Here is a 56,553-nt window from a genome sequence, read left to right on the forward strand (position 1 = left end):
ATCGGCGGGCAGGTCCCTGGCAAAGCTCTTGGTGAAGTCACCGAGTGAATCGTGGATCGCCGAGCCGCGATCGGCGGCCGACAGCGGCATATCGACGGGATCGAGCGCCTCGAGCTTGAGGATATGCTTGGCATAAATGGTGTAGGGATCGCGCAGCCAGTCTTCGATCGCGGTGACGGATAGTTTCAGCGGCCGTGTGGCGCGCGGCGGCGTTGGCGCGGGCTGCGCCACCGGCTCGACCTTCTCGGGCGCATCGAGCGCCAGCGCAAAATCGACGTATTGCTGGCCTGCTTGTTTGGCTGCTTCCCAGCGCGTTTCGCCCGCCACCGCTTCGAGGCGATGCAGGAAACGCGAGGCGACCGCAGGCGCGCCGCCGGCCTTGGCGGAATGACTGAGGATCACGTCCTCGGTGCCAAGCAACTGCGCGAAGTCATGGGCCGACAGGCCGATACGCCGCTCCGGCAGATCGAGGCCCAACTCGTGCCGCATCGGCCGGCTCAGCCAGGGATCGGTGCGCGGCGCCGGCGGCCAGACGCCTTCGATCAATCCACCGGCGATGACGCGGTCGGTCTGTATCAGTCGCGATTCCAGCGGGCCGTAGATGTGCAGCGTCGCGCCTGACTTCTCCGGCCGCCGCACCGCGCGATCGGCGAACGCGGTCTGGAATACTTCGGCGTAATCGGGCAGTGCCACCGCAAGGCTGCTTTGTTGCTGTTTGGCAAGCAAATCGTCGAAGGCAGATGCGAGCGCGAGTCCTTCTTGCCCTTCGAACGCGACGGCAACGCCGTCGGCATCCTCCGACAGCGCGATCAGAACCTCGCGATGGCGCGCGGCGATTTCCGCGAAATCATGGGGCCGCGTCGAGGAGAGGCTTTCCATCGGCGCCAGCGCCGCCTGCAAGGCCGCGACCAGCGCCTGCGCGCGGTCGAGTTCCGGATCGGTCAGCCGTGCCCGCTTCTCCGCTTTGTGCAGCAGCGAGACTTCGCCGTTGCGAAGTTTTGCGAGCTCACCGCGAAAGCGTGCAAAATCTTGCGCCAGGCCACGGGTAGCCGCTTGCGGCCGCGTTCCGCGCAGCAGAGCCAGTTCAAGTGTTTCGATCGCAAGACGATGAGCCCCCGCCGCCGCACCGAGCCGGCATAGCGGATGTTTGAGCAGCGCCAGCAGCGCCGGCGGTTCCAGGCCTTTGGTGGCCGCTTCCGCCGCGAGGCGCGCGAAAACGCCAGCGGAGGTTTCGATCAATGCGTCGCCGCCGGAATCATCGAAGTCGAGATTCCAGCGCGCCAGCGCCGCCATCACCCGACGCGCCAGCGCGCGGTCCGGCGTCACCAGTGCGGCCGACTTCTGCAAATGGGTAGCCTCGCGCATGGCGATGGCGATCGACAGCGCTTCCATTTCCGGATTGGGCGCCTCGATCACGGCGAGGTTCTTCATGCCGCTCGCGATATGCTCGGCGATCTCGGACTTGCCCAAGCGGTCGTGCCATTGCGCCGTCGCATTGGACGGCCGCATCGTTTCGGACAGCAGCACCTCGCGTCCGAACGGCGCGGGCGCTCCCAAAATCTCGACATCGCGGCGGTCGATGCCGAAACGCTCCAGCAGCGCATGCATCGCATATTGCGGATGGCTCGAGGCGGGGTGTTCGACGAACCGTCCCTCATCGTCCCGCTTGCCGCCGATGCTTTGCCAGGCGTCTTCGTCGAGATCGGTATCGAGCCCGGGCAGAATCACCGCGCCCTGAGGCAGCGCGCCAATCACGTGGAGGAATTTTGCGGTCGTCGGCATCGATCCGGTCGAACCGGCCGCGATGACCGGACCGGCATGATGGCTGGCAAGACGCTTGGCTTCGGCGTCGATCAGGCGGTCGCGCCGCGTCGCCGGCTCGATTCTGCCGATTTCCGTCAGGTAGGCCGGCCAGACCTCGCGCGCGATTTGCAGGAACCGAAGCGTGAGTTGCCAGTATTGATCGAGCGCGTCGGGCACGAGCCCATCCAGTGCGTTCCAGTCGACGCCGCGCGTGGCCATGTCGTCGATCAGCCGGGCGAGGTCGCTGGCGAGCGCGAGCGTCGAAGCTGGGCTACCGACCACCAGCGGCGAGGCCTCGGAACTCTTCGCCCATGCGGCGACCAGCTTTGCCAGCGTCAGTCTGCGTTCGAGTTCGCCGAGACTGGGCGGAAGCTCGAGCGTCGCCGCGCCGCCGTAGCTATCGCTTTCCTCGGCGAAAGCCAGTTCGTCTTCGTCGATATCGCCGAGCGCGACGATCCGCGGCAGCAGCACGGCCTCCGTGCCGAGCACTTCGAGAAAGATTTCCCGCACCAGCCGTCCCGAGCGCCGGGTGGGAAGGTAGAGCGTGGCCTGCGTCAGCCTTTCCGGCTGCTTGCGCGCCTCAAAGCCTTCGATCAGCCGGCCGTCGATCAGCGCCGCGACAACGCTGCGCAAGAACGGCACGGAGGAGGGAACGCTGAGGACGCGCATGGGCCGCCTGATTCGAATTAGAAGCAGGCTCTATCATGGCACGAGCTATTTGGGGCCGGGATTCTAATTCCCCGCTAGATCGTCATGCGCGGGGGTGACGCTGCCCGGCAGCGGGTTGGCTCAAGCCACACTCTCGAGGAACGCCTCTTCGGCGGCGCCGATCGCGTCCGGTGTGCCGACATGCATCCAGGTGCCGTCGAGCCGCAGCCCAAACAGCCGCTCCTGTTCGTTGGCGGCGTCGAACATTTTGGTCAGTGAGAATTCGCCGCTCGGCGCGCCGGCGAAGATCGCAGGCGAGATGATCGCAACGCCGGCATAGACAAACGGAACAACCTGATGCTCTTTGCGCTTGCGCAACGCGCCGTCGGGCAGCATCGCGTAGTCGCCGTTGCCTTCATAACCCGTCGATCCGGCGGTCGGCGCCATCAAGAGCAGGATGTCCATCCGCGCCGGATCAAAGGCGTCCGCCAGCCGCGCCAAATTCGGCCGCACGCCGTCGATCCAAAGCGTATCGGCATTGAGATGAAAGAACGGCTCGGCGCCGAGCAGCGGCAGCGCCTTGACGACACCGCCGCCGGTGCCGAGCACCTGGTTGCGTTCGTCCGAGACGATCACGCGCGGCCGCTTGCGCGGTGCGACGTACTCGATGATCTGGTCCGGCAGGTAATGAACGTTGACGATTGCCTCGGTCACGCCGGCATCGCTGAGCTTGTCGAGCACGTGATCGAGCAGCGGCCGGCCGGCCACAGGCACCAGCGGCTTCGGCATCCGGTCCGTCAGCGGACGCATCCGCAGGCCGAGACCGGCGGCAAGGACCATGGCTTTGTCGGGTTTGACGGGCATTCCGGATGGCTCTCGCGTTCAGGTTCCCACCGCGTGGCGGGAAAGGTCAACCCCGTTTGCCCTGGATGCAGGCGGTCGGAACGACCCGAAAATCATATCACGGCGATTCGGGCGGCGCAGTGACTAGCCGACCGCCATAGTCGCCCGATATGACGGCGGTAAGACGGGTTCAGGCGAGCGAATTCAGGCCTCAGCAGGCCGCCGCGCCTTCTTCTTCTTGTCGCCCATCTTGAGAAAATTGACGCCGATCTGGTCGCCGTTCACCCATGCGAGCTCGCACCGGCGATAGGCAAGTCCGGTCGACGACAACAGCAAAAAGAATTCCTTCAGATGCAATCCTTCGACCGAGCCTTCGATGGTCAGTTTGGCGCCGGTCTCGGAAACGTCTTCCATGGTGCAGTCGCGGCGCCACGTGCCGTCGATGCCCATCATGTGCGCGCCAAATCCTCGCTCGAACGTGACGCGTTCACCTCTGCGACGCTCTGTCACCATTGTACTCCGTCCTCACGTAGCCGTGCCGGGAAACAGATCATGTTTGCGAACAGGGCCACCCGGCAGAATAGGCGGGCGATGGCTAACATCCGGTAAACCGCCTTACGGCGCTGATGCGGCCTGGGGCGGCGGGACATGCGCTTCGTACCAGCCCCGGAGGTCGGCAAGCGCCGGATGGGCCAATGACCGAGTGAGGTAGGTCCAGATCCGCGGCTGGTGGCGCAAATATTGCGGTTTGCCGTCGCGCCGGTTGAGCCGGGCGAAGGTGCCGAGCAGCCGGGTGTTCCGCTGCGCCGACATGATCGCGTAGCTCTCGGCGAAGCCGGCCGGATCGAAGGCATTGTCGGTGGCGTGGCGCGCCTTGATGTAGCGGGTGAACAGCGTCAGCTCGAGCTGTTCGGGAACGTCGATCCGCGCGTCCTGCAACAGCGAGACGAGGTCGTAGGCAGCCGGCCCCAGCACCGCATCCTGAAAGTCGATCACGCCGACTTTTGAAATTCCCGAACGCGCATCGAGCCAGATCAGGTTCGGGGAATGGAAGTCCCGCAGCATCCAGGTTTTCGGCAACGCCGACGTCTTTCCCAGGAGATCGCGCCACTGGGTGACGAACGCGTCGCGCACTGCGCTTGACGGCGCAGTATCGCGATCCGGCAGATACCATTCGAGCATCAGTCCGATCTCGACCAGCATCGCATCGATGTCGAACGGCGGGATCGCGTAGTTGAGCTGCGGCGCCAGCGGCAATACGTCGGGGAGTTTTTTCCAATGCATCGCCGCGAGCATGTCGACGGCGATCTCGTAGCGTTCGGCGATCGGCTGCGACGGCTCGCCGGCGACAAAACCTTCGCGGCCGAAATCCTCGGTGATCAGGAAACCGCCCTCGAGGTCGGCATGATGAATCGCAGGCGCCGAAAGGCCGCGCTCGCGCAAACCGTTGGCGATGGCGACAAAGGGTTTGACGTCCTCCGCCAGATGCACTGCGGCGCTATAGGATTTGCCGTCATAGATCGCGGGCCCGTCGGGACGTCGCGGCGAGTTCATCAGAATGACGGCGGCCTGGTCGCGATAGAGCCGCGCATAAGAACGCGTCGAGGCATCGCCGGCCATGCGCTGGCGTTTCGCGTCGATGAAACCTGCGCCATCGAGGAACTGCCGCAGCGTCTGAAGGCGCGCGACCTGCGCCGCCGCCTTGCCATGGCCCGTAATCTCGGCGGCGCGCGCCGTCGATCCCAGCGCCGGGCGGTGGCTGAAGGCGATGTCGATCCGGTCCGGCGGCAGCGCGTCTGACGCGCGCTCGGGCCATTCGATCAGCGCCACGACGCCTTCCGGTAACGGTGACAGGCCGATCTCTTCCAGCTCATTCGCGTCGTTGATGCGGTAGAGGTCGGCGTGGATAAGGGGAAACGTTGCGAGGTCGTAGCTCTGCGCCAGCGTAAACGTCGGGCTCGGGACCTCGATTTCGGGATCATCGGCAAGGTAGCGGATCAGGGCGCGGGCAGCGGCGGTCTTGCCGGCGCCGAGGTCGCCCGACAGCGTGATGACGTCGCCGGCGCCGATCAGAAGCGCAAGATCGGCCATGAGATGTGCGGTTGCAGCCTCGTTCGCCAGCGCCAGCGAGAATGTCGAGGGAGTGGTCATTCCGCGGCGTTACGATGCGCCGCCTGGTCGAGGGGGAAGTCGCAGGTGACGGTCGTTCCCCCGCCCATGATCGAATCGACGCGCACCCGGCCCCCGTGCAGTTCGACAAAGGATTTCACCAGCGGCAGGCCAAGGCCGGCGCCGCGGTGCCGCGATCCGTTGGAGTGGCTTTCGAACCAGTCGAACACCTTGTCCTTGACCTCGGGCGGAATGCCCGGGCCGCGATCGGTCACCGCAAACGTGACGTGATGGTCGGTACGCCTTGCGCTCAACGTAATCTCCGAGTCCTGCGGCGAAAAGCCGACGGCATTGGCAAGCAGATTGTAGAGCACCTGTACCACGCGTCCACCGTCCGCGACGAAGGTTCCGACGTTCGGATCGACGTCGATCTTGAGCTCGATGTGGTCGCGGGCCAGCCGATCCTGGATTCCCTCCGCCGCATTGTCGATGGCCTTGCGGATATCGACCGGGCCGATCTCGAGCGTCATCGCGCCGGCGTCGATGCTGGCAAGGTCGAGAATATTATTGATCAGGGCGAACAGCGAATTGGTCGAAGCGGTGATGTAGTTGAGGTACTCGGCCTGCTTCGGCACCAGGGGGCCCGTCGTCGGATCGTTGAGAAGGTGCGCAAATCCGATGATCGTGGTCAGCGGCGAGCGCAGTTCGTAGGAGACGTGATGGACGAAGTCGACCTTCATCTGGTCGGCGGTCTCCAGCGCCTCATTGCGTTCGCGCAGCGCTCGCTCGACGTTTTCGGTGTCGGTGATGTCCTGGAATGTCAGCATGTTGGCGCCGTCGGGCAGCGGCATGGTCATGCAATCCAGCACGCTGCCGTCCTTGCGTTCCAGCTTGAGCGGCACCGCGATGCGGTTGTCGATACGGGTGATCGCCTCGCGCAGCACGCGCCAGGTTGCCGCGTCGTCGAACAGCGGCTGGCACCAGGTCTCGACGGTGTCGATATGCGGTTGCTGGCCCAGCGCTTCCGGCGACAGCTTCCACATGCTGGCAAAAGCGGGGTTGAACAGTTGGGCGCGGCCATTGCTGCCGAACACGGCGACGGCCTCCGTGAGGTTGTCGAGTGTTTCGCGCTGAACGCGGATCAGGCCGTCATAGCGCCGCGCCAGATCCAGGCTCTCGGTGACGTCGTCGAACAGATAGGTGACGCCACCTTCCGGATTGGGCGTGGTGACGACGCTGAGCGCCCGGCCGTCCGGCAGGTACCAGGTGTCCTTCTCCGGCTCGACGGCGCGATAGGCCTCATGCAGTTTGACCTTCCAGGCCCGGAAGTCCGGTTGCTCCGGCAGCTTGCGCGCGGCGCGCAGCCGGTCGAGCACGCTTGAATCGTCCGGATTGCTGTCGAGGAAGGTGCGGTCGAGGTCCCACAGCCGGCGATAGCTATCGTTGTAGAAGGCAAGCCGTCCGCGGCCGTCGAATACGGCAACGCCCGAGGAGAGCTGGTCGAGGGTGCGGCGATGGGCGTCCGCCATCCGCACCAGCGCCTCGCTCAGCGCATTGGCCTCCGACGCATCGATCGCGATGCCAACGCTGCCGCCGGCAATATTGAGCGCCTGGACGTCATGGAAGCGCCGCTCGCCGCCGACCACGATCGGCAAGCGCGCGGCAAACGACGACGTTTCCTGCAAGGCGCGGTTCATGTCGGCGCGGTCGCTGCTGTCGAGCAGTTGCACGTTGCGCTCGATCGCGTCGTGAACGGTGGCCGCCTCGGCGGCTTTGGCATAGGCGCCATTGGCATATTGCAGGCTGCCATCGGCATTCTTGGCCCAGATCGGCCAGGGCGCCGCTTGCGCAAAGCCGCGCAGCATCTCGGTCTCCTGCAACAGCGCCCGGTGCCGCTGGTGGGTTTCGGCCAGTTCACGCCGAACGCCGGAAAGCTCGCGAATCCGCACGATGGCCTGACCGCCGATGGCGCGGCCGCTGGCTTCGACGGGAGTTCCATTCGACGCAGTCAGGTTGAGCAGGAATCCTTCGCCATTTTCGCGCAAGGTGTCGATCGCGCGGTCCATTTGCTGGGCCGATGCCGGCGGCAACCAGGTTCCGAATGCGAGAATGCGCTGGGACAATTCCTGCGAGGTGATGGACGAAACGTCGCCGCTGATCTCGGGGCGATCTTCACCGGCAGGCCACGCAATCAGGACCTGAGGCTCGGCAAACAGCAGCGCGCGGTAGCGGTCGGCCTCGCTTTGCAGGCGCTGGATATCGCCGCGCAGCCCGGTCTCGGTCCGTGCCGCGCGCAGCCGCGTTCGCATCAACAGAATGGCGGCGACAACCGAGAAGCCGAGCAGCGACAGGGCGGTCGTGAGCGCTGCGAACTCCTGATGGTTCATGCCGATGAAGTGCAGCCATGAAAGATCGGCCGCATAAGCTGGCTGGGACAGGCCCAATCCAGCCGCGACAACGACAGTTCCTTGGGTTGTCCGTCCGCCGCGTGCGAGTGAGGTGCACGACAGCAAGGTCCGGCGCAACGCCGCGATCACGCCCGACATGGTTTACCCCAATCCGCACGACCTCAGGCTCGGCGAATCCCCCCGCCGTGCGCGAATCAGCGACAATATCGCCAAGGAGACTCGAGGGGTACAGAGTCCAGATCGTGAACGTGAATCGTCGCACGAAAAAATGCGGGATTAAGTCACCATCGGAGCGACTTTTTAAAGAAAATGCGGCCGGTCTTTTACAGATTAGCGGCCGGTCGAGCCAAAACCGCCGCTGCCGCGCGCGGTGGTGGATAACGCCGCCACCGGGACAAGCTCTGCCTGAACCACTGAGGCGATCACCATCTGCGCGATGCGTTCGCCGCGCCGGACCGTAAACGGCACGTCGCTGTGATTGATCAGCGGCACGCCGATTTCGCCGCGATAGTCCGCGTCCACCGTGCCAGGTGCGTTCAACACGGTAACACCATGCTTTGCCGCAAGGCCCGAGCGCGGGCGAACCTGGGCCTCGTAACCCGGCGGCAAAGCCATCGAAATGCCGGTGGGGACGAGTGCGTACTTGCCCGGTGCGAGAATGATCGGGGCGCCTTCTGGAACCGCGGCGAACAGATCGAGGCCGGCGGCGAGCTCGCTTTGATAGGCTGGCAAAGCCAGGCCTTCGCCGTTCGGCAGTTGCCGGACTTCGACTTTGACTGGATTCATGAAGATGGGCTCACGGTTTTGGCGACATGCGCGATCAGTTCGACGGCGACTTCTTCCTTGGTCATCACGGGCCAGGAATCAACCTCGATGTTCTCGCCATGGCGCGTCAGCAAATGCACGGTATTGCGGTCGCCGCCCATCACGCCGGTGGCCGGCGAGACATCGTTGGCGACGATCCAGTCGCAGCCCTTGCGGGCGATCTTGGTCTTGGCGTTCTCGATCAGGTGTTCGGTCTCGGCGGCAAACCCGATCACGAGCGGCGGCCGCCCGTCTTTGCGATGCGAGATCGTCGCCAGAATATCCGGATTTTCCACGAGCTGGAGCGGCGGCATGCCGGCGGCTGTCTTTTTCAATTTTTGCTCGCCTTCGCTGGCAACACGCCAGTCGGCCACGGCCGCGGCAAAGATCGCGATATCGACGGGCAACGTAGCCTCGACCTGCCGCAGCATGTCGCGCGCGGATTCGACATGCTTCACCGTCACCCCTAACGGGTCATCGAGCTCGACCGGGCCCGAGATCAGGGTGACATCGGCGCCGGCCGCATGCGCGGCGGCCGCGATGGCAAAGCCCTGTTTGCCGGAAGAGCGGTTGGCGATGTAGCGCACCGGATCGATCGGCTCATGCGTCGGCCCGGCCGTGATCAGCATGCGCTTGCCGGCAAGCGGCCTTGGCTGCGGCGGGCGTAACAGGCGCTCGGCGGCGGAGGCAATTTCCAGAGGCTCTGCCATTCGCCCTACGCCGGCCTCGCCTGCTTCGGCCATTTCGCCGGCATTGGGGCCGATCATGGCGATGCCGTCGCGCTGAAGTGTCGCGACGTTGCGTTTCGTCGCGGCGTTGTTCCACATCAGGGGATTCATCGCGGGCGCAAGCAGGATCGGCACATCGGCAGCGAGGAGAATGGCGCTGGCGAGATCGTCGGCTGTGCCATGCGCGATCTTGGCCATCAGGTCGGCGGTCGCCGGCGCCACCACGATCAGGTCGCTGTCGCGCGCGAGGCGAATATGGCCGGCGTCGAACTCGCTGTCGGGATCGAACAGGTCCGTGTAGACGCGTTCATGCGAAAGGGCGCTGGCGGCAAGCGGCGTGACAAAGTGCTGCGCGGCTTTGGTCAGCACGCAGCGGACGTCGATATGCCGCTCTTTCAGCCGGCGGATCAGGTCGAGCGATTTATAGGCCGCGATCCCGCCGCCGATGACCAGGGTCACGCGGGCGAGGCCGTCGTCCGCGCGGGTGGGCGGCAAGCGGCCGGGCGCTGACGCCTGGGGAGCGGCCATAGGCGCGGCGGATGCCCCGTCATGAGCGGCTTCGCGAAGGATAACCCGTACCTCGTCCTCGACCGAACGGCCGCTGCGCGCGGCCCGCAGCCGCAAGGCGTCGCGGATGGCGTCGTCGAGTTTTCGAATGGTCAGGCTCGCCATGGCCGGCTCCGAAAGGGAGTTTCGATAGCGATGCTAGCATTAAAATGATAGCAATGCAATCAAAGCTGACGAATAGCGAACAGGATTCCGATGAAGGTAGCGGCGATGATCCAGAGCGCAATCGTTCGCCAACGGTTCTTGCGGCCCTCGGTCCGGCCCATGGCCGCGATTGACTCTGCTGACAGGGTCAGTCCCTCCCGCGTCATGGTCTCGAGCTGCTCCAGCACGGTGACCGCGCGGGTCGCGAGTGAAGGTAGGCTCGCGGCGACCCGGCCAAGCTCGCCGGCGCCCGACATGACGCCCTCGATACGGCCAACTGGGCCGAGATTACGCTCGATCCATTCACGCACTACGGGATCGGCGACCTTCCAGATGTCGAGTTTGGGGTCGAAACCGCGAGCGACCCCTTCGACCACCACCATGGTCTTTTGCAGCAGGATCAGTTCGGGGCGGGTGCGCATGTCGAACAGGCCGGTGACCTCGAGCAGCAAGGTCAACAGCCTCGCCATCGAGATTTCCTCGGCGGTGCGATTGTGGATCGGCTCGCCGATGGCCCGGATGGCTTGCGCGAAATTGTCGACCGAATGATGCGACGGCACGTAGCCCGCTTCGAAATGCACCTCGGCGACGCGCCGATAATCACGCGTGATGAAGCCGAGAAGGATCTCGGCGAGGAAGCGCCGTTCCTTTGGACCCAGTCGTCCCATGATGCCGAAGTCGACGGCCACCAGCCGGCCTTCATCGTCGAGGAACAGGTTGCCTGGATGCATGTCGGCGTGAAAAAAGCCGTCGCGCAGCGCGTGACGCAGAAAGCTCTGGATCACCTTGCGGCCGAGATCCGGCAGATCGACTTTCGATTGCTCCAGCCGCGCGTGATCGGACAGTGCAATGCCGTCGATCCACTCCATGGTCAGGACGTTATGGGTGGTGCGGTCCCAGTCGACCGTCGGCACGCGAAAATCGGGATCGTCGCGGGTGTTTTCCGCCATCTCCGACATCGCTGCCGCTTCCAGGCGCAGGTCCATTTCCATCGCGACCGAGCGCGACATCGTGTTGATGACTTCGATCAGCCGCAGCCGCCGCGCTTCGGCCGAATAGATTTCGGCTTGATGGGCGACAAAGAAGAAATCGGTGAGGTCGCGGCGGAAACGCGAGGCGACGTCAGGCCGCAGCACCTTCACAGCCACGGTGCAGCGGACGCTGTTACGTTCGACTTCGCCGCGATGCACCTGCGCGATCGAGGCGGCGGCGACCGCGGGGCCGAGGCGGGCAAATGCCTGCGTAACAGGGCGTTCAAGCGATGTCGCGATCACGCTTTCCGCCTCTTCCTGCGGGAACGGCGGCAAGCGGTCCTGCAAGCTTTCGAGGTCGCGCGCCAGCACCACGCCGACCACGTCAGGCCTCGTGGCGAGGAATTGTCCAAGCTTGAGATATGCAGGTCCGAGGCGCGTCAGCGCGCGCGACAGCCGCGGTCCCGACTTGGAGCCGGACCGCTCCAGGATCCGAGCGAGCCGCAGCGCCAACTGTCCCGGCGGCGGCACCAGCGAAGGATCGACCGATCCGAAGACGCCCTCACGCGCAAACACGAACGCGGCGCGGGCGAGCCGCGCGATGTGAAACAAAGCCGAAATCACAGACGCCAGCCCGAATGCAACGCCACGATGCCGCCCGAAAAACTCTGCCAGCTCACGCGGGAAAAGCCGGCATGGCCAATCATCTCGGCAAACGCGCCGGGCTTCGGAAACTTGCGGATCGATTCCACGAGATACTGATACGACTCGGCGTCGCCGGTGACGGCGCGGCCGAGTTGCGGGATCACCTTGAACGAAAACAGATCGTAGATCCGATCGAGCCCCGGCACGTCGACCGATGAGAATTCAAGACACAGGAATCGGCTGCCCGGCCGCAGTACGCGATAAGCCTCGCGCAGCGCGTGATCGATCCGCGGGACGTTGCGGATGCCGAACGCGATGGTGTAGGCGTCGAACGAGGAGTTCGCGAAAGCAAGCTCCTCGGCATTGCCTTCGACAAACGACACGCGATCGTCGAGATGCCGCGCGGCGGCACGTTCGCGCCCCACGCCAAGCATATCGGAATTGATGTCGCACACGGTCGCCTTGAAGCCGCTTCCGCCCGCCTCTGCGGCGCGGAACGCGATATCGCCGGTGCCGCCAGCGACATCGAGCAGGGCAAACGGAATATCGGAGCGCGGCGGATTGAGCGCATTGATCATCAGGTCTTTCCAGACGCGATGCAGGCCCGCCGACATCAGATCGTTCATCAGGTCGTAGCGCCGCGCCACGCTGTGAAAGACGTCATTTACCAGCGTCTGCTTGTCGCCCAGAGGCACGTCCCTGAAGCCGAAATGCGTGGTTTCGTCCGGTTGGTTCATACAGTCACCATAGCGCCCAAGTTCCGATGGGGCTATCACGTCCGTATCTCAAGGTGAACACGGACCTATGCCTGAATTACCTGAAGTCGAGACCGTCTGCCGCGGCCTGCAACCCGCTATGGAAAATGCCAAAATCGTGAAAGCCGAGGTCCGCCGTAAAGACCTGCGATTTGCCTTCCAGAAGGATTTTGTCCATCGGCTGGAAGGTCAAACCGTGACCGGCCTTGGCCGGCGCGCCAAATATCTGATGGCCGATCTCGGCTCCGGCGACGTCCTCGTGATGCATCTCGGAATGTCCGGATCGTTCCGCGTCGTCTCCGACGGCAACGCAAACATGCCCGGCCAGTTTCATCACCCGCGAGCAGAAGATCGCGCCCACGACCATGTGCTGTTTCACATGTCGTCGGGCGCCCTGATCGTCTTCAACGACCCGCGCCGGTTCGGCTACATGAAAATCGTCGCGCGCGGGGCGATCGAGGAAGATCCGCTGCTGAAGGGCCTCGGCCCCGAGCCGCTGGGCAACGAATTCGACGCCGACATGCTGGCGCGCTCATGCGCCAACAAGAAGACCAGCCTCAAGGCGACGCTGCTCGACCAGCGCGTCGTCGCGGGCCTCGGCAACATCTATGTCTGCGAGGCGTTGTTTCGCGCGCGTCTGTCGCCACGAAGATTGGCAGCGACGCTTTCGACCAAAAAAGGGGAGACGACCGATCACGCGCGGCGTCTGGTGGAGGCGATTCACGCGGTGCTCAACCAGGCGATCAAGGCCGGTGGTTCGTCGCTTCGCGATCACCGCCAGACCACGGGCGAGCTCGGCTATTTCCAGCATTCGTTTCAGGTCTACGACCGCGAAGGCGAAAAGTGCCAGACTAAGGGCTGCGGTGGCATCGTGCGCCGCTTTACCCAGAACGGCCGCTCGACCTTCTGGTGTCCGAAGTGTCAGAAATAGGCCGGCGCCTTAAAGGCCGGCATCCCATGAAGTATGGCCGTCGCCCCAGGGCGCGGGCGGCTGCGCGGCCGAAGGCTCCATCAGAACCGCAGCAGCGGTTTCGGCAAGCGCCTGTTGTTTCAGCGCGCCGCCATGGAGCCGGGCCTCGGTCCATCGCCAGAGTTGAGATATCTCTTCCGCAGACTTGCCGCCAGGCGCGTATTCGCTAACGCCGAGGCCTGATGCGAGCGCATCCTGATGGTCGTTGCGCATCGAGATGAAGGGCCGCGCCAGCATGTCGCTCATCGCGCGAGCGTCGTCACCACTAAGCGCATTCGCCGCCTCGTCGATGCGGCGGCCGCGGACCGGTGTCTGGTTCATCACGAAAGCGAAGGGCTTTTGCCAGGCACGGACCGCTTTGAGCGTCGCGGCGCTGGCCTCGATATCGGTGATCGTCGGGCGCGATGGGATAAGGCAGAGGTCGGCGCACTTGATGGCTGCCGCGGTCACCGCGCTGATGCCGCCTGCGGTGTCGACGATGACCAGCGTGACGCCGCCGCGCGCCAGCGCCTCCAGGCGGGCTTCGATGCGGCCGACATTGTAGATGGTCTCGACCATCGGTTCGGCGATGCCGCGCCGGCTCTGCCAGTTCGACAGCGTGCCTTGCGGATCGGTCTCGATCAGCCGCACATTGTGTCCGGCGTCCTTGGCGGCCAGCGCAAGCCCAATCGCCAGCGTGCTCTTGCCGCTGCCGCCTTTTTGCGTGGCCAAAACAATCGTATGCATTCGTCAGGGGTTCCTTGGGTAACTGTGCCCACGGATACGCCGAGCAGATGTGCATCGATTCTGGATGCGGGGGCTGTCCGATTCGGCGAATCAGCGCGACCGACAGCGATTCCTAGCATGCCACATTTGCGGCCGTCTCGGCATCCGGTCGACTACCGGGGCGTGATCAATCTTACGGGAGTGTGGCGATGTCGTCACGCCGGTTCCATCATTTGCGTACGCAGATGACACGAACGACGGCGGATGCCGCATCATTCGAGCCTTGAGTCGACGTTACGCCATTGGATTTGAGGAAATCGCGGACGGCGCCCGCCGATATCAGCACGGATTGTGCAGGAGCGCTGTTCGCAGCGCTGGCGACCGCAACCGGCTTCAACAGCGCCAACCCCGCAAACTTGCCGCCGTTGTCGCGCGCAGCCGCGCCGGAGAAACCGATCGCAGGCGTTGGAGAAAGCGCGAGATCGTTGCCGCTGCCGGCCGGCGTGACCGCCGCCTTGACCGTGGTGGCGGCGCGGCCGCCGCCCTGATTTTGCGGGTCGGAAATGCCGGTCAATTCGATGCTGGCCTTGTCGGCGGTATCGGAAGCGAGGCTGAGTGGCTTCAGTCCGCGCGCGCCATAGACGCGCAACAACGCCAGATCGTGCTCCTTGTCTTCGGCGACACGGTCGGCATTGCCGAACGGCGGAATCGTGATCGCGAGGCATTCGTCGGTCACCAGGCGATCGGTCACGATCGCGCCGTCCTCGCTCACTACGACGCCCGTGCCGTATTCGACGGTCTTGCGCGGCGGTGGTGCCGTATTGACCGGAAACGGGTTGAACGCGCTCGACATCGCAATCACCACCGGCTCGACGGTATTCTCGGTGGCCTGATCGTAGAGGATGGTGAGGATGCGGACTTCGTCGCCCTTGAAGGTGCCGCGCACATAAAATTTCTTCAGGCCCTGCAGGCCCGACAGCACAAAGAATTCCGGCTTGACCACGGTGTAGTCGATCGCGCGCCCAGCGGGCTCTTTCTTTTCGCGGTCGGCGAGTTTGGCCGTGGTCGGGTTCGCTTCCTTGCGTCGCGTCAGCAGGACCTGGATGGTGCCGGTTGGCGAACTCCACTTGGTGCCATTGGCATCGGAGGTCTGCTGCGGCACGAGCTTGGTCGGAATGCCGAGCTGCGCACCGGTCGGCGCATCGGTCACGATCTTCCAGCCGGCATTCTCGCGCCGCCGCCGCCCGGTCTCGGCCAGCACCAGGCGCTCTTTCGGATTGAGCACGCCGGTCGGCTTGCCGCCGTTCGCCTTCTGATATTCCTTGATCGCCTCGACCATCCGTTCGCTGACGTCGCCGGAGATGGCGCCGTTATACTGTCCAACCCAGGCGAGGTCGGCCTGGATCGACATGCGCTCACTCTGGCCCATCGCATTCGCCGTATCGGCGGGCGTTTGCAGTCCGGGGCGCACCGGCACGGTCGCGACCTGCTTTGGCTTGGTGCTGGCGGATGGCGGCGTCTGGGCCTGCGCGGACGTAGACGTGGCGATCAACACAAGTATTGCCGCCGACATAGGTCTCATGACACTTCTCAGGTCCATTGACGCGAGCCCAATTAAGCACATCTGTTGGGTCGGCACCAATGGCTGAAGGGTTCAGCCAGTCGAGGTCGGAAAAGGTAAGTTTGCGACATGTTGAGTTCTGAAGAACTCGAGCGCTATGCCCGCCACATCGTGCTGCATGAAGTCGGCGGACCCGGCCAGACGGCCTTGAAGGAAGCCGCCGTGCTGGTGATCGGCGCGGGCGGTCTCGGTGCCCCGGCGCTGATGTATCTGGCGGCGGCGGGCATCGGCACATTGGGCGTGGTCGATGACGACGTCGTGTCGCTTTCCAATTTGCAGCGCCAGATCATTCACGACACCTTCGATGTCGGAAAGCCAAAGGTCGATAGCTCGGCCGAGCGTATCGGCCGTCTCAACCCGCATGTGAAATTTGCCGCGCATGCGACGCGGTTGAATGCTGACAATGCGATGGAGCTGATCGGCGGCTACGACCTCGTGCTCGATGGTTCCGACAATTTTGAGACGCGTTATCTCGTTTCCGATGCCTGCTTCCTCGCCGCGCGACCCTTGATCACGGCGGCGCTCGGCATGTTCGACGGCTCGCTGACCACGATCCGCGCGCATGAAAAAAACGCCGACGGTCAATTCAACCCGACCTATCGCTGCCTGTTTCCGGAACCGCCGCCGCCCGGCACGGTGCCGACCTGCGCGGAAGCCGGCGTGATGGGCGCGTTTGCCGGTATTCTCGGCTCGATGATGGCGATGGAAGCGATCCGTGAAATTGTTGGCTTCGGCGAGGGGCTGGTCGGACGGTTGTTGATGGTCGATGCCCGCGCGATGCGTTTCGAGACGTTGCGCTACCAGCGTGATCCGTTGAACCCGCTCAATGGCGATGTACTCACCATCACCGATCTGAGCGGGCACAAGTGACATCACTCCCTCCCCCTGAAAGGGAGGAGGTTTGAAGCCTTCACGCCGTGGCGCGCTTCTCGCTGTCCATATGCGCCAACTGCGCGTCCGGATAGCGGTTGCCGGCCGCAGCACCGGGCGGGAACGCTTTCGATAGCGCCGCGAGATGCGCATTCGTCAGCTTCACCTCGAGCGCGCCAAGCGCTTCCGTCAGGCGCTCGCGCCGCCGCGCGCCAACCAGCGGTACGATGTCCGCGCCTTGAGCCGCTACCCAGGCAATCGCGACTTGCGCCGGCGTGGCGCCGATTTCGTCGGCAATCGCGCGCAAGGAGTCGACGAGTGCCAGGTTCTTGTCGAGGTTCTCGCCCTGAAAGCGCGGGCTGTTGCTGCGGAAATCGCGCACATTGGCGCGATCCTTCGACCAGTGTCCGCTGATCAGGCCGCGCGACAGCACGCCGTAGGCGGTGATGCCGATGCCGAGTTCGCGGCAGGTTTTCAGGATGTCGCTCTCGATGCCGCGAGACACCAGCGAATATTCGATCTGCAAATCCGCAATCGGATGCACCGCATGGGCGCGGCGGATAGTCTCGGAGCCCACTTCCGACAGGCCGATATGCTTGAGGTGACCCTTCTTCACCATCTCGGCCATCGCACCGACGGTCTCTTCGATCGGCACGTCGGGATCGAGTCGCGCCGGCCGGTAGATGTCGATCGCCTCGACGCCGAGACGTTGCAGCGAATAAGCGAGAAAATTCTTCACCGCCGCAGGACGACTGTCATAGCCGTTCCAGTTCCTTTCGACCTCGCGCAGCGCGCCGAACTTGACCGAAATCTGCACCTTGTCGTGTTTGCGCGAGGACAGCGCCTCCCGGATCAGCATTTCGTTGTGGCCCATGCCGTAGAAATCGCCGGTGTCGAGCAGGGTGATGCCGGCGTCCAGCGCCGCATGGATGGTGGCGATGCTCTCGCTGCGATCGGCCGGGCCGTAAAAATCCGACATGCCCATGGTGCCGAGGCCGATGGCGGAGGTGGTGGGGCCGGATTTGCCGAGCTTGCGGTGTTCCATCGAGGTTCTCCCGGGATAGCGTGCGGAAAATTCCGCGCCGTTGAAGATGCCCCGATATGACCCGTTCCCATTGAATCGATAAGGTAGACAGTTATGAATAGATTGTTCAATATATCGAACAATGAGCGACCTCGACCTCCGCGATCTCGATGCTTTCGTGGCGATTGCCCGGACCAGGAACTTTCGCCGGGCGGCCCTGCACCAGGATGTCTCGGTTTCCAGCCTGAGCCAGCGGCTGCGTGGCCTCGAAGAGCGGCTCGGCGTGCGGCTTTTCAATCGCACCACCCGCAGCGTCGCGCTGACCGAAGCCGGCGAACTGCTGCTGTCGCGGATCGGGCCGGCGATGCACGCCGTCAATGGCGCGTTCGACGAGGTGAGGGGGCTGCGCGGCGTGCCGTCGGGGCGCTTGCGCATCAACGCGCCGCCGCCCGCGATCGATCTGGTGCTGGCGCCGATGGTCGCGCCGTTTCTCGCTGCCTTTCCGAAAGTAGATCTCGAGGTTATCGGCCAAAGCTCGTTCGTCGATATCGTTGCCGAGGGTTACGACGCCGGGGTGCGCTATGGCGAACATCTGGCCCAGGACATGATCGCGGTCGCACTCGGTTCGCCGCAGCGTTACGCGGTCGTGGCTTCGCCAGACTATATTGCCAGGCACGGCCGGCCGAAGCATCCGAAGGACGTGCTCGAGCACCCCTGCATTCGCGTCCGCTTCGGCAGAGGCACGATGCTGGACTGGGAGTTCGAGAAGGCCGGCCGGGCGGTGAACGTATCGCCGCCGGCCAAATTGATCGTCAACTATCCAGGCGCCGCATACCGCGCCGCCCGCGACGGGTTCGGCTTCTGGCTCACTTTCGAAGGTTACGTGCGTGAAGACATCAAGGCCGGCTCGCTGGTCAGCGTGCTGGACGACTGGTGCGCGCCGTTTCCCGGGCCGTTCCTGTACTACCCGAGCCGCCGCCAGATCCCGCCAGCGCTTGCGGCCTTCATCGCGTTTGTCGGCGAATGGCGCAAGCGCGAGCGCAAGACCTCCGCTGTCGTCCCGGACAAGCGAAGGTCGCCATAGTTCGTCATTGCGAGCGTAAGCGAAGCAATCCAGTCCTTGCCGTAGAAACGATTCTGGATTGCTTCGTCGCTTTGCTCCTCGCAATGACGGGCGGCGGGAGCCGCGCGATCAGAGCATGCTTGGCAGCACGCGATCCGGCGGCTTGTGATTGTCGAGGAAGGTTCTGATGTTGATGATCACCTTCTCGCCCATCTCGACGCGGCCCTCGATGGTGGCCGAGCCCATATGCGGCAGCAGCGTCACCTTGCCGGCCTTGGCCAGCCGCACCAGCTTCGGGCTGACCGCGGGTTCGTGCTCGAACACGTCGAGGCCTGCGCCGGCGATCTCGCCGCTTTCGATCAGTTTGGTCAGCGTTTCCTCGTCGATCACCTCGCCGCGCGCGGTATTGACGATATAGGCGTCCTTGCGGATCAGTTTTAGGCGCCGCGCCGACAGCAGATGGAAGGTCGCCGGCGTGTGCGGACAATTCACCGAGATGATGTCCATCCGCGCCAGCATCTGGTCGAGGCTTTCCCAGTAGGTCGCGCCGAGCTCTTCGGCAATGTGCGGCGCCACGGGCCTTCGGTTGTGATAGTGGATTTGAAGGCCGAACGCGTGCGCGCGTCGCGCGACCGCCTGCCCGATCCGGCCCATGCCGACGATGCCGAGGCGCTTTCCGCCGAGGCGATGGCCGAGCATCCAGGTCGGCGACCAGCCCGCCCAGTTCTTGCCGTCGGTCAGAACCGAGGCGCCCTCGATCAGCCGGCGCGGCACCGCCAGGATCAGCGCCATGGTCATGTCGGCGGTATCCTCGGTCAGAACCTTCGGCGTATTGGTCACGGTGATGCCGCGCGCATGCGCAGCCGTAACGTCGATATTGTCGACGCCGTTGCCGAAATTGGCAATCAGCTTCAGCTTGCTATCGGCCTGCTTGATCACCTCTTCGTTGATCTGGTCGGTGACCGTCGGCACCAGAATATCGGCGGTCCGGACAGCTTCGATCAGCTGGTCCTGCGTCAGCGGTGTGTCGTCGAGATTGAGCCGGGCATCGAACAGCTCGCGCATCCGGGTCTCGATCGAGTCCGGCAGCTTTCGGGTGACGACGACGAGAGGCTTCTTCTTAACCGACATGTCCTGCCCTCATGAGGTTGTTCAGACCTCATTAACCCGGGTGTTCGACACTGCGATGCCGCGTGGTCCGGGCGTTTCCGCTGACGACCCGACGTCGCCGTCGGGTTTTCGCGGGACTTTTTCGGGGTCTTTCGTTCTGGCTTTCCGTCCTCTCTAGCAGAAGGCCGGGCCAAAACAAGAACCCGGGAGGGAACCGGGCTCAAGCCGAGGGCAATCGGCCGGCAGGGGTTTGGGGTCTTACAGGTGCAGGTGTCGCAGCTCGAAGAATTTTGAGCTGATCTCGGCGGGAGACGCGTTGATGGCGTGGGGGCGTTTGTGTTTGGCGGTGCTTGCAGCCGGGCTGTCGGGTGTACCGTCGATGGCTGTCGCAGCGGCGAGGGACACCGCGATGACGACCAGCGGCCTGCCCGTTCCGCGTTATGTCAGCCTCAAATCAGATCATGTGAACGTTCGCGCAGGTCCCACCAAGGACAACGACGTGGCCTGGGTCTATACGCGCTCCGGCCTACCGGTGGAGATCACCGCCGAATTCGAGAACTGGCGCCGGGTACGCGATTCCGAAGGCGCCGAAGGTTGGGTCTATCACTCGCTGTTGTCCGGCCGCCGCACCGCGGTCATCACCATGAAGAACAAGGACGACCTCGCCGCGCTCTATGAACGGGCCGATGCGTCAAGCGCCATCAACGCCCGCCTCCAGGCCGGTGTCGTCGCGCAGGTCAAACACTGTGCCGCCGGCTGGTGCCACGTTGTGGGCAATGGATTTGACGGCTGGATCGAGCAGCAGCGACTCTGGGGCGTCTACGCCGACGAGAAGGTGGACTGAGTTTCGCGGCTGCTCCCGGGACAGATTTCGTCATGGCCGGGCTTGTCCCGGCCATCCACGTTTTGACGCGAAGGAAGAAAGGCGTGGATGCCCGCGACAAGCGCGGGCATGACGGCTGAATTTGCCGGGTAGGGGAAAGTAGCTCAGCGCTTCTTGCGCAGGCGGACGACCATGTCGATCCGCGCGATCTCGTAGCCCTCGGGCACCTCGGGCATTTTCTGCAGCACCAGATGCGGGTCCTCGATATCGACCAGCTCGTGGTTGTTCTCGAGATAGAAATGATGGTGCGCCGACACGTTGGTATCGAAATAGGTCTTGGTGCCGTCGACGCTGACCTGGCGCAGCAGGCCCGCGTCGGTCAATTGATTGAGAGTGTTGTAGACGGTGGCCAGCGACACCGGGACTTTGGCCAGCGTCGCCTCTTCGTAGAGCATTTCAGCGGTGAGGTGCCGCGCGCCCTTGCCGAACAGGAGCCAACCCAACGCCATGCGCTGGCGGGTCGGCCGCAGGCCGGCCGCTTGCAGCATTTCGTTGACGTCGTGCCATGGGCAGCCGGTCAAAGCTGGTTCACGGCCGGTCACGCCAGGCTCGGAACCCACTATTTCGTCGTTCAAAGCAGCACCGTTGTCGCTCATTTCCACGTCAGACTCTGCAAACAACCTCGATATTCCAAGGGAATATAGGGAGGATCGGCATTAGATGCAAGTTTTTCGCAACTAGAACGCCCCCAAAGCATGAAGAGTTAAGCCTGCGGCGGGCAGGAAGCGGCTAATTGCCCGCTAGTGTCCCGATTCCGAAGTTCGTATGATCTTGCGGACCCACGTTTACGAACTTCGGAATCGAAAGGACACTAGCCAAGTTATTAATCTAGTGTGGCTTTTTGGTTCAGAAGTCCGCATGGAGAACGCGCGGCAATGGTGATGCGAACTTCTGAACCCGCCACACCGGTCCGCTTTGCCACCTCCATCCCCTGTGATAGAGAGCGCGAACCTCGGTTGACCCCGGATAGTTATAGGAAAAGCCCGCTGCCGCAGGGTTCCCGACCTGCGCAGTTAAGGGCCAGATTGGCCTAACGGACGTCGGATTCCGCCATCGCGGACCGTGCGCCCCGGATGCCTCCATCGGGATTTTTGACAAGGCTGGCACCATGCTGGATCGGCGCAGCGGTTATGAATATGAGGATCTGCTGGCATGTGCCCGCGGTGAGCTGTTTGGTCCCGGCAATGCCCAGTTGCCGCTGCCGCCGATGCTGATGTTCGACCGCATCACCGACATCAGCGAGACCGGCGGGGAATTCGGCAAGGGACTGATCCGCGCCGAGCTCGACGTCAAATCCGACCTCTGGTTTTTCGGCTGCCATTTCAAGAATGATCCGGTCATGCCGGGCTGCCTTGGCTTGGATGCGATGTGGCAGATGGTTGGCTTCTACCTCGGCTGGGTCGGCGGCGAGGGCCGCGGCCGAGCGCTGGGTCTTGGCGAACTGAAGCTGGCTGGCCAGGTGCTGCCGAATGTCCGGAAGGTTGTGTACAATATCGACATCAAGCGCGTGATGCGGATGAAGCTCTGGCTTGGCATTGCGGACGGCTGGCTTTCCATGGATGACGAGATTATCTATCGCGCCAAGGACCTGAAGGTCGGCCTGTTCAAGCAGGACGCCGCATTGCAGCAGACGGTGTGAACTTTTCACGGGCTTGAAGCGACTCTGGTTAGTCACGAGCGTTACGAAACGAAAGAAGAGAAAGATAAGGTGAGGCGATCATGAGGCGGGTTGTGATCACGGGGATGGGCATCGTCTCGTCGATCGGAAACAACACCCAGGAAGTGCTGTCGAGCCTGCACGAGGCCCGCTCGGGAATCTCGCGCGCGGAGAAATACGCCGAGATGGGCTTCCGCTCGCAGGTGCAGGGTGCGCCGACGCTCGATCCGGCCGGCGTGATCGATCGGCGCGCGATGCGTTTTCTCGCCGAGGGTGCTGCCTGGAATCACGTTGCGATGGAGCAGGCGATCCAGGACGCAGGCCTCGAACCTTCCGACGTCTCCAATATTCGCACCGGCATCATCATGGGCTCGGGCGGTCCTTCGGCGCGCACGATCGTGGAAGCGGCCGACACCACCCGAACCAAGGGGCCCAAGCGCGTCGGTCCGTTCGCGGTGCCGAAGGCGATGTCCTCGACCGCGTCCGCAACCCTTGCTACCTGGTTCAAGATCAAGGGCGTCAACTATTCGATCTCGTCGGCCTGTGCGACCTCCAATCACTGTATCGGCAACGCCTACGAGACCATCCAGATCGGCAAGCAGGATGTGATCTTCGCCGGCGGCTGCGAAGAGCTCGACTGGAGCCTGTCAGTGCTGTTCGATGCGATGGGCGCGATGTCGTCGAAATACAACGATACCCCTTCGACCGCCTCGCGGCCCTACGACGTCAGCCGCGACGGCTTCGTCATCGCCGGCGGCGCCGGCGTGGTGGTGCTGGAAGAGCTCGAGCATGCCAAGGCGCGCGGTGCGCGTATCTACGGAGAAATCGTCGGCTATGGCGCCACGTCGGACGGCTACGACATGGTCGCACCATCGGGGGAAGGCGCCGAGCGCTGCATGCGGATGGCGATGTCCACGGTCGACACCAAGATCGACTACATCAATCCCCACGCCACTTCGACGCCAGCGGGCGACCCTCCGGAGATCGAGGCAATCCGCAGGGTATTCGGCACCGGCGACAAGTGTCCGCCGATTTCCGCCACCAAGGCGCTCACCGGTCATTCGCTGGGCGCAACCGGCGTGCAGGAAGCGATCTATTCGCTTTTGATGATGAACAACGGTTTCATCTGCGAGAGCGCCCATATCACCGAGCTCGATCCGGTCTTTGCCGATATGCCGATCGTGCGCAAACGGATCGACAACGCCAAACTCGGTACGGTCCTGTCGAATTCCTTCGGTTTCGGCGGCACCAACGCGACGCTGGTGTTCAAGCGGCTGGACGCTTGATATCGTCCTGATCGATCGCAGCAGGCTGGCGATTTTACGATTATCCGAAACGGAGTGGGCATGATTATCGAACCGCGCGTGCGAGGCTTTATCTGCACGACGGCGCATCCGGTCGGTTGCCTCCGAAATGTCCGCGACCAGATCGCTTATGTTCTGAGTAAGGGGGCCATTGCTGAGTGCCCCAAGCGCGTTGCCGTGCTCGGATGTTCGACGGGCTACGGTCTTGCGAGCCGCATCGTCGCGACCTTCGCCGGTGGCGCGGAGACCATCGGCGTGTCGCTGGAGCGCGAGCCGACGGCCAATCGGACGGCCAGCGCCGGCTGGTACAACAATCGCGCATTCGAGATCGAAGCCGGGAAGATCGGACGATCGCCGCTCACGCTGGAGGGCGATGCGTTCTCCGATGAGATGAAGAAGAACTTCATCGAGCGCGTGCGCGAAAAATTCGGACAGCTGGACATGCTGGTTTACAGCATGGCCGCTCCGGTCCGCACCGATCCGCAAACCGGCAAGACCTATCGTTCGGCGATCAAGCCGCTCGGGTCGCCGGTCGACATCAAGACCCTCAACACGGAAACCGGCGAGGTGTTCGAGACCACCATTACGCCGGCGAGTGAGGATGAAGCGGCCGCGACGGTTGCGGTGATGGGCGGCGAGGATTGGAAGCGCTGGGTCGACCAGCTTGCGGACGCCGGCGTCCTGGCCCCGGGTTTCCGAACGCTCAACTACACCTATATCGGCAGCGAACTGACCTGGCCGATCTACTGGAACGGCACTCTGGGTCGCGCCAAGGTCGATCTTGATCGCAAGGCGGAAGAGATCCGGGGTCGGCTCGGCCCGGATGCGGCCCGCGTGGTCGCGCTGAAGGCCGTGGTCACCCAGGCGAGCTCGGCCATTCCGGTGGTGCCGCTCTATGGAACGGTGCTGTTCAAGGTGATGAAACAACTCGGGCTTCACGAAGGGTGCATCGAACAGATCGATCGGCTGTTCCGGACTCGCCTTGGCAAGCATGCCGAAGTCGACGATGCGCTGCGCCTGCGGCTCGACGATTGGGAGCTGTCGCCCAAGGTGCAGGCCGAGGTGTCGCGGCGATGGCCGCTGCTCTCCACGGAAACCCTCGGTGAATTGGCCGACCTTGCCGAATACAAGAGCCAATTTCTACGCTTGTTCGGATTTGGCATCGACGGCGTCGATTACGCGCAGGACATCGATCCGCGCATCGTCCCGGGTTAAATCGCTCTATCCCATGACCAGCGCACCGGCGCGCTGGAACGCCGGCCTGCCTGCGCAGGCGTCGAGGTAGCGGTCGAACGACGGGCGGCTCGGCACCATCTTGAACAGCCTGACCGCGAAATTCAGTCCCGAGCCGATCACGATGTCGGCGGCGGAAAAATTCTCGCCGAGTATCCACGAGCCCTTTTGAAGCGCGGCATCGAGCACGTCGTAGACGCGTTGTGCGTCGCCCCAGCCGGCGGCAACCGGATTCAACTCGAGCTTGGTGGCGACCTGCACCATGGCCGGCTCCATGCAGCCTGGTCCGAAGAACAGCCAGTAGTAATATCTCGCGCGCAAGGGATCGCCGACAGGCGGCGCCAGCTTGGCTTGCGGATAGCGCTCGGCAACGTAGGCGCAGATCGCAGCCGCTTCGGCGAGCGTCGTTTCGCCATCCTGGATCGCCGGCACCTTGCCCATCGGATTGACGGCGAGATATTCCGGCGTCTTCTGCGCGCCCTTGCTGATGTCAGTCAGCACGCCTTCATAAGGCTCGCCCGTCTCTTCCATCAGCCAGAGTGCGGAAAACGACCGCGATCGCGGCGACCAATAGAGTTTCATCATGACGGACGTCTCCCTTTTGCCGAGTTGCGTCTACCTTCCAGCACACTGCGAGTATCCGGCCGGCGAATGGATTTTTCGTGACACTATTCCTTGAAGTAGGCAGGAAGCCAATTGTCCAGTCGCTCGGTCAGGAGATTACGAATGCCGTCGCGCAGTATCACGCTTTTCGCCGCTTCTTGCACGACGTCCCGGCAAGACGGTCGATGTGCTATATCGCTTTCTTCCACCGGTAATATTTCATCATGCGCCCCATCGCGGGCTCCAGGGCTTCGCGCTCGTACACGAAACCCTCGCGCTCATACCAGCGCCACGCCTTTTCATTTTCACGCACGCAGCGCAGCCAGATTTCGTCGGGCAAAACTATCCGCGTAAAGGCAAGGAGCTGCCGGCCGATCGAACACCCCTGATGCTCCGGCGCAACGAACAGCATATCCAGATACATCATCGGAATATTGATCGCCAGCATGGCTGCCAGCCTGCCTCCGTCGTCCGCGACGAACAGGCTCCAGCCGTTTTCGACCTCGCGATAAACGCGGTCGCGAAGTTTGGTCAGCAACGCCTCGCTCGCGGTGTCGAGCCCGGTGGAGACCCAGCTCTCCATCCAGATACGGGCGACTTCGTCGTACTCGTCCGGACGGGCCGGGCGAATGACCGGATATGATGTCGTCATAACCTCTATGCCGTGATGCCACGCAGGGCCGGCTCGGTTGCCGGACGGTGACGCATCTTGCCAGCCGACAGGCACACAGCCTCCGAGATCTGCTCGAGCTGGCGCGCCAAGGGACTGCTCTTGCGCCAGACCATGCCGATGGTGCGTGAAGGTTGCGGGTTCTTGAAACGCGCGAGCGAAACGGGGGCCGAGCGGGTTTCGACTTCCACCGCCATCTCCGGGATCAGCGTCACGCCGATCCCGGCACCGACCATCTGCACCAGCGTCGACAGCGAGCTGGCGTCGAGCACCTCGCGTGGCGCCTGCATGTTGCAGAACGACAGCGCTTGATCGCGGAAGCAATGGCCCTCTTCCAGCAACAGCAGCTTCATCTCGCGCAAGGTTTCCCGGTTCGGCGTCGGCATGCCCTCTTGGTCGCCGGGCCGCACAAGCAGGAAGTTCTCCTTGAACAAGGCGATCTCGGTCAGCGATGGCTCGGAAACCGGCAGCGCCACAATGGCGGTGTCGAGCCGGCCTTCGGCAACTTCCTTGATCAGCTTCGGGGTCAGCGTTTCGCGAACGTGGATGTCGAGTTCGGGATGCATGCGTGCGAGGTTCTCGATGATCTTGGGCAGCAAATAGGGCGCGATCGTCGGGATCATGCCGACGCGCAACCGCCCGGCGAGCCGGTCGCGCGAGGCGCGGGCGAAATCGCCGAGTTCGTCGACCGAGCGCAGGATGTCGCGGACACGCTGAAGCAGTTCTTCGCCAAATGTCGTGAGCGCCACCTGCCGCGCGCCGCGCTCCAGCAGTGCACCGCCGAGCGCTACTTCCATTTCCTTGATTTGCATCGACAAAGCCGGTTGCGAGATCGAACAGGCCTCGGCCGCGCGGCCAAAATGGCCATGACGCACCAGTGCATCGAAGTAGCGGAGCTGCCGCAGAGTAATGTTGATCATGAGGCGCCGATCATGTTGGATCATCAGATTATCCTATCGTTGTCATCATTATTCTCTATTTTACCTGATGAAAAGAGCTGCGTAGATTGGCGGCTCGCCAGCCACCCCTGAAGGGCGGAACTCCCGGAACCACAAGAGGAGACGATCATGGACGACCAAGCAAAGTGCCCGTTTACGGGCGGATCACGCGGGCACAGCAACCGCGACTGGTGGCCGGAAACGCTGGACATCTCGATGCTCCACCGCAACTCCGGCCTGTCCGACCCGATGGGCGAGGCGTTCGATTACGCCAAGGAGTTCAAGACGCTCGACCTCAATGCGGTGGTGAAGGACCTGACCGCGCTGATGACGACGTCGCAGGAATGGTGGCCGGCGGACTTCGGCCACTATGGCGGCCTGATGATCCGCATGGCCTGGCATAGCGCGGGCACCTATCGCATCACCGACGGCCGCGGTGGCGCGGGCGCCGGCCAGCAGCGCTTTGCGCCGCTCAACAGTTGGCCTGATAACGCCAACCTCGACAAGGCGCGTCGCCTGTTGTGGCCGATCAAGCAGAAATACGGCCGGAAGATCTCCTGGGCCGACCTGATGATTCTCGCCGGCAACGTCGCGCTGGAATCGATGGGCTTCAAGACGTTTGGTTTCGCCGGCGGCCGGGCCGACGTCTGGGAGCCGGAAGAGCTGTACTGGGGTCCCGAAGGCTCGTGGTTGGGCGATGAGCGCTATTCCGGCGAACGCCAGCTCGCGGAGCCGCTCGGTGCGGTGCAGATGGGTCTGATCTACGTCAATCCCGAAGGGCCGAACGGCAACCCCGATCCGCTCGCGGCTGCGAAAGACATTCGCGAAACCTTCTTCCGCATGGCGATGAATGACGAAGAGACCGTTGCGCTGATCGCCGGCGGCCACTCCTTCGGCAAGACGCATGGTGCCGGCGATCCGTCGCTGGTCGGAGCCGATCCGGAAGGCGGCGCGATCGAAGATCAGGGCCTCGGCTGGAAGAGCACGCACGGCACCGGTGTCGGCGCCGACGCCATTACCGGCGGTCCCGAAGTCACCTGGACCCAGACGCCGACCAAGTGGAGCAATGCGTTCTTCGAGAACCTGTTCAAGTACGAATGGGAACTGACGAAGAGCCCGGCCGGCGCCAAGCAGTGGAAGGCGAAGGGTGCGGAAGCCACGATTCCCGACGCCTATGACAAGTCGAAGAAGCATGTGCCGACCATGCTGACCACCGACCTGTCGCTGCGCTTCGATCCGGCCTACGAGAAGATCTCGCGGCGCTTCCTTGAGCATCCGGATCAGTTCGCCGACGCCTTTGCGCGCGCGTGGTTCAAGCTGACCCACCGCGACATGGGCCCCGTCGCACGCTATCTCGGTCCGCTGGTGCCGAAGGAGACGCTGATCTGGCAGGATCCGATTCCCGCCGCCAAGTCATCGATCAGCGACGCCGATATCGCCGCGCTAAAGACCAAGATTCTCGGCTCGGGTCTGACGGTGTCGCAGCTGGTCTCGGCCGCATGGGCGTCGGCATCGACGTTCCGCGGCTCCGACAAGCGCGGCGGTGCCAACGGTGCGCGGATTCGCCTTTCGCCCCAGAAAGACTGGGAGGTCAACCAGCCGGCCGAGCTCAAGACGGTTCTCGGCAAGCTCGAAGCAATCCAGAAGGAGTCGGGCAAGGTCTCGCTGGCCGACCTGATCGTTCTCGGCGGCTGTGCGGCGGTCGAAAAGGCCGCCAAGGATGCCGGCGTCGACGTCAAGGTGCCGTTCACGCCCGGCCGCGCCGATGCCTCGCAGGACCAGACGGATGTGGAATCCTTTGCGCCGCTCGAGCCGCGGGTCGACGGCTTCCGCAACTACACCAACGGCAAGAAGCATCAGTTCATGGCGCCGGAAGAAGCGCTGGTGGACCGGGCGCAATTGCTGCGACTGACGGGGCCCGAGATGACGGCGCTGGTCGGCGGCTTGCGCGTGCTCGGCGCCAATGCCGGCAATTCGAAGCACGGCGTTCTGACGCAGAAGCCGGGCACACTCTCCAACGACTTCTTCGTCAACCTGCTCGATATGGCGACCGTCTGGCAGCCGGCGGCCGACGGCACTTATGAGGGCCGCGACCGCAAGACCAAGGCGGCCAAGTGGACCGCCACGCGCGTCGACCTGATCTTCGGCTCGCACTCGCAGCTTCGGGCCTTCGCCGAAGTCTATGCCTGCGCCGACTCCAAGGAAAAGTTCGCCAAGGATTTCGTGGCGGCCTGGACCAAGGTCATGAACGCGGATCGCTTCGACCTCGCCGCGTAAGCTCGGGCGAACACCAAAACAAAAGGGCGGCTGAAAAGCCGCCCTTTTTCATTTGCCGTTGATGGTTTGGCGATTACTCGCCGGCCACAGCCGCCGGAGCGGCCTCGGGCTTGTGCTTTTCGAGGTCTTCGCCGGTCGTCTGGTCGACCGCCTTCATCGACAGCCGCGTCTTGCCGCGGTCGTCGAAGCCGAGCAGCTTGACCCTGACCTTGTCGCCTTCCTTGACGACGTCGGAGGTCTTCTGCACGCGGCTCGAAGCGAGCTGGCTGATGTGAACCAGACCGTCCTTGGCGCCGAAGAAGTTCACGAAAGCGCCGAACTCCATCACCTTGACCACGGTGCCCTCGTAGATCTGGCCGACTTCGGGTTCCGAAGTGATCGACTTGATCCACTTGATCGCGGCCTTCATCGCTTCGCCATCGTTGGAGGCGACCTTCACCGTGCCGTCGTCCTCGATGTTGATCTTGGCGCCGGTCTTCTCCACGATTTCGCGGATCACCTTGCCGCCGGTGCCGATCACTTCGCGGATCTTGTCGGTCGGGATCTTGAAGGTCTCGATGCGCGGGGCGTATTCGCCGAGTTCGGCGCGTGCCGCCGTCAGCGCCTTGGACATCTCACCCAGAATGTGGATGCGGCCTTCCTTGGCCTGGCCGAGCGCAACCCGCATGATCTCTTCGGTGATGCCCTCGATCTTGATGTCCATCTGGAGCGAGGTGATGCCCTGGTCGGTTCCGGCGACCTTGAAGTCCATATCGCCGAGATGATCCTCGTCGCCGAGGATGTCAGAAAGCACCGCATAGCGCTTGTCTTCGAGGATCAAGCCCATCGCGATGCCCGCGGTCGGCCGCTTCAGCGGCACGCCGGCATCCATCAGCGCGAGCGAAGCGCCGCAGACCGAAGCCATCGAAGACGAGCCGTTGGACTCGGTGATCTCCGAAACCACGCGTACCGTGTAGGGGAATTCGTGGTGCGGCGGCAGAACGGGGTGGATGGCGCGCCAGGCGAGCTTGCCGTGGCCGATCTCGCGCCGCTTGGTGCCGCCGAGACGGCCGGTCTCGCCGACCGAGTAGGGCGGGAAGTTGTAGTGCAGCAGGAACGTCTCTTTGTAGGTTCCCGACAGCGCGTCGATGTACTGCTCATCTTCGCCGGTGCCGAGCGTGGTCACGACCATCGCCTGGGTCTCGCCGCGGGTGAACAGCGCCGAACCGTGGGCGCGCGGCAGCACGCCGACTTCGGCGACGATGTTGCGCACCGTCTTGACGTCACGGCCGTCGATGCGCTTGCCGGTGTCGAGAATGTTCCAGCGAACGATCTTGGCTTCGAGCTCCTTGAACACGCCGGCGACGCGAAGCTTGTCGTATTTCGGCTCCTGGCCTTCCGGGAAGAAGTGCGCGATCGCCTTTTCCTTGACGGCGCCGACCGCGGCATAACGCTCCTGCTTGACCGGAATGGCGTAGGCCTTGCGCAGGTCCTGTTCGATCAAGCCGAGCATTTCCTTTTCGATCGCGGCATTGTCGATCGCCGTGACTTCGCGCGGCTCTTTCGCGGCCTTTTCGGCCAGCTCGATGATTGCGTTGATCACCGGCTGGAAGTGGCGATGTCCGAACATCACCGCACCCAGCATCACGTCTTCGTTGAGCTCCTTGGCTTCCGATTCCACCATCAGCACGGCGTCCGCAGTGCCGGCGACGACGAGGTCGAGCTGGGTCTCGGTCATTTCGTCGAGCGTGGGATTGAGGATGAATTCGTCGTTGGCGAAGCCGACGCGCGCGGCGCCGATCGGACCCTTGAAGGGTGCGCCGGACAGCGTCAGCGCGGCGGATGAGGCCACCAGCGCCACGATATCGGGATCGTTCTCCATATCGTGCGACAGCACGGTGACGATCACCTGGGTTTCGTTGCGCCAGCCGTCGACAAACAACGGGCGGATCGGGCGGTCGATCAGGCGGGAGACCAGCGTCTCCTTTTCAGTAGGACGGCCTTCGCGCTTGAAATAGCCGCCGGGAATGCGGCCTGCGGCGTACGTCTTCTCCTGATAATCGACCGTGAGTGGCAGGAAATCGACGCCCTCGCGGGGCGATTTCGCGGCGACGACGGTGGCGAGCACGATCGTTTCGCCATACGTGGCGACAACGGCGCCGTCGGCCTGGCGGGCGACTTTTCCGGTCTCGAGCTTGAGGGGACGTCCACCCCAGTCGATCTCGACTGAATGAGCTTTAAACATAGCAATCTTCTTTCATGTGTTTACGAAAGAAGAGACGCCATTAAACAAAAAACCATGCGCAAGATGGCGGGATGCTGCGCGCGTTGCCGCGTCAGCATCCGGCGATCCTGCCATGGTTTCTGGTTTTAGGATGGCGTCCATCCTTTCGCGTAGGTCACGGGCACCTTGCCCGTTTTGCCCAGCGAGCCGGATTGCTGCTGGACGTTCGTGTTTGAGCGCGATCCTGCGGGAAACCATTTCCCGTCTTTTTGGATCTTGCCCGACGACACAACGGCTTCTGCCGCGTGCCCTTGTCGCATCATCGGTTCCGATAAGCCGAACAAACCGGCACTCGAATCGATCATGCAAAAACGCGCGTCAAACGACGCGCGCGTACTTCACTAAAAGCTCAACGCCGAATATTGTGCTTTTCGAGCAGCGCCTGATAGCGCGCTTCGTCCTTCCGCTTCAGGTAGTCGAGAAGCGAGCGTCGTGTGGCGACCATTTTCAGCAAGCCGCGGCGCGAATGGTTATCCTTCACGTGGCTCTTGAAATGGTCGGTGAGGTTGTTGATGCGTTCCGACAGGATCGCAACCTGCACCTCGGGTGAACCGGTGTCGCCGGTCTTGTTGGCACTCTTCTTGATGACTTCCGCTTTGCGTTCTGCGGTAATCGACATCGTCAGATACTTTCATCGTTGCGAGCCGGGCTGGCAGTCAGCCCGTTCAGGTTAAACACGCGCTTGGGGATGAGTTCGCCATTGCCAATTTCGGCAAGCGCCAAAAGACGGCCTGCCACCGTGACATAGACTGTGCCGCTACAATTGGGCGCATCCCGTCCGCGCAACAAAACGGCTTGGCCCCTGTGGAGCCTTGCCGCATCCGCCCGAGTGACGGCCAGTGCCGGGATGTCGTCCAGCGCGGTCTCAACGGGCAAAAGCGCGTCGGCGAGGCTTCCCTCGCCGGACGCGGCTCTATCGCATAAAGCCTCCAACTGTTCCAGCGGAATCATGTCGTTTTCGTCAAACGGGCCGACCAGCGTCCGCCGTAGCGCGCTAATATGGCCGAAACAGCCCAGAATCCGGCCCATATCGCGGGCCAAAGCCCGCACATAGGTGCCTTTGCCGCACTCCGCCTCGAACACGGATCTGTCGTTATCCAGTTGTTCTGTAAGGGTTAATTCGTGAATCTCGACATGGCGCGGCTTCAACTCGACGATTTCGCCGTCCCGCGCCAGGTCATAGGCCCGTTCCCCCTGGATCTTGATGGCGGAATATTGCGGCGGGATCTGCTCGATCAGGCCGGTGAAACGCGGCAACAGCGCCCGGATCGCCTCGGGCGTGGGCCTGACCTCGCTCGACTTGACCACGCGGCCTTCGGTGTCGTCGGTGTCGCGCTCTTCGCCCCAGGTCACCGTAAAGCGATAGCGCTTGCGGCCATCCATCACGAACGGAACCGTCTTGGTGGCTTCGCCGATCGCGATCGGCAGTCCGCCGGACGCGAGCGGATCGAGCGTGCCGGCGTGTCCTGCGCGCTTGGCTGAAAACAGCCGTTTCACGACGGCGACGGCATGAGTGGACGTCATGCCGATCGGCTTGTCGAGCACGACCCAGCCATGGACGTCGCGCTTGTCGCGGCGCGGCTGCCTGTTCTGCTTCGATGGCTGCTGGCGCGGATCGTTGTTGACGCGCCGCGCGTCGTCGTGGGGCGCGGCAAAAATATTTTTATCAGCCGCAGCCGAATCGGCGATTTGCGGTTCGATTGCCGGATTGGCCGTCGTCACAGTCATCATTCTTCGTCCGAATCGGGTGCGAGATCTCGCTGCACCTCAGGTGTTCGCAGTAATTTCTCGATACGTTCCGCTTCGTCGAATCGGTCGTCGGCGTGGAATCGAATCTCAGGAGCAAATTTCAGGTTAACGCGATGCGCGATCTCGCCACGCAGGAATCTCTTGTTGCGATTGAGTGCAGCGATCACGACCTCGGTGTCGCGGCCGCCAAGCGGCATCACATAGATGGTCGCAAGCTTGAGGTCGGGCGACATCTTCACTTCGGGAATGGTGATGATATGCCCTTCAAGATCGGGATCGTGGACGTCGCCATGCGCCAGAATCTCCGCAATTGCATGTCGCACGGTCTCACCGACGCGCAACTGGCGCTGCGATCCGCCGGGAGCGGAGCTCTTGGTATGGTGGCGGGGCATGATCGTCTCTCGAATTCTTCATGCCCGCGCCTGTCGCGGGCATCCACGTCTTTCCTGCTGCTGAATTCTTTAAGACGTGGATGCCCGGCATAAAGCCGGGCATGACGTCAGACTATTTCAACCTTCCCTATGACGAAGCTGTAAGGATCAGACTTACAGGCTGCGCTGGATGGTCTCGACACGGTAACACTCGATGACATCGCCGACCCGCATGTCACCGTAATTCTCGAACGCCATGCCGCATTCCTGGCCGGCCTGCACTTCCTTCACTTCGTCCTTGAAGCGCTTGAGCGTCGATAGCTTGCCTTCGTGCACGACGACGTTGTCGCGGATCAGGCGGACGTTGGCGCCGCGTTCCACGGTGCCGTCGGTGACGCGGCAGCCTGCGACCTTGCCGACCTTGGAAATGTTGAACACTTCCAGGATCTGCGCATTGCCGAGCATGGTCTCGCGCAGCGTCGGCGCAAGCAGGCCGCTCATCGCCTTCTTCACGTCATCCACGAGGTCGTAGATGATGTTGTAGTAGCGGATCTCGATGCCATTGCGCTTGGCGGCCGCGGCCGCTTCCTTGTTGGCGCGGACCGAGAAGCCGATGATGGCGGCGTTGAAACCTTCCGCCAGCGTCACGTCCGATTCCGAGATGCCGCCGACGCCGGCATGCAGGATGCGGGCGGCGACTTCGTCGGTGCCGAGCTTCTCGAGCGATCCGAGGATCGCTTCCAGCGAACCCTGCACGTCGGCCTTGATGATGAGCGGAAATTCCTTGCGGCCGGACGTCTTGAGCTGCGACATCATCTGCTCGAGCGAGCCGCGCATGCCGGAAATCGAGGCCGCCGCATTTTCACGCTTGCGGTGAGCGCGATAGCTCGTGATCTGTCGGGCACGCGCTTCGTTTTCAACGACGGCGAGGCGGTCGCCGGCTTCCGGCGGACCGTTAAAGCCGAGCACCTCGACCGGCACGGAGGGGCCTGCTTCCTCTACGGTGTCGCCTTGATCCGAAATCAGGGCGCGGACGCGGCCCATCTCGGCGCCGGCGACGATGATGTCGCCGATCCGCAAGGTGCCGCGCTGGACCAGCACGGTTGCCACCGGACCGCGGCCGCGGTCGAGTTTGGCTTCGATCACGGTGCCCTCGGCCGGGCGCGTCGAATTGGTTTTGAGGTCGAGAATATCGGCCTGCAATGCGATCATTTCGAGCAGGCGGTCGAGATTGGTCTTGTTCTTGGCGGAAACTTCGACGTCGACGACTTCGCCGCCGAGCGATTCGACCTGAACTTCGTACTGCAACAGTTCAGTGCGCACGCGTTCCGGCTTGGCGTCGGGCTTGTCGATCTTGTTGATGGCGACAATCATCGGCACCTTCGCCGCCTTGGCGTGATTGATCGCTTCCACCGTCTGCGGCATCACGCCGTCGTCGGCCGCGACCACCAGCACCACGATGTCGGTCACCTTGGCGCCGCGGGCGCGCATCGCGGTGAACGCGGCGTGGCCGGGCGTATCGATGAAGGTGATCTTCTTGCCGCTTTCCGGCGAGGTCACCTGATAGGCGCCGATATGCTGGGTGATGCCGCCGGCTTCACCGGAAACCACGTTGGCGTGGCGCAGCGCATCGAGCAGCGAGGTCTTGCCGTGGTCGACGTGACCCATCACGGTTACCACCGGCGAACGCGGCTCGGTGTCGGTGGAATCGTCGACAGCGTCGAACAAGCCTTCCTCGACGTCGGAAGCCGCAACGCGCTTGACCGTATGGCCCAGTTCCTCGGCGATCAGTTGCGCGGTGTCGGCATCGATCACGTCGGTGATCTTGTGCATCGCGCCCTGCTTCATCAGCAGGCGAATGACGTCGACGGCACGCTCCGACATGCGGTTGGCGAGTTCCTGGATATTGATGGCTTCCGGAATCACCACCTCGCGGATCAGCTTTTCCTTTGGCTCGTTGGATTGATGTCCCTTGAGGCGTTGCGTGCGGCGGCGGAACGAGGCGATCGAACGCTCGCGCACGTCGTCGGCATTAAGGGCCGTAACAAGCGTCAAGCGCCCGCGCTGTTTCTGCGGCGCCGGCTTCGCGGTCGGCTTCGGGGCAACTACGGGACGGCCCGGTCCACCGCGCCGAACCTGGCGCGGACCTTCATCTTCATCAGACGCATCGGCGGCAATACCGGGCGCACGCGCGACCGGGATAGCGGGACGGGCCGGGGTCGTCGCAGGCCGGGCCGCGGTCGCTGTCGGGCGAGCTTCGGCCTCGCCAAAGCGCTTTTTGGCTTCCAGTTCGGCCTTCCGCTTGGCTTCTTCGTCGTGACGGTGACGCTCTTCCTCGGCCTTGCGGCGGGCTTCGGCCGCCTCGCGCTCGGCCTGCTCGATGCCTTCGCGGCTGGCGCGACGCTTGGCTTCTTCTTCCGCGACGCGCCGTTCTTCGACGTCGCGGACCTTTGCGTCCGCAAGGGCGCTGGCGCGGGCGCTTCGTTCATCCTCGGTGAGGGTGCGCAAGACCACGCCGGAATTGCTGCGCGGCGCGGCTGGCGGCGGTGCCTTGCGGGCGGCAGGCGCCGGCGCCGCAGCAGGCTTCGCGATCACCGGCTCGGGCGCATGCGTCTCCGCGGCGGGGCCGTCCCCACCGACGCGGCGCTTGCCGCGTTTTTCCACCACGACCTGCTTGGTTCGGCCGTGGCTGAAGCTCTGGCGCACGGTTCCGGTCTCGACCCGCGGCTTGAGCGACAAGGTCTTGGTCGGCACACTGAGCGTCTTGTCGCCAGGCGTTTTGGTATCAACCATTCAGCAGTCCTAATCCTGTTCTAGTCGTGCGTTTCCGCACGGTCCTTAAATCGGCGAATTCTTGTCCACGGCCGCGGTTCTGTCCTCGTCCGCCATCCGGTATCGGACCAGTATTTGGCTACGTGACAGGAACGTATCGCTCGCCGGGCCCGCGAGCAGGGCAGCATGTATCACATTTGACCGCCCAAGTGCCAAATCCAATTGCTCGGAAGTCAGGACATTAACGATACGAACCTCGGCCGAATGGCCATTATTCCCGCCATTTTGCCTGACGATGGCATCCAATTTGCGGATTCCGTCCGCGGCCCCGTCGGTTGCATGGATCAGCGCCCGGACCGCGCCCGGACCCGGCCGCTCAAGGGCGTCTGCGACCTTGGTAAACCCGGAAACGACCTGGCCGGCTTTGGCGGCCATGGCCAGCGCATCGACGGCAAACCGTTCCAGCAAGACCTCGGTGTCCGCGGCAAGCGTCGCCGTTGCACGGACATCGCATTTGAATCCCTTGCTGAATTGGTGACGCCGGACGGCTTCCGCAACCATCTTGCGCGAAGCTGAAACCCACAAACCGCGTCCGGGCAATTTGCGCTTCAAGTCCGCCACCACCTCGCCGGAGGGGGCGACCACAAAGCGGATCAGTTCGTCGATCGGCCGTACTTCCCGGCTGACCGCGCACATCCGCATGGTCGCGGACTTTTCAGCCCGCGGTCCATGGTCGAGTTCCGGGTCAGCGATGGCGAGCATGGCGTCGACATGGCTCCCAACGTCAAGCCGGTTGATCTTCGGGGCTTGCCGCCGCCGCTTCGGTCTGCTTGTCGAGGTCGGCCTGGGTGATCCAGCCGGCGTGCACGCGCGCCTGCATGATCAAGGCTTCCGCGTCGTCGCGCGAGATATCGCCGCCGGCAAGGATGCCGGCATGCTTGGTGGATTCGCCGCCTTCCTTGCGCTCGGTCCAGCCGACGAGGTCGTCGGTGGCGCAGCCGGCGAGGTCTTCGACGGTCTTGATGTCGTTCTCGCCGAATTTCACCAGCATCTTCGAGGTGACACCCGGAACCTCCTTCACCTCGTCGGACACGCCGAGTTCCTTGCGCTTGTTCTCAAGCTCGGTCTCGAGCCGTTCCAGATATTCCTTGGCGCGGCTCTGAAGTTCGTTGGCGGTCTCTTCGTCAAAACCTTCGATGCCGGCCAGTTCCCGGGAATCGACCATCGCGAGTTCCTCCACTGAGGTGAAGCCTTCCGAAGCCAGCAATTGACCGACGACTTCGTCAACATTGAGCGCTTCCATGAAGACGCGCGTTGAATTTTCGAAATCGGCCTGACGGCGCTCGGATTCTTCCTGTTCGGTAAGAATATCGATGTCCCAGCCGGTCAGTTGCGAGGCAAGGCGCACGTTCTGGCCGCGCCGGCCGATCGCCAGCGACAGCTGGTTGTTGGTGTCGGGCACCACGACCTCGATGCGCTCGCGGTCTTCGTCGATCACGACCTTGGAGACTTCCGCCGGCGCCAGCGCGTTGACCACGAAGGTCGCGATATCGGGCGACCAGGGAATGATGTCGATCTTTTCACCCTGCAACTCGTTGACCACGGCCTGCACGCGCGATCCGCGCATGCCGACGCAGGCGCCGACCGGATCGACCGAGGAATCCCGCGAAATCACGCCGATCTTGGCGCGCGATCCGGGATCGCGGGCGACCGCCTTGATCTCGACAATGCCGTCATAGATTTCCGGCACTTCCTGCGCGAACAGCTTCGCCATGAATTGCGGATGGGTGCGCGAGAGGAAAATCTGCGGTCCGCGCGTTTCACGGCGGACGTCGAAAATATAGGCGCGGACGCGGTCGCCGTTGCGGAACACTTCGCGCGGCAGCATCTCGTCACGGCGCACGATGGCTTCGCCGCGGCCGAGGTCGACGATCACGCTGCCATATTCGACGCGCTTGACGATGCCGTTGACGATATCGCCGATGCGGTCCTTGAATTCCTGGTACTGCCGGTCGCGTTCGGCCTCGCGCACCTTCTGCACGATCACCTGCTTGGCCGATTGCGCGGCGATGCGGCCATATTCCAGCGGCGGCAGCGTGTCGGCGATGGTGTCGCCAACCTGGGCGCCGGGATTGGCCCGCTGCGCATCGACGAGCGAAATCTGGTTGGCGGAGTTTTCGACGGTCTCGACCACCAGCATGTGGCGCGACAGCCGCAGCTCGCCTTTCTTGGCGTCGATCTCGGCGTGAACGTCGGTCTCGCTGCCGTAGCGGGCGCGGGCCGCTTTGGCGATGGCATCTTCCATCGCCGAAATCACGATGCTGCGGTCGATCGACTTTTCGCGCGCAACGGCGTCCGCGATTTGCAGCAATTCAAGCTTGTTGGCACTGACGGCCATGGCTCAGTCTCCTCTTGCAGGATCGATGTCGCCGCGCCGCGCTTTTTCGGCGGCCAGGCGATGTTGTTTGGTGTTTTTCGGGGCCGGCTTCCCGGCCGGCTTTTGGTTGGCATGTGGCGGCGCCGGCGGTTTCAGGCCAAGGCTGCGCTTTAATTCGCGCTCGGCTTTCTTGCCGCGTCGCATCGATTCGGCGACCAGTTCGTCGGTGAGGACAAGCCGGGCCTCGGAAATGTCTTCCATCGTCAGACACACGTCGGCGTCCTCGCCGGCCTTGACGTCGTCGCGACGCAGACGAACCGTGCGGCCCTCGACGCCATCAAGCATTCCGCGAAATCGCTTGCGCCCCTCATGGGCGACCGCCATCTCGATTTTCACCAGATGGCCGGCGAAACGCTCGAAGTCCGAGCGACGCACCAGCGGACGATCGATGCCGGGCGAGGAAATTTCCAGCCGATAGGCGCGGTCGATCGGGTCGGCGATATCAAGCACCGGCGACAGCGCCCGCGAGATCGCTTCGCAGTCCTCGATCTGCATCGACCCGTCCGGCCGTTCGGCCATGATCTGCACGGTGCAGCCGGCTTCTCCCGAAATCTTGATGCGAACCAGCCGATAGCCCATTCCGTGCAGCACCGGCCCTGCGACCGCCGACACGCGCGCCGCCGCGCCCGGCTCGACCACGAGCCGCGGCTCGTCGAGCAGGTCGGTCTCAAAGGAACCAGGCGTTGGATCGGTCATATCCAGGGTCAATTTGGCCTTCAGGGCAGACTTGGCTGTTGTCTTCGGCGCGTATCGTCCGGGGTTCCCCGCCTTATCCGGCCGAGGTCTCCTCAGGTAATAAAAAAGAGCGGGTCCCGGGGGGCCCACTCTCGATACGCGATCGTATGAGAAACTGTAAGTTGAGGCGGATATAGCGGTTTTTGGCTGGTGCCACAAGGCCCGCGCGATCCCGGGGACATTAATTTTGCTGCGTTCCGCGGCGGCCAAACCTAACCCTTCTTTCACCATGCGCCCCTAGATTGCCGGACGACCTGCGCGTTCCAGTAGAGTTTCATGACCATCGCCACGCCGCTCATTCCCGGGCTTGATGAAATCGTCAGGCGGGGCGATCCCAAACGCCTTGCGGAGGTGAGCCGCGGCATCGCGGAACTATTCGTGCAGGGGGCCGCCGGCTTCCAGCCCCGCCACATCGAACTGTTCGATCATCTCCTGACCGGCATCGTCCCGCAGACCGACCTTGCGGCCCGCGCCGAACTTGCCGAACGCATCGCCACCATCGCCAACGCGCCGCCGGCCTTGATTGGGCAACTCGCGCGCGAGGACAACATCTCGATCGCAGGTCCCGTGCTGCGCCGCTCGCCCGTGCTCGACGAGCAGGCGCTGGTCGAGATCGCGCGCGTGAAGGGTCAGGATCACCTGCTCGCCATGACGGAGCGCGCGAGACTTTCGCCCGATCTGACCGACGTGATGGTGCAACGTGGCGAGCGCGATGTGATCCGGCGTGCCGCGGCCAATGCAGGCGCGGCGTTTTCGACGATCGGCTATTCGGCGCTGGTCAAGCGCGCGGCCAAGGACGGCGTGCTGACGATCACGGTCGGCCAGCGCAACGATCTGCCGGACCGCTTGCTGAAAGAACTGCTGACGAGTTCGGTCGACGTCGTGCGCCGCCGCCTGTTCGACATGGCCGAGCCTGGCCGGCAGGCCGCTGTCGCCAAGGCCATGGGCGAGATTTCCGGCAAGGCAGAGCAGCCGGCGAAACAGCGCGATTTCGCGCCGGCGCAGCGCACTATCCTGTTGCTTTACCGCGCCGGCGACCTGGGTGAGACGGCGCTGCTCGATTTCGCCAAGGCCTATCGCTACACCGAGTCTGTCGCCGCGCTGTCGGCCATGTCGGGCGTGCCGATCCCTGCGGTCGATCGCCTGATGTCCGGCGATCGCCATGACCCGATCCTGATCATCGCGAAGGCAATCGGGCTTGAATGGGCGACCGTGCGGGCGCTGGTTCTGCTGCGGCTCGGTCCGGCGCGAATTCCAGCCTCCGCCGACATCGATAGCGTGCGCTCGAACTTCATGCGGCTGTCGCCGTCGACCGCGGAGCGGGTGGTCAGCTTCTGGCGGACGCGCGAAACAGCCTAACGCGCTCTATCCGGTCTTTCTGAAAATCAGATAGGCGGCGGTGCGGCCTTCGCGCATCGCTTTGCGGCCGTATCGCGTCATCGTGTAATCGCGCCACGGTTCGCGCCAGTCGGAGACGCGCTCCGCCGTCCAGACGAAGTCGGACGCGCGCATGAAATGCGAAAGCGTCCAGGCGCAGTAATCGGCGATGTCGCTGACGAAGCGAAACTCGCCGTCGGTTTTCAGCGCGCGCGCCATCGCTGCAATCATGGCATCCTGCACGAAACGACGCTTCCAGTGCCGCCGTTTTGGCCACGGGTCGGGATGGATCAAATCGATCCGCGTCAGCGAGTTTGCCGGCACCCAGGCCAGCAGCTCGGCTGCGTCGCCGGCAAACAGCCGGATATTCTGGATGTTGTTGGCCTCGATCAACGTCAGGATCTTCGCCATGCCGTTGACATAGGGCTCGCAGCCGATGAAGCCGGTATCCGGAAAGGCTTGCGCTTCCGCGATCAGATGCTCGCCGCCGCCAAAGCCGATTTCCAGCCGCACCGCATCGACCGGCGCGCCGAATAATTCAGTCAGTCTGCCTGGCTGCGGGCTCAAGATATCGAGCGAAAGTCCAGGCAGCAAATGCGCGATCAGGTCGGCCTGGTGCGCGCGCAATTTGTGGCCCTTGCGGCGGCCAAAGAAGGCGCGCTGCGCCTGCAGGCTCGCATCGTTCTCGCCGTCTGGTTCGCTCATCGCAGTGTCCGACAAATCCGAAAAGGGTAGGGCTCGAAGCCAGGGCCCGGTTCAATAGCATCATTGCTCATCCCCGCAACGGCGCTTCAAAGCGGTATCGGGGGCGTTTATCGCTTGTCGGGATTTTCGTGGGCGGCGATCTGTTCGACGAGATCGACGATGCTGCGCCGGAGCTTGGCGTCACTGATGCGGGTAAAGGCGCGGGTCAGCGACAGCCCCTCGGAGGTGGCGAGGAAATCGGAAACATAGGAAGGCGAGGTGGCTTCGGAGTTGCCGTCGGCTTTCGCCGTGCCGGTCGGTCCGCCCTCGAACAGAAACGATACCGGCACCTGAAGGATTTCGGAGATCTGCTGTATGCGGCTCGCGCCGACGCGATTGGTGCCCTTCTCGTATTTCTGCACCTGCTGGAACGTCAATCCGAGCGCCTCGCCAAGTTTTTCCTGGCTCATGCCGAGCATGATGCGGCGCATGCGCACCCGGCTGCCGACATATTTGTCAACAGGGTTGGGCGCTTTGGTCGACATCGCCAACGCTCCTCCAGACGAGTGTGGCGGTTCAGAAGTGCCGCTGCACAGGATGGATTATGCCTCAGGTGCTGATGCCGTCAAAGCAAAGTCGGGGTCGAACCTTGATCCAAAATGACGCTCCCCACCTATTTTGCGGTGCGCCGCCGAATCACGAACAGCCATGCGGCTGCAAGGATGATCATGATCGGAATATCGCCGGCGCGCGCGTAAGCCGTCGGCGGGATCGCGGCCGGCAGGCCGGAATCCAGTACGCCCTCAAGCCCGAGCCCAAGGCTCGCCACCGTCCGTCCCACCGGGTCGATCACGGCCGAGATACCCGTATTTGCGGCGCGAACGAGCGGCAGTCCTTGTTCGATCGCGCGCATGCGAGCCTGCTGAAGGTGCTGATAGGGGCCGCTGGAAATTCCGAACCAGCCGTCATTGGTGAGATTGACTATCCAGCCCGGCCGGTCGCCGCGTTCGACAACATGACCGGGAAAGACAACCTCGTAGCATATCAGAGGTAGCATTCTTGGCGCGTTCGGCACCTCCATGCTGCGACGACGTGTACCGGGGATGAATCCGCCCTGAACCCGCGTCAGTTGTTCGAAACCGATTTTTTCCATCAAGTCCTGGAACGGCAGGAATTCGCCGAACGGCACCAGGTGCAGCTTGTCGTAGACCGACAGCACGTTGCTGTCGTGGTCGATGACGTAGATCGAATTGTAGGCGCGTGTGATCCGCGTGCCGGGCGGCACGTCGGGGGCGCGCACTGAACCTGTGATCAGCACCGTTCCCTTCGGCAGGAGATCGGAGATCTGCGCCATCGCGTCGGCTTCGCGGGTCAGGAAGAACGGAAACGCCGATTCCGGCCAGATCAGGATGTTGACGTCGCGCACGCCGGTCGATTGCGGTCCGGACGCGCGATCGGACAGCGTGAGATATTTCTTCATGACGTCGGCTTTGGCGCCGTAATTGAATCTGGCGTCCTGCTGCAAGTTGGGCTGCATGATCCGCAGCCTGGTGTTGGTCAGCATGAGCGTCGGCTGCCGGCTCAGGCGGATCGCGCCAAAGACGGTCATGGAAAGCAGGACGATCAATGCCAGCGCAGGTGCAACCCAGGGCTTGCGTCCGCGGGACGTGCCGTCGATCAGCACGGCCGGGCTTGCGAAGATCGCTACCGTCAGGAAGGTCAGGCCCCACAGCCCGATCAATGATGCGGTCTGTGCAAGCGCCAGCGGTTCGCTCAAGGCATAGCCGAGCGAATTCCACGGAAAGCCGGTGAGCGCGTGGCCGCGCAACCATTCGCTCATGGTCAGGCTCGCGGCCAGTGCGATCACGCGTGCGGCATCCCGCGTCCAGAACAGCCGCGCGAGCGCGAAGCCCAACGCCATGAACAGCGCGAGATAGGCCGGCAGTCCCAGAATCGCGAACGGCATCAGCCATGCGAAGGTCGGCGCGTCGACCAGGAAGGCGTAGCCGATCCAGTAGAGCCCCGGCACGAAATAGCCGAGGCCGAAGCACCAGCCGGTCAGCGCGGCCGCCGGCACGCCGCGCCAGCGCCCGGCGGCCGCGCCGTCGATCTGCCAGACCATGACCGGAAGCGTCAGAAACAGCACGGGCCAGGCGTTGAACGGCGCCATCGCGAGCGAGGAAAGCGCGCCGGCGAGCAGCGCAAGGCCGGCGCGCTTCCAGCCCCAGGTCAGGATGATCGCAAGACCGATCGAGCGAAGTCTGCTGGAAGCCGTCACGATGAGGCGGCTCCGTCGCCCGGCGGGTTTGTCTGTTCGCCCGGCTGCGGGCTATCTGGCGCGGGATCGCGGCGGCGGCTCTCGCGCGGGGTACGCTGTGGCGTGCGTTCGCGCTCCTTTCGCGTGGCGATGCGCAAGCGCTTGACCCGTCGCGGGTCGGCATCGAGCACCTCGATTTCGAAATTGCCGGGCCCCGAAATCACTTCGCCGCGCACCGGCAGCCGGCCGACATGGGTGACGAGAAAGCCGCCCAGCGTCTCGACTTCCTCGCCGGCTTCTCCGGTCACGAACTCCTCCCCGATCACCGAGCGGACATCATCGAGGCTGGCGCGGGCATCGGCAATGAAGGAATTATCGGCTTGCCGGACCACCGCCGGGGGCTCGTCGCTGTCGTGTTCGTCGTCGATCTCGCCGACGATCTGTTCGACAATGTCTTCGATCGAAACCAGCCCGTCGGTCCCGCCATATTCGTCGACGACCAGCGCCAGATGAATGCGCGAGGCCTGCATCTGCGCCAGTAGGTCGATCGCGCGCATCGACGGCGGCACGAACAGCAGCTTGCGGATGATGCTGGCTTCCGAGAGCGGCATCGCCAGATCGACCGCGCGCAGATCGAGGCCCGCCGGCGGCGGCTTTTTGGATCTGGTCTTCGTCCGGGGGGTTGCGGCCCGCGCCGTCATGAACGCCAGCAGGTCGCGGATATGGACCATGCCTTCGGGGTCGTCGAGGGTTTCGTTGTAGACGACAAGCCGCGAATGCGCGGCGCTTTCGAACAGGCTCATCAACTCGCCGAGCGGAATATCGTGTTTGACCGCGACGATGTCGGCGCGATGGATCATGACATCCGCGATCCGCCGCTCGTGCAGCGAGAGGATGTTGCGCAGCATGGTGCGCTCGACAGCGGAAAAGCCGACCTCGTCGGGCGTCGAAGTGTCGAGCACGACTTGCAGATCGTCGCGGACCGATCCCGGCTTCCAGCCAAACAGCGTGCGGATCGCGCGCGTCAGCCAGTTGTCTGCTGTGGGGCGCATGACCTCGCCTTCCTGCACGACGGCTGGCAGGTTCGGCGTGTTGCGCGGATTGTCGTGGATTGGGTCGGAGTCCGGCATTCCTTAATCCCTCCGCTCCGCGTAGGGATCGGGAATGCCGAGCTGCGACAGGATCTCGCGCTCGAGCGATTCCATGGTTTCGGCCTCCTGGTCCTGCTCGTGATCGTGGCCGATCAGGTGCAGGAAGCCATGGACCGCAAGATGGCTGAGATGATGGTCGAACGGCTTCTGCTCGTCGTCAGCTTCGCGGCGCGTCGTTTCATAGGCGATGGCGATGTCGCCCAGCATGCGTGGCGCATCGCCGGCCTTTCGCGCGCCCTGTGGCTGCAGGGCCGGGAACGACAATACATTGGTCGGCTTGTCGATGCCGCGCCAGTTGCAATTGAGCGTGCGGATGCCCTCGTCGTCGGTCAGCATGACCGCAAGCTCGCTCTCGCCGACATCGGCCGCGACAAACTCGGCCGCAGCCGCAATCGCGCGGTCGATCACGGCCTCGGCCCCGGGCTCGGCCTGCCAGCAATCGGCGACGACGAGAATTTCGGTAATCGGAAGGGCAGACGGTGCCATCGGTTCGGAGTTCTGTATGCGGCGGTGAGGCGCTGTTCCAGGCGTCACTTCTTGTCGGCCGCCGGCCGTTGCGGCAAGCCTTCGTAAGCCGCCACGATCCGTGCCACCAGCTCATGGCGGATCACGTCTTCGGCGGTGAATCGGACCTGGGCAATGCCGTTCACGCCGTCGAGCAGCTTGACGGCTTCCGCGAGCCCCGACGTCTGGCCATGCGGCAGGTCGACCTGGGACGGGTCGCCGGTGATGATCATGCGGCTGTTCTCGCCGAGCCGGGTCAGGAACATCTTCATCTGCATGGACGTGGTGTTCTGCGCTTCGTCCAGAATGATGACGGCGTTGGTCAGCGTGCGGCCGCGCATGAAGGCCAGCGGCGCGATTTCGATTTCGCCGGTCTGCAGCGCGCGCTCGACGATGCGCGAATCCATCAGATCGTATAGCGCGTCGTAGATTGGCCGCAGATAAGGATCGACCTTTTCGCGCAGGTCGCCCGGCAGGAAGCCGAGCCGCTCGCCGGCTTCCACCGCCGGACGCGACAGGATGATGCGGTCGACTTCTTTACGCTCGAACAGTTGCGCGGCATGCGCGACCGCAAGCCAGGTCTTGCCGGTGCCCGCCGGGCCGACGCCGAACACGAGTTCGTGGCGTTTCAGCGCGCGAATATAGGAATCCTGTGCGGCGGTGCGTGCGCGAACTGGGCGCTTGCGCAGGTTGATGGTGTCGAACGAGGACTTCGCCGTCTTCGGATCGAATTCGAACAGCGAACCCTGCGAGATCACGGCGCGGATCGCGCCTTCGACTTCGCCCTGGTCGACATCCTGTCCCTTCACCGCCTGCGCATACAGCGTTTCGAGTACGCGTCGCGCCGCATCGCAGCCGTCGCGCGACCCAGCCACCGTGATGTGATTGCCGCGCGAATCGACGACGACGCCGAGCCGCCGCTCGATCAGCGCCAGGTTCTGACCGTAAGGTCCAACCAGCGCGGAGGCGGCGCGGTTGTCGTCGAAGTCGATGACGAACTGGGTCTCGGGCGGAACTTGCATGTCGCGGCTACGGTTGGGAACGAGTGAAGGCGAATCCGATGCGCTTTTTGGCAAGGGTTCAGGCTCCCATTCGCGTTTCAGAGGAATTGATGGAGGGCTGGGTGCCGGAAGGCGCCAGCGTCGGCAGCGGGCCGGCGAGCTCGCCGAGCAGGCTGTAGCGCTCGAGGCTGTCGATGCGAACCGGCAGCACCTGTCCGATGATCGATTCGCCCGCCATCACATGTGCCGGCTGAAGATAAGCGGTGCGGCCAACGATCTGGCCCGGATTGCGTGCCGCGCGCTCGAACAACACATCGACGGTGGTCCCAATCGCGGCCTTGTTGAAGGCCGATTGCTGGCTGTCGATCAATTCCTGAAGCCGCGCCAATCGCTCGTCCATTTCGTCCGCTGACACCATCTCCTGCATGTCCGCCGCCGGCGTGCCGGGCCGAGGCGAATACTTGAACGAATAGGCGCCAGCGTACCCGATTTGTGTGACCAGAGCGAGGGTGGCCTGAAAATCTTCCTCGGTTTCGCCGGGGAAGCCAACGATAAAATCCGATGAAAATGCAATGTCTTGGCTAACCGCGCGGAAACGATCGACCGCGCGGCGGTAATCATCGGCGGTATGTTTGCGATTCATGGCGCTGAGAATCCGGTCCGAGCCGGATTGCACCGGCAGATGCACAAACGGCATCACCGCCGGGATGTCGCGATGGGCTTCGATCAGCGCCTCGTCGATGTCGCGGGGATGGCTGGTCGAATAGCGCAGGCGGACAATGCCGGGAATTTCGGCGAGGTAGCGCAACAGCGTGCCAAGCGACCAGGTCCGGCCGTCCGGTCCTTCGCCGTGATAGCCGTTGACGTTCTGACCGATCAGGGTGATTTCGCGAACCCCGTGGTCGGCGAGGCGCTTCACGTCGTCGACGATTTTGGCAACGGGGCGTGAAACCTCGGCGCCGCGCGTATAGGGCACCACGCAGAACGTGCAGAACTTGTCGCAGCCTTCCTGAATGGTGACGAACGACGAGATGCCGCGCGCGCGGATCTTGTCCGGCTTCGGCGGCGGCAAAAATGCGAACTTGTCTTCCGTCGGAAATTCCGTCTCCAGCGCGCGGCCGTCTTTTTCGGCGCGGGCGAGCAGTTGCGGCAGATGATGATAGCTCTGCGGCCCCACGACGACATCGACCACCGGCGCGCGGTTGATGATCTCACGGCCTTCGGCCTGCGCGACGCAGCCAGCGACGGCGATGTTCATGCGCCGGCCCTCGCGTGCCGCTTCGTCCTTCGCGACGCGGAGCCGGCCGAGTTCGGAATAGACCTTTTCGGAAGCTTTCTCGCGGATATGACAGGTGTTGAGGATGACGAGGTCGGCATCGTCCACGCTTGCGGTCTCGACAAAGCCTTCGCCAGCCAGCGTGTCCACCATGCGTTGCGCATCGTAGACATTCATCTGACAGCCGTATGACTTGATGTGCAGTTTGCGTGGCTTCATGGAACCGAAATGTTGGGTCGGAAAGGCGTGGCGCGCTTCAGGATTTGACGCGCTTTCAGGATTTATCGTCTTCGAGCGGAACGCAGTAGAGTTCCAGCCGGTGATCGACCAGGCGATAGCCGAGCTTGCGGGCGATTTCGGCCTGCAACTTCTCGATCTCCTCCGAGGTGAACTCGATCACCTTGCCGTCGCGCAGGTTGATCAGATGATCGTGGTGGCTGTCGCGCATCTGTTCGTAGCGGGCGCGGCCTTCGCGAAAATCATGCCGTTCGATAATGCCGGCATCCTCGAACAGCTTGACCGTGCGATAGACCGTCGAAATCGAGATCTTGTCGTCGACCGCGACGCAGCGGCGATAGAGCTCCTCGACGTCGGGATGATCCTCCGCTTCCGCCAGTACGCGCGCGATGACGCGCCGCTGCTCGGTCATGCGCATGCCGGTGGCGGCACAACGCGCCTCGATGCCGGTGGCAGCAAGCGCGGGATTGGGCTTCAGTGTGGTCATTTGCCGGATGTTACCAGGACAGTTTTGCCGCTCTCGTCGATCATCATATCACGTTCTGACGTTAGATTCGGACCACTAGATGTCACGACAAGTCGCGCCGCATCAAGAGCGCATCCAGCGCTTCCCCGCCGCTTTGCCGGTAATAGCGTTCACGGCGTCCAACGACGCCAAATCCGGCCCGTCCGTAAAGTCGGCGGGCCGGCTGGTTATTTTCTTCCACTTCCAGAAACACCGTCCGGATGCCCCGGCCGGCGAGGTGACCCAAATGGGTCAACAGCAGGTTGTTCGAGAGCCCGCGGCCGCGATGGGATTCGGCAACTGCGATCGACAGGATCTCGGCTTCGTCCGCAGCCATCCGCGACACCGAAAAACCGATGGTTTTCCGGCCCAGTCTCAGGCGATGAACCATCGTGTTGCGTTCCGTGAGCATGGTTTCGAATTCGCTCTCACCCCAGCCGCGGTGAAAAGAAGCGCCATGGATCTGGGACAGCGCTGCTGCATCGCGCAACGTCGCCGGTTCGACCACCGCCTGCGGGCTGCTCCATAATTCGGAGAGCCACGCCATCATGGCGAAGCCGGCGGCGCGGCGCCTGCAAGTTCCTTGGCCGGCTTGGCGTCGGGCGCCCGCAGATAAAACGGACGCGCGGGCGCCGTATTCGGACTGACCGCGGCCCCTAACCATCCGACCCATGCGATGTCAGGCGCGGCTTGCGGATCGACCTTGACCGGGGGAACCGCGTGTGACGGCCAGCGCTCGGCCAGAAGGGGGGCGGCATTGCCGACGATATGCGGTGCGCCGAAGCGCCAGGCGTTGAGCGCTTCCGTGATCGGTGTCACGCGCGGCCTCACCAGCGCGCTTCCGTTACCGCTGACGACCTGAAGATAAACGTGGTCATGGCGTGCATCGATGGCGGAAACCACGGGAGGTTCGAGATTCTGGCTGACGATGGGCGCCGCATAGGCTGCCAGCGTCGTGACGCCCACCACGGGAATATTGGCGGCGAGCGCGATGCCGCGAGCCGCCGACAGACCAACACGGAGCCCGGTAAAGCTTCCGGGACCGGTGGTGACGACGATGCGGCCGAGGCTGGTGAAAGCGGTGCCTGATGCGGCGATCACGCGCCCGATCAGCGGCATCAGCGCTTCCGCATGGCCGCGCTTCATGGCCTGGGATTCCTGGGCGATCAGTTTACCGGCCTCGGTGTCGAGCACCGCGGCGGCGCAGGCATCAAGCGCCGTATCGATGGCGAGGATCAGCATGGAAGGGCAAATCGCAAAGCGCGGCGGGTCAACCGAGGGTAAGATCTGACGCGCGATTTTTGATCCGCCATCCGTCTCTCACATCGGCCGCACTTCGACCACTTCGGGCACGAAGTGCCGCAGCAAGTTCTGGATGCCGTGCTGCAGGGTCGCGGTGGAGGAGGGGCAGCCGGCGCACGAACCCTTCATGTTGAGGTAGACGATACCGTCCTTGAAGCCGCGGAACGTGATATCGCCGCCGTCGTTGGCGACCGCCGGCCGCACCCGCGTCTCGATCAGGTCCTTGATCATGTCGACGGTCTCAGCATCGGCCTCGTTGAAAAACTCATCCGCTTCGTCGGTTGCCTCATCGCTGCCGGCGCTGCCGTCGGCCAGCAACGGCGCGCCCGACATGTAGTGCTCCATGATGGCGCCGAGGATCGCCGGCTTCAGGTGCTGCCAGTCGCTGTCGTCCTTGGTGACGGTGACGAAATCCGAGCCGTAAAACACGCTGGTGACGCCAGGCACGCCAAACAGTTTTTCGGCGAGTGGCGAACGTGTTGCGGCCTCGCGATTGGCAAATTCCATGGTGCCGCTGTCGAGCACGGTACGGCCAGGAATGAATTTCAGGGTGGCGGGATTGGGCGTGGCTTCGGTCTGGATAAACATGAAAATCTCCGGCATCGCCGGTTAAAGGCCGGCGTGTGAGGTCTCTCTATCAAATGGCGATCTAGAACGCACGGTCAAGGGTGGGAATCCACCCCAAAACTAGCCTAAGTGCCTAAGAAAGCGCGTCGATTTCCGTATCGCTCAGGCCGCCGGGCACGATCACGATGGGGATCGGGAAGGTCCCGACCGCATTGGCCATCGCCGTGATGATCGGTCCCGGGCCCTCGGGGCCGGCATTGGCGGCCAGGACCAGCATGGCGATGTCGACATCCTTTTCGATCACGTCGATCACCTGCTCGGTCGGGTCGCCCTCGCGGATCACCCGTTCGGGCGTGATCGCAGCGATGCCGTTGGCGCGGCCCGAGGCGCGATCGAGCGCGGCGTTGGCGTCTTCCATGGCCTCGGCGCGCATGATGTCGGCAACACCCAGCCATTGCTGATTCTGGTCTTCGATCTCGATGATGCGAAGCATCACCACGCCGCCGCCGGCGCGGATCGCCCAGCGGCTTGCGTAGCGAACCGCGCGATCCCATTCCGCGGTGTCGTCAACGATGACCAGGCATTTCGGCTTGTGACCCGTCTCGTAGCTGCGTCTTTGGGTGGTCATGCATGTCCCGGTGCTGAACCAGACCGGACGCATGCTGCCATGGCGTGGCCATCCGCGACAAGCGGGCCGGACGGCGAGCTAGTGTGCGTCGCGGCATTTCTTTACAAATTTTACAAAGCCGGACTAGCGCTTCCGAATGAAGCCGACGATGTCGCGCGTGAGCTTCATGGTTTCATCGGCGATCGCGCGCGCCCGGTCGGAACCATCGATCAGGATGGCGTCGACATGGCCGGGATCGGCGACCAGCTTCTTCATCTCGGAGGCGATCGGCGCAAGTTTTGCGACGCAGAGCTCGACCAGCGAATTCTTGAAGCTGGAAAACTGTCCGCCGCCGAATTCGCCGAGCACGTCGGCTTTTGTACGGCCTGATAACGCGGCAAAGATGCCAACGAGGTTGTCGGCTTCGGGGCGGCTCTCCAGACCCTTTTCTTCCGACGGCAGCGGTTCCGGATCGGTCTTGGCCTTGCGGATCTTCTGCGCGATGGTGTCGGCATCGTCGGTGAGATTGATGCGCGAATAATCCGACGGGTCGGACTTCGACATTTTCTTGGTGCCGTCGCGCAAGCTCATCACCCGCGTCGCCGGGCCCGTGATCAGCGGCTCCGGCTGCGGGAAGAACAGGCCGTCGTTGAATCCGTGGCCGCGAACGGAATCGCCGAAGTCGTTGTTGAACTTTTGCGCGATGTCGCGCGCGAGTTCGAGATGCTGCTTCTGGTCCTCGCCGACCGGCACATGGGTGGCGCGGTACAACAGAATGTCGGCGGCCATCAGCACCGGATAATCGTAAAGTCCCACCGACGCGTTTTCGCGATCCTTGCCGGCCTTCTCCTTGAACTGGGTCATGCGGTTGAGCCAGCCGACGCGGGCGACGCAATTGAATATCCAGGCGAGTTCGGAGTGGCCGGTCACCTGGCTCTGGTTGAACACAATATGCTTCTTCGGGTCGATACCGGAGGCGATGAAGGCCGCGGTCACTTCGCGCGTGTTGCGCGCGAGCTCGGCCGGGCCGCCCCAGACGTCGATCCCTTGCGTGATCGCGTGCAGATCGACAACGCAATAGAGACAGCTATGGGTCTCTTGCAGTTTCACGAAATTGACGATCGCGCCGAGGTAATTGCCGAGATGCAAATTACCGGTCGGCTGCACGCCAGAAAAAACCCGTTCCACAATCGCCATGATCAGCGTTCCGAAAAAGCCATCTATCGTTCGCGCCGTCGTCTCCGACGACGCCTCGCGCCGTCCATTGCCATGCAAGTCTCAACCGCGCAAGCGCTCAGGTCCCGCTTTGGCGGAGCGCATGGATCGCCTCACGCCAGCGCAGCACGCCGAACAAGGCGAGACACAGGCCGTAAACCGCGATTCCGGCTGATATCAGCGCCGCCACCAGGACGAAATGCATTAACCCGGTTTCGTTTCCGCCCGCGTTCAGCACCGCTGGCGCCGACAGCCATAACAGGCCTCCCATGGCGAGTGCGGCCGCCACGATCCGCGACAGCCGCCGGCGCGCGGCCGGGTCGATCGAGAAGCCGAAGGCGGCGAGGCCTTTGCGGATCAGGTCCAGCGCGCTGCTCCAGGCGCCGAGCGCGATGGCCGCCGCGATGCCGCGGATGCCGAATAATTGGCCGAGCACGATGGCCAGAGCAATGGCGACCGCAAGGCCTTTGAGGGTGGCCCATAACGGCGTCGTCGTATCGCCTCGTGCAAAGAACGCCGGCGACAGCGCCTTGATCAGCACCTGCGCCGGCAGGCCAAGCGCGAGCCACACCAGCGCGGACGAAGTACCTGCCGTATCGGTCGAACTGAAGGCGCCGTGCTGAAACAGGAGCTGCACCACCGGCGTGCTCAGCGCCATCAAGCCAAGTGTCGCGGGCAGCGCCAGCCCGACGGCGAGCTCAAGACCACGCGATTGGGCATGTGTCGTCGCGCTCGAATCCTCGGTGTGCACGGCCCGCGCAAGTTCAGGCACGAGCACAGCGCCGACGGCAACGCCGACAATGCCGAGCGGCAGTTCGATCAGGCGATTGGCAAAATAGAGCCATGACACCGCAGACGGTGAGCCCGATGCGATGATCGCGCCGGCCACAATCAGCAATTGCGGCCCGGCGCCTGCCACCATTCCGGGGATGGCCTTGGCGAGGAAGCCGCGCATCTCGGAATCAATGGTGACGCGCAACGGTGTCGCGAGACGGTCGCCGCGCGATCGCAGGATAAGGATCAGCAATTGCAGCAATCCGGCCAGGCCGATCGTTGCGGCGAGCGCAAGCGCGGCGTCAAGCGCGTCGCCTCCTTTGAGGAACACGAGAACCATCACCGCGATCAGGGCGCCATTGAACAGCAGCGGCGCAAACGCCGTCAGCGCGAAGCGGCCTTGCGCATTCAACAGCGCCATGGTCACGGTGGCGGGACCTGCGAAAGCGAGATAGGGCAGCATCAAGCGGGCGTAATCCACCGCCAGATCCTGGGTGGCTTCGGCAAAGCCGGGCGCCAAGGCCGAGATAATCACGGACATCGACACGCAGGCTGCGACGGTTATCACAATCAGCGCCGTGCTGATGGTGCCGAGCACGCGGCCGGCAAAGGCGCTCGCGGCCGCCGGGCCTTTCGTCTCCTTCACGGCGAGCCAGGCCGGCACCAGCGCATTGTTCAATGCGCCCTCAGTCAGCAACCGCCGCACCACGTTGACGAGCTGAAACGCCACCAGAAACGCATCGGCCACGGGGCCCGCACCGAGCAGCGCAGCGACCATCGCATCGCGCGCAAAGCCAAGCATGCGCGAGGCCAACGTCCCCGTCGAAACCGTGAGAAACGAGCGAATCATGGCCTCTTTCTATAGCAGAGGGCGGATTTGAGTTTGCCTCGGTCGCACCGATCATGATAGGCGGCTACCACCCTTTAGCAGCCTTAGGCACCCCGTCAGGACAGATACATGACCGCAGCGAAATACGATGTGCTCGGAATCGGCAATGCCATTTTCGACGTCCTGGTGCAGACCGACGAGGGCTTTTTGAGCCGTCACGGCATGGCCAAGGGCAGCATGTCGCTGATCGATGAAGAACGCGCGGCTGCGATTTATCGGGACATGGGAGTCGCGACCGAGATGTCGGGTGGATCGGCGGCCAACACCATTGTTGGTATCGCAAGCCTCGGCGCCCGCGCCGCTTACGTCGGCAAGGTCAGGGATGACCAGATCGGCCGCTTGTACGCGCACGATATCCGTGCCGCCGGCGTCACCTTCGAGACCAAGCCGGCGGCGGACGGCCCCGCGACCGGTTGCTCCTATATTCTGGTGACGGGCGACGGCGAGCGAACCATGAACACCTATCTCGGTGCGGCGCAGGATTTGACGCCGGCCGATATCGATGCCGATCAGGTCGCGGCTTCTGCGATCCTCTATCTTGAAGGCTATCTGTGGGACCCGAAGAGCGCCAAGGAAGCCTTCGTGAAAGCGGCGGCGATCGCGCATCAGGCGGGCCGTCAGGTCGCGCTGACCCTGTCGGATTCTTTCTGTGTCGACCGCTACCGCGACGAGTTCCTTGAGCTGATGCGCACCGACACGGTCGATCTGGTCTTCGCCAACGAGGCCGAACTGCACGCGCTGTATCAGACGGCAGATTTCGACACCGCGCTGAAGCAGTTGCGCGGCGATGTGCGCCTCGCGGCGGTGACGCGAAGCGAGAAGGGATGCGTCGTCGCGTCAAAACAAGAGGTCAAGGCGGTACCGGCCTTCCCGATCGAGAAACTGGTCGATACCACCGGCGCCGGCGATCTGTTCGCGGCAGGCTTCCTGTTCGGCCTTTCGCGCGGCTTTGGCCACGAGAATGCCGGGCGGTTGGGCGCGCTCGCTGCCGCCGAAGTCATCCAGCACATTGGCGCGCGGCCGAAGGTGTCGCTAAAGGCGCTGGCGCAGCAAAACGGGTTACCAGTTTAACGCAGCATTTCTTCTCCCCACCTGTCAGTGGGGAGAAGAACAAATAATGGGGTCACGCCGCCTTTTGGCCCGCCGCGTCCAGTCCGTCATAGACGCCGTGTTCGAAGCCGGCAAAAGCTTCCAGACATTTCCCGTCCGCAAACGGAAACACCTGCATCAGGATCACGCCGGTGACGTCGCGCGCCGGATCGATCCAGTAGTAGGTATTGGCAAGGCCGGCCCAAGCGAGGCTGCCCGGGCTGCGGCCCTCGGGCGTCTTGGCGGTGTTGATCAGGAACGAAAGCCCCCATTTCTTGACCATGCCCGGATAGAGATCGACGTCGTTGGTGTAAGGCGGCATCGCCGAAACCAGCTTGGTCACCACGAGGTCGCCGATGTGGTTCTGGCTCATCGTGTCGATGGTTTCAGCCTTGAGCCCCTGATTGCCGTTGCCGCGGCCCTTGTTGAGGATCATCTGGGTGAACTTGATATAGTCGCCGGCGGTGCCATAGAGCCCGCCGCCGCCCATGTGAAATTCCGGATTCTGCTCGAGTTCGAACGGGAATGTTTCGAGCTTGCCACCCGCTCCGCGCGCGTGCGCCGCCACAAGCCGCTTGCGCATGGAGTCCGTGATCTTGAAAGCGGTGTCGTTCATGCCAAGCGGCGTGAAAAGATGATCGCGCAAGTAGGCATCGAGCTTCTTGCCGCTCACGGCCTCCACCGCCTTGCCGACAAAATCGATATTGGTGCCGTATTCCCAGCGCGTGCCGGGGTCTGAGGCGACCGGGGTTTTCAGCGCGTCGTTCTTGCAGGAGGTAATTGATGGGAGGCCTTTCTTCTGCAAATACGTTGCCATATCGCCGTTCCACAAATCGTAGCAGAAGCCGGCGGTGTGGGTCATGAGCTGGCGCAGCGTGATGGCGTTTTTCGCGGACCGCAGCTTCGGCTCGCCATTGGCATCAAACCTTCGAGTACCTGCGGCGCGGCGAGATCGGGCAATACCTTGCCGACCGGCGCATCAAGCGAAAGCTTGCCCTGCTCGACGAGCTGCATCGCAGCCGCCGCCGTGATCGCCTTGGTCATGGAGGCGATCCAGAACACGCTATCCGTCGTCATCGCGTCAGGCTTCGAGAGGTCGCGTTTGCCGAACGCGCCTTGATAAATGACGTCCCCGCCGCTTGCGGCGACCGCGACGACGCCGGGAATTTCCGCGGCATCGCTTTTGTGGCGCAATATCTGATCGATCTGAGCTTTGCTTTGCATGGGGTTCCTCCAGGTTATTTTTTTGGAAGCTTGCGATCTTCCTCCCCGGTGTTTTCCCCCGCAAGCGTGAATCCAGTTGGGGATAGTCAGTGGCCTATCGCCATCGCTGCCACAATTTTTGACGAATCTCGCCGCATCGTGGGCAGGTTCCGATTGATGGCGCCTGCTGCCCTGTGCCAGACTTCGCCATCTGCATTCCGGTGTTGCGTTTTAG

Annotated in this window: 50 protein-coding genes and 1 pseudogene (1 of these 51 only partly in view); 10 read left to right on the top strand and 41 right to left on the bottom strand. The window is 63.3% G+C overall.

The annotated features are described in order from the left end of the window. The 9 genes from addB to ubiE all read right to left on the bottom strand — a co-directional run. Nucleotides 1–2,472 carry the 5' portion of a double-strand break repair protein AddB gene (gene addB / locus BUA38_RS14110; protein WP_072818536.1) on the bottom strand. It extends 672 nt beyond the left edge of the window, so only the first 2,472 of its 3,144 coding nucleotides appear in the window; its start codon is at nucleotides 2,470–2,472; its stop codon lies off the left edge, out of view. 120 nt (nucleotides 2,473–2,592) lie between these two features. After that, a complete protein-coding gene (locus BUA38_RS14115; protein WP_072818538.1) occupies nucleotides 2,593–3,315 on the bottom strand; it encodes a nucleotidyltransferase family protein in 723 nt (240 codons plus the stop codon). Between the two features lie 183 nt (nucleotides 3,316–3,498). Further along, nucleotides 3,499–3,807, bottom strand: a complete 309-nt coding sequence (locus BUA38_RS14120) for a PilZ domain-containing protein (RefSeq protein WP_072818540.1) — start codon at nucleotides 3,805–3,807, stop codon at nucleotides 3,499–3,501. Nucleotides 3,808–3,909: 102 nt separating this feature from the next. Beyond that, a complete protein-coding gene (gene tsaE, locus BUA38_RS14125; protein ID WP_072818542.1) occupies nucleotides 3,910–5,445 on the bottom strand; it encodes a tRNA (adenosine(37)-N6)-threonylcarbamoyltransferase complex ATPase subunit type 1 TsaE in 1,536 nt (511 codons plus the stop codon). Continuing rightward, nucleotides 5,442–7,949 (bottom strand): sensor histidine kinase, encoded by a 2,508-nt coding sequence (locus tag BUA38_RS14130; protein ID WP_072818544.1) that lies wholly within the window; start codon nucleotides 7,947–7,949, stop codon nucleotides 5,442–5,444. The genes tsaE and BUA38_RS14130 overlap by 4 nt, the downstream gene beginning before the upstream one ends. Nucleotides 7,950–8,141: 192 nt before the next feature. Continuing rightward, the gene (dut, locus tag BUA38_RS14135; protein ID WP_072818546.1) at nucleotides 8,142–8,597 is read right to left on the bottom strand and encodes a dUTP diphosphatase; all 456 of its coding nucleotides are present in this window, start codon (nucleotides 8,595–8,597) and stop codon (nucleotides 8,142–8,144) included. After that, nucleotides 8,594–10,015 carry a bifunctional phosphopantothenoylcysteine decarboxylase/phosphopantothenate--cysteine ligase CoaBC gene (gene coaBC / locus BUA38_RS14140; protein WP_072818547.1) on the bottom strand — a complete coding sequence of 474 codons (1,422 nt, stop codon included), beginning with the start codon at nucleotides 10,013–10,015 and terminating at the stop codon, nucleotides 8,594–8,596. Before coaBC ends, dut begins: the two co-directional genes overlap by 4 nt. A gap of 59 nt (nucleotides 10,016–10,074) precedes the next feature. After that, nucleotides 10,075–11,649, bottom strand: a complete 1,575-nt coding sequence (ubiB, locus tag BUA38_RS14145) for a 2-polyprenylphenol 6-hydroxylase (protein ID WP_072818549.1) — start codon at nucleotides 11,647–11,649, stop codon at nucleotides 10,075–10,077. After that, nucleotides 11,646–12,407 (bottom strand): bifunctional demethylmenaquinone methyltransferase/2-methoxy-6-polyprenyl-1,4-benzoquinol methylase UbiE, encoded by a 762-nt coding sequence (gene ubiE, locus BUA38_RS14150; protein WP_072818551.1) that lies wholly within the window; start codon nucleotides 12,405–12,407, stop codon nucleotides 11,646–11,648. Before ubiE ends, ubiB begins: the two co-directional genes overlap by 4 nt. A gap of 67 nt (nucleotides 12,408–12,474) precedes the next feature. On the opposite strand from ubiE, the gene mutM reads away from it, so the two are divergent. After that, nucleotides 12,475–13,356: a bifunctional DNA-formamidopyrimidine glycosylase/DNA-(apurinic or apyrimidinic site) lyase gene (gene mutM / locus BUA38_RS14155; protein WP_072818553.1), complete on the top strand. Its 882-nt coding sequence runs from the start codon at nucleotides 12,475–12,477 to the stop codon at nucleotides 13,354–13,356. A gap of 9 nt (nucleotides 13,357–13,365) precedes the next feature. Here the strand turns inward: mutM and BUA38_RS14160 are convergent, their stop codons facing one another. Beyond that, the gene (locus BUA38_RS14160) at nucleotides 13,366–14,121 is read right to left on the bottom strand and encodes a ParA family protein (RefSeq protein WP_072818555.1); all 756 of its coding nucleotides are present in this window, start codon (nucleotides 14,119–14,121) and stop codon (nucleotides 13,366–13,368) included. A 208-nt stretch (nucleotides 14,122–14,329) separates the two neighbouring features. Then, a complete protein-coding gene (locus BUA38_RS14165; protein ID WP_072818557.1) occupies nucleotides 14,330–15,682 on the bottom strand; it encodes a serine protease in 1,353 nt (450 codons plus the stop codon). 108 nt (nucleotides 15,683–15,790) lie between these two features. Between BUA38_RS14165 and BUA38_RS14170 the strand changes: the two genes are divergently transcribed. Continuing rightward, nucleotides 15,791–16,591 carry a HesA/MoeB/ThiF family protein gene (locus BUA38_RS14170; RefSeq protein ID WP_072818559.1) on the top strand — a complete coding sequence of 267 codons (801 nt, stop codon included), beginning with the start codon at nucleotides 15,791–15,793 and terminating at the stop codon, nucleotides 16,589–16,591. A 40-nt stretch (nucleotides 16,592–16,631) separates the two neighbouring features. Here BUA38_RS14170 and BUA38_RS14175 read toward each other — a convergent pair whose 3' ends face one another. Next, a complete protein-coding gene (locus BUA38_RS14175) occupies nucleotides 16,632–17,636 on the bottom strand; it encodes an aldo/keto reductase (protein ID WP_072818560.1) in 1,005 nt (334 codons plus the stop codon). 121 nt (nucleotides 17,637–17,757) lie between these two features. Between BUA38_RS14175 and BUA38_RS14180 the strand changes: the two genes are divergently transcribed. Continuing rightward, nucleotides 17,758–18,699 carry a LysR family transcriptional regulator gene (locus tag BUA38_RS14180; RefSeq protein WP_072818562.1) on the top strand — a complete coding sequence of 314 codons (942 nt, stop codon included), beginning with the start codon at nucleotides 17,758–17,760 and terminating at the stop codon, nucleotides 18,697–18,699. Between the two features lie 108 nt (nucleotides 18,700–18,807). Here the strand turns inward: BUA38_RS14180 and BUA38_RS14185 are convergent, their stop codons facing one another. Continuing rightward, nucleotides 18,808–19,809 (bottom strand): 2-hydroxyacid dehydrogenase, encoded by a 1,002-nt coding sequence (locus BUA38_RS14185; RefSeq protein WP_072818563.1) that lies wholly within the window; start codon nucleotides 19,807–19,809, stop codon nucleotides 18,808–18,810. A 358-nt stretch (nucleotides 19,810–20,167) separates the two neighbouring features. On the opposite strand from BUA38_RS14185, the gene BUA38_RS14190 reads away from it, so the two are divergent. Beyond that, nucleotides 20,168–20,632: an SH3 domain-containing protein gene (locus BUA38_RS14190; RefSeq protein ID WP_425304977.1), complete on the top strand. Its 465-nt coding sequence runs from the start codon at nucleotides 20,168–20,170 to the stop codon at nucleotides 20,630–20,632. A 143-nt stretch (nucleotides 20,633–20,775) separates the two neighbouring features. On the opposite strand, the gene irrA is transcribed toward BUA38_RS14190, so the two are convergent. Then, nucleotides 20,776–21,267 (bottom strand): iron response transcriptional regulator IrrA, encoded by a 492-nt coding sequence (irrA, locus tag BUA38_RS14195; RefSeq protein ID WP_072818567.1) that lies wholly within the window; start codon nucleotides 21,265–21,267, stop codon nucleotides 20,776–20,778. 512 nt (nucleotides 21,268–21,779) lie between these two features. Here irrA and fabA point away from each other — a divergent pair. From fabA to fabV, 3 genes are all read left to right on the top strand, one after another. Beyond that, nucleotides 21,780–22,310, top strand: coding sequence for a bifunctional 3-hydroxydecanoyl-ACP dehydratase/trans-2-decenoyl-ACP isomerase (fabA, locus tag BUA38_RS14200; RefSeq protein ID WP_072818568.1), 531 nt, complete (start codon nucleotides 21,780–21,782; stop codon nucleotides 22,308–22,310). Nucleotides 22,311–22,390: 80 nt separating this feature from the next. After that, nucleotides 22,391–23,614, top strand: a complete 1,224-nt coding sequence (gene fabB, locus BUA38_RS14205; protein WP_072818570.1) for a beta-ketoacyl-ACP synthase I — start codon at nucleotides 22,391–22,393, stop codon at nucleotides 23,612–23,614. A gap of 60 nt (nucleotides 23,615–23,674) precedes the next feature. Continuing rightward, nucleotides 23,675–24,847, top strand: a complete 1,173-nt coding sequence (gene fabV, locus BUA38_RS14210) for an enoyl-ACP reductase FabV (RefSeq protein WP_072818572.1) — start codon at nucleotides 23,675–23,677, stop codon at nucleotides 24,845–24,847. 6 nt (nucleotides 24,848–24,853) lie between these two features. Here fabV and BUA38_RS14215 read toward each other — a convergent pair whose 3' ends face one another. The 3 genes from BUA38_RS14215 to BUA38_RS14225 all read right to left on the bottom strand — a co-directional run bounded on the left by BUA38_RS14215 (nucleotide 24,854) and on the right by BUA38_RS14225 (nucleotide 27,058). Further along, a complete protein-coding gene (locus BUA38_RS14215) occupies nucleotides 24,854–25,450 on the bottom strand; it encodes a glutathione S-transferase family protein (protein ID WP_072818573.1) in 597 nt (198 codons plus the stop codon). 208 nt (nucleotides 25,451–25,658) lie between these two features. After that, nucleotides 25,659–26,120, bottom strand: a complete 462-nt coding sequence (locus BUA38_RS14220) for a GNAT family N-acetyltransferase (RefSeq protein WP_072818575.1) — start codon at nucleotides 26,118–26,120, stop codon at nucleotides 25,659–25,661. 5 nt (nucleotides 26,121–26,125) lie between these two features. Continuing rightward, nucleotides 26,126–27,058, bottom strand: a complete 933-nt coding sequence (locus BUA38_RS14225) for a hydrogen peroxide-inducible genes activator (protein ID WP_072826116.1) — start codon at nucleotides 27,056–27,058, stop codon at nucleotides 26,126–26,128. Between the two features lie 147 nt (nucleotides 27,059–27,205). On the opposite strand from BUA38_RS14225, the gene katG reads away from it, so the two are divergent. Then, complete coding sequence (katG, locus tag BUA38_RS14230; protein WP_072818577.1) at nucleotides 27,206–29,353, top strand: catalase/peroxidase HPI; 2,148 nt, start codon at nucleotides 27,206–27,208, stop codon at nucleotides 29,351–29,353. Between the two features lie 73 nt (nucleotides 29,354–29,426). Here katG and pnp read toward each other — a convergent pair whose 3' ends face one another. From pnp to rimP, 9 genes are all read right to left on the bottom strand, one after another. Further along, nucleotides 29,427–31,577 (bottom strand): polyribonucleotide nucleotidyltransferase, encoded by a 2,151-nt coding sequence (pnp, locus tag BUA38_RS14235; RefSeq protein WP_072818578.1) that lies wholly within the window; start codon nucleotides 31,575–31,577, stop codon nucleotides 29,427–29,429. Between the two features lie 125 nt (nucleotides 31,578–31,702). Beyond that, complete coding sequence (locus BUA38_RS14240) at nucleotides 31,703–31,921, bottom strand: hypothetical protein (protein WP_072818580.1); 219 nt, start codon at nucleotides 31,919–31,921, stop codon at nucleotides 31,703–31,705. A gap of 44 nt (nucleotides 31,922–31,965) precedes the next feature. Further along, a complete protein-coding gene (rpsO, locus tag BUA38_RS14245; protein ID WP_072818582.1) occupies nucleotides 31,966–32,235 on the bottom strand; it encodes a 30S ribosomal protein S15 in 270 nt (89 codons plus the stop codon). A 2-nt stretch (nucleotides 32,236–32,237) separates the two neighbouring features. Continuing rightward, nucleotides 32,238–33,344: a tRNA pseudouridine(55) synthase TruB gene (gene truB, locus BUA38_RS14250; protein WP_072826117.1), complete on the bottom strand. Its 1,107-nt coding sequence runs from the start codon at nucleotides 33,342–33,344 to the stop codon at nucleotides 32,238–32,240. Continuing rightward, nucleotides 33,344–33,757, bottom strand: coding sequence for a 30S ribosome-binding factor RbfA (rbfA, locus tag BUA38_RS14255; protein ID WP_072818584.1), 414 nt, complete (start codon nucleotides 33,755–33,757; stop codon nucleotides 33,344–33,346). The genes truB and rbfA overlap by 1 nt, the downstream gene beginning before the upstream one ends. 153 nt (nucleotides 33,758–33,910) lie before the next feature. Further along, the gene (gene infB, locus BUA38_RS14260) at nucleotides 33,911–36,529 is read right to left on the bottom strand and encodes a translation initiation factor IF-2 (RefSeq protein WP_072818585.1); all 2,619 of its coding nucleotides are present in this window, start codon (nucleotides 36,527–36,529) and stop codon (nucleotides 33,911–33,913) included. Between the two features lie 45 nt (nucleotides 36,530–36,574). After that, on the bottom strand, nucleotides 36,575–37,270 hold the full coding sequence (locus BUA38_RS14265; RefSeq protein ID WP_072818587.1) for an RNA-binding protein: 696 nt from the start codon (nucleotides 37,268–37,270) through the stop codon (nucleotides 36,575–36,577). Nucleotides 37,271–37,292: 22 nt separating this feature from the next. Beyond that, entirely contained in the window at nucleotides 37,293–38,906 is a 1,614-nt protein-coding gene (nusA, locus tag BUA38_RS14270; protein ID WP_072818588.1) for a transcription termination factor NusA, read from the bottom strand. A gap of 3 nt (nucleotides 38,907–38,909) precedes the next feature. Continuing rightward, nucleotides 38,910–39,641 (bottom strand): ribosome maturation factor RimP, encoded by a 732-nt coding sequence (gene rimP, locus BUA38_RS14275; RefSeq protein WP_072818589.1) that lies wholly within the window; start codon nucleotides 39,639–39,641, stop codon nucleotides 38,910–38,912. Between the two features lie 315 nt (nucleotides 39,642–39,956). Between rimP and BUA38_RS14280 the strand changes: the two genes are divergently transcribed. Beyond that, nucleotides 39,957–41,039, top strand: a complete 1,083-nt coding sequence (locus BUA38_RS14280; protein ID WP_072818591.1) for a DUF2336 domain-containing protein — start codon at nucleotides 39,957–39,959, stop codon at nucleotides 41,037–41,039. Nucleotides 41,040–41,045: 6 nt separating this feature from the next. Here the strand turns inward: BUA38_RS14280 and trmB are convergent, their stop codons facing one another. The 14 genes from trmB to murJ all read right to left on the bottom strand — a co-directional run bounded on the left by trmB (nucleotide 41,046) and on the right by murJ (nucleotide 53,987). Beyond that, complete coding sequence (trmB, locus tag BUA38_RS14285; protein WP_072818593.1) at nucleotides 41,046–41,762, bottom strand: tRNA (guanosine(46)-N7)-methyltransferase TrmB; 717 nt, start codon at nucleotides 41,760–41,762, stop codon at nucleotides 41,046–41,048. Nucleotides 41,763–41,869: 107 nt separating this feature from the next. Further along, nucleotides 41,870–42,286 carry a helix-turn-helix domain-containing protein gene (locus BUA38_RS14290; protein WP_072818595.1) on the bottom strand — a complete coding sequence of 139 codons (417 nt, stop codon included), beginning with the start codon at nucleotides 42,284–42,286 and terminating at the stop codon, nucleotides 41,870–41,872. Nucleotides 42,287–42,414: 128 nt separating this feature from the next. Continuing rightward, nucleotides 42,415–44,019: an apolipoprotein N-acyltransferase gene (gene lnt, locus BUA38_RS14295; RefSeq protein ID WP_072818597.1), complete on the bottom strand. Its 1,605-nt coding sequence runs from the start codon at nucleotides 44,017–44,019 to the stop codon at nucleotides 42,415–42,417. Then, entirely contained in the window at nucleotides 44,016–45,128 is a 1,113-nt protein-coding gene (locus BUA38_RS14300) for a hemolysin family protein (RefSeq protein ID WP_072818598.1), read from the bottom strand. The genes lnt and BUA38_RS14300 overlap by 4 nt, the downstream gene beginning before the upstream one ends. A gap of 3 nt (nucleotides 45,129–45,131) precedes the next feature. Then, nucleotides 45,132–45,635 carry an rRNA maturation RNase YbeY gene (gene ybeY, locus BUA38_RS14305; RefSeq protein ID WP_072818599.1) on the bottom strand — a complete coding sequence of 168 codons (504 nt, stop codon included), beginning with the start codon at nucleotides 45,633–45,635 and terminating at the stop codon, nucleotides 45,132–45,134. A 44-nt stretch (nucleotides 45,636–45,679) separates the two neighbouring features. Continuing rightward, nucleotides 45,680–46,675: a PhoH family protein gene (locus tag BUA38_RS14310; RefSeq protein ID WP_072818600.1), complete on the bottom strand. Its 996-nt coding sequence runs from the start codon at nucleotides 46,673–46,675 to the stop codon at nucleotides 45,680–45,682. A gap of 58 nt (nucleotides 46,676–46,733) precedes the next feature. Then, entirely contained in the window at nucleotides 46,734–48,149 is a 1,416-nt protein-coding gene (gene miaB / locus BUA38_RS14315) for a tRNA (N6-isopentenyl adenosine(37)-C2)-methylthiotransferase MiaB (protein ID WP_072818601.1), read from the bottom strand. A 55-nt stretch (nucleotides 48,150–48,204) separates the two neighbouring features. Next, a complete protein-coding gene (locus tag BUA38_RS14320) occupies nucleotides 48,205–48,654 on the bottom strand; it encodes a Fur family transcriptional regulator (RefSeq protein WP_072818602.1) in 450 nt (149 codons plus the stop codon). An 82-nt stretch (nucleotides 48,655–48,736) separates the two neighbouring features. Then, entirely contained in the window at nucleotides 48,737–49,222 is a 486-nt protein-coding gene (gene rimI / locus BUA38_RS14325; RefSeq protein ID WP_072818603.1) for a ribosomal protein S18-alanine N-acetyltransferase, read from the bottom strand. Beyond that, complete coding sequence (gene tsaB / locus BUA38_RS14330) at nucleotides 49,219–49,914, bottom strand: tRNA (adenosine(37)-N6)-threonylcarbamoyltransferase complex dimerization subunit type 1 TsaB (protein ID WP_072818604.1); 696 nt, start codon at nucleotides 49,912–49,914, stop codon at nucleotides 49,219–49,221. Before tsaB ends, rimI begins: the two co-directional genes overlap by 4 nt. A gap of 78 nt (nucleotides 49,915–49,992) precedes the next feature. Beyond that, entirely contained in the window at nucleotides 49,993–50,562 is a 570-nt protein-coding gene (locus BUA38_RS14335; RefSeq protein WP_072826118.1) for a NifU family protein, read from the bottom strand. A gap of 112 nt (nucleotides 50,563–50,674) precedes the next feature. After that, complete coding sequence (locus tag BUA38_RS14340) at nucleotides 50,675–51,169, bottom strand: universal stress protein (RefSeq protein ID WP_072818605.1); 495 nt, start codon at nucleotides 51,167–51,169, stop codon at nucleotides 50,675–50,677. Nucleotides 51,170–51,292: 123 nt separating this feature from the next. Beyond that, nucleotides 51,293–52,345, bottom strand: coding sequence for a tryptophan--tRNA ligase (trpS, locus tag BUA38_RS14345; protein ID WP_072826119.1), 1,053 nt, complete (start codon nucleotides 52,343–52,345; stop codon nucleotides 51,293–51,295). 97 nt (nucleotides 52,346–52,442) lie between these two features. Continuing rightward, nucleotides 52,443–53,987 carry a murein biosynthesis integral membrane protein MurJ gene (murJ, locus tag BUA38_RS14350; RefSeq protein WP_072818606.1) on the bottom strand — a complete coding sequence of 515 codons (1,545 nt, stop codon included), beginning with the start codon at nucleotides 53,985–53,987 and terminating at the stop codon, nucleotides 52,443–52,445. A gap of 108 nt (nucleotides 53,988–54,095) precedes the next feature. On the opposite strand from murJ, the gene BUA38_RS14355 reads away from it, so the two are divergent. Beyond that, nucleotides 54,096–55,097: an adenosine kinase gene (locus BUA38_RS14355; RefSeq protein WP_072818607.1), complete on the top strand. Its 1,002-nt coding sequence runs from the start codon at nucleotides 54,096–54,098 to the stop codon at nucleotides 55,095–55,097. Nucleotides 55,098–55,149: 52 nt separating this feature from the next. Here BUA38_RS14355 and BUA38_RS14360 read toward each other — a convergent pair. Further along, a pseudogene (locus BUA38_RS14360) lies at nucleotides 55,150–56,339 on the bottom strand (serine hydrolase domain-containing protein). Between the last annotated feature and the right edge of the window lie 214 nt (nucleotides 56,340–56,553).

Origin of the sequence: Bradyrhizobium erythrophlei, assembly GCF_900142985.1 — a bacterium.
GTDB lineage: Bacteria > Pseudomonadota > Alphaproteobacteria > Rhizobiales > Xanthobacteraceae > Bradyrhizobium > Bradyrhizobium erythrophlei_B.

Bases quoted from the DNA above. Each gene is read 5' to 3' on its own strand.
- BUA38_RS14115 (WP_072818538.1), bottom strand. From the start codon at position 3,315: ATGCCCGTCAAACCCGACAAAGCCATGGTCCTTGCCGCCGGTCTCGGC.
- BUA38_RS14120 (WP_072818540.1), bottom strand. From the start codon at position 3,807: ATGGTGACAGAGCGTCGCAGAGGTGAACGCGTCACGTTCGAGCGAGGA.
- tsaE (WP_072818542.1), bottom strand. From the start codon at position 5,445: ATGACCACTCCCTCGACATTCTCGCTGGCGCTGGCGAACGAGGCTGCA.
- BUA38_RS14130 (WP_072818544.1), bottom strand. From the start codon at position 7,949: ATGTCGGGCGTGATCGCGGCGTTGCGCCGGACCTTGCTGTCGTGCACC.
- dut (WP_072818546.1), bottom strand. From the start codon at position 8,597: ATGAATCCAGTCAAAGTCGAAGTCCGGCAACTGCCGAACGGCGAAGGC.
- coaBC (WP_072818547.1), bottom strand. From the start codon at position 10,015: ATGGCGAGCCTGACCATTCGAAAACTCGACGACGCCATCCGCGACGCC.
- ubiE (WP_072818551.1), bottom strand. From the start codon at position 12,407: ATGAACCAACCGGACGAAACCACGCATTTCGGCTTCAGGGACGTGCCT.
- mutM (WP_072818553.1), top strand. From the start codon at position 12,475: ATGCCTGAATTACCTGAAGTCGAGACCGTCTGCCGCGGCCTGCAACCC.
- BUA38_RS14160 (WP_072818555.1), bottom strand. From the start codon at position 14,121: ATGCATACGATTGTTTTGGCCACGCAAAAAGGCGGCAGCGGCAAGAGC.
- BUA38_RS14165 (WP_072818557.1), bottom strand. From the start codon at position 15,682: ATGAGACCTATGTCGGCGGCAATACTTGTGTTGATCGCCACGTCTACG.
- BUA38_RS14170 (WP_072818559.1), top strand. From the start codon at position 15,791: ATGTTGAGTTCTGAAGAACTCGAGCGCTATGCCCGCCACATCGTGCTG.
- BUA38_RS14175 (WP_072818560.1), bottom strand. From the start codon at position 17,636: ATGGAACACCGCAAGCTCGGCAAATCCGGCCCCACCACCTCCGCCATC.
- BUA38_RS14180 (WP_072818562.1), top strand. From the start codon at position 17,758: ATGAGCGACCTCGACCTCCGCGATCTCGATGCTTTCGTGGCGATTGCC.
- BUA38_RS14185 (WP_072818563.1), bottom strand. From the start codon at position 19,809: ATGTCGGTTAAGAAGAAGCCTCTCGTCGTCGTCACCCGAAAGCTGCCG.
- BUA38_RS14190 (WP_425304977.1), top strand. From the start codon at position 20,168: ATGGCTGTCGCAGCGGCGAGGGACACCGCGATGACGACCAGCGGCCTG.
- irrA (WP_072818567.1), bottom strand. From the start codon at position 21,267: ATGAGCGACAACGGTGCTGCTTTGAACGACGAAATAGTGGGTTCCGAG.
- fabA (WP_072818568.1), top strand. From the start codon at position 21,780: ATGCTGGATCGGCGCAGCGGTTATGAATATGAGGATCTGCTGGCATGT.
- fabB (WP_072818570.1), top strand. From the start codon at position 22,391: ATGAGGCGGGTTGTGATCACGGGGATGGGCATCGTCTCGTCGATCGGA.
- fabV (WP_072818572.1), top strand. From the start codon at position 23,675: ATGATTATCGAACCGCGCGTGCGAGGCTTTATCTGCACGACGGCGCAT.
- BUA38_RS14215 (WP_072818573.1), bottom strand. From the start codon at position 25,450: ATGATGAAACTCTATTGGTCGCCGCGATCGCGGTCGTTTTCCGCACTC.
- BUA38_RS14220 (WP_072818575.1), bottom strand. From the start codon at position 26,120: ATGACGACATCATATCCGGTCATTCGCCCGGCCCGTCCGGACGAGTAC.
- BUA38_RS14225 (WP_072826116.1), bottom strand. From the start codon at position 27,058: ATGATCAACATTACTCTGCGGCAGCTCCGCTACTTCGATGCACTGGTG.
- katG (WP_072818577.1), top strand. From the start codon at position 27,206: ATGGACGACCAAGCAAAGTGCCCGTTTACGGGCGGATCACGCGGGCAC.
- pnp (WP_072818578.1), bottom strand. From the start codon at position 31,577: ATGTTTAAAGCTCATTCAGTCGAGATCGACTGGGGTGGACGTCCCCTC.
- BUA38_RS14240 (WP_072818580.1), bottom strand. From the start codon at position 31,921: ATGATCGATTCGAGTGCCGGTTTGTTCGGCTTATCGGAACCGATGATG.
- rpsO (WP_072818582.1), bottom strand. From the start codon at position 32,235: ATGTCGATTACCGCAGAACGCAAAGCGGAAGTCATCAAGAAGAGTGCC.
- truB (WP_072826117.1), bottom strand. From the start codon at position 33,344: ATGACTGTGACGACGGCCAATCCGGCAATCGAACCGCAAATCGCCGAT.
- rbfA (WP_072818584.1), bottom strand. From the start codon at position 33,757: ATGCCCCGCCACCATACCAAGAGCTCCGCTCCCGGCGGATCGCAGCGC.
- infB (WP_072818585.1), bottom strand. From the start codon at position 36,529: ATGGTTGATACCAAAACGCCTGGCGACAAGACGCTCAGTGTGCCGACC.
- BUA38_RS14265 (WP_072818587.1), bottom strand. From the start codon at position 37,270: ATGCTCGCCATCGCTGACCCGGAACTCGACCATGGACCGCGGGCTGAA.
- nusA (WP_072818588.1), bottom strand. From the start codon at position 38,906: ATGGCCGTCAGTGCCAACAAGCTTGAATTGCTGCAAATCGCGGACGCC.
- rimP (WP_072818589.1), bottom strand. From the start codon at position 39,641: ATGACCGATCCAACGCCTGGTTCCTTTGAGACCGACCTGCTCGACGAG.
- BUA38_RS14280 (WP_072818591.1), top strand. From the start codon at position 39,957: ATGACCATCGCCACGCCGCTCATTCCCGGGCTTGATGAAATCGTCAGG.
- trmB (WP_072818593.1), bottom strand. From the start codon at position 41,762: ATGAGCGAACCAGACGGCGAGAACGATGCGAGCCTGCAGGCGCAGCGC.
- BUA38_RS14290 (WP_072818595.1), bottom strand. From the start codon at position 42,286: ATGTCGACCAAAGCGCCCAACCCTGTTGACAAATATGTCGGCAGCCGG.
- BUA38_RS14300 (WP_072818598.1), bottom strand. From the start codon at position 45,128: ATGCCGGACTCCGACCCAATCCACGACAATCCGCGCAACACGCCGAAC.
- ybeY (WP_072818599.1), bottom strand. From the start codon at position 45,635: ATGGCACCGTCTGCCCTTCCGATTACCGAAATTCTCGTCGTCGCCGAT.
- BUA38_RS14310 (WP_072818600.1), bottom strand. From the start codon at position 46,675: ATGCAAGTTCCGCCCGAGACCCAGTTCGTCATCGACTTCGACGACAAC.
- miaB (WP_072818601.1), bottom strand. From the start codon at position 48,149: ATGAAGCCACGCAAACTGCACATCAAGTCATACGGCTGTCAGATGAAT.
- BUA38_RS14320 (WP_072818602.1), bottom strand. From the start codon at position 48,654: ATGACCACACTGAAGCCCAATCCCGCGCTTGCTGCCACCGGCATCGAG.
- rimI (WP_072818603.1), bottom strand. From the start codon at position 49,222: ATGATGGCGTGGCTCTCCGAATTATGGAGCAGCCCGCAGGCGGTGGTC.
- tsaB (WP_072818604.1), bottom strand. From the start codon at position 49,914: ATGCTGATCCTCGCCATCGATACGGCGCTTGATGCCTGCGCCGCCGCG.
- BUA38_RS14335 (WP_072826118.1), bottom strand. From the start codon at position 50,562: ATGTTTATCCAGACCGAAGCCACGCCCAATCCCGCCACCCTGAAATTC.
- BUA38_RS14340 (WP_072818605.1), bottom strand. From the start codon at position 51,169: ATGACCACCCAAAGACGCAGCTACGAGACGGGTCACAAGCCGAAATGC.
- trpS (WP_072826119.1), bottom strand. From the start codon at position 52,345: ATGGCGATTGTGGAACGGGTTTTTTCTGGCGTGCAGCCGACCGGTAAT.
- murJ (WP_072818606.1), bottom strand. From the start codon at position 53,987: ATGATTCGCTCGTTTCTCACGGTTTCGACGGGGACGTTGGCCTCGCGC.
- BUA38_RS14355 (WP_072818607.1), top strand. From the start codon at position 54,096: ATGACCGCAGCGAAATACGATGTGCTCGGAATCGGCAATGCCATTTTC.